The following is a 52,507-nucleotide window of genomic DNA, read 5'->3' on the forward strand; positions in this document are numbered from 1 at the left end:
ATGATCGGTGAGATCGGTGGGGATGCCGAGGAGCGGGCCGCCGAGTACATCAAGGCCCACATCAGCAAGCCGGTGGTGGGCTATGTCGCCGGGTTCACCGCGCCCGAGGGCAAGACCATGGGCCATGCCGGGGCCATTGTCTCCGGCTCGGCGGGCACGGCCTCGGCCAAGAAGGACGCGCTGGAAGCCGCCGGGGTCAAGGTCGGCAAGACCCCCAGCGAAACCGCCCAACTCATGCGCACCATCGTCAAGGACTGAACGACCGACGTTCCCGCCGGAAAGCAAGCAGGCCCGTGTTGGTCCGGTGCTCTCCGGCGGAGAACGGATTCGGCGGGAACCGGTGAGTGGTCTCCTGCCTGCGAGGGCAACAAGGCATCCTGGAATGGACGATCCGTTCTCGGCCCCGTTCTCGGGGCCGAGAACGGCCGACCAGTACCGAACGGAGGATCCTGTGTCCGCTGCGAGTCCCACTTCTCGTCTGCCCACCCGTCATCTCGGAAGGAAGGGCCCCGAGGTCAGCGCTGTCGGGTACGGCGCCATGGGATTGTCCGGCGTGTACGGGCAGGCCGACGATGCCGAATCGACGGAACTGCTCCGGCACCTGCTCGACATCGGCCTGACTTTCCTCGACACCGCCGACGTCTACGGCGACGGCCATAACGAGCGATTGATCGGGAGCACGATCGCGGGCAGGCGCGATGAGGTGTTCCTGGCGACGAAGTTCGGGGCGGGCAGCGATACCGGGCGCGGTCGTCCGGAATATGTGCGCAAGGCGATCGATGCGAGCCTCGGCCGCCTGGGAACGGACCACGTCGACCTCTATTACCTGCATCGGGTCGATCCGACGACGCCGATCGAGGACACCGTCGGTGCGCTCGGCGAGCTGGTGCAGGCAGGCAAGGTGCGCCACGTCGGGCTGTCCGAGGTCAATGCCGACACGTTGCGCCGTGCCCACGGCATCCATCCCATCACCGCGGTACAACAGGAATACTCGTTGTTCACGCGAGAGCCGGAAACCCGCCTGCTGCCCGCGCTGCGCGAGCTCGGCGTCGGCCTGGTGGCCTATTCACCGTTGGGACGGGGCGTGCTCACCGGTGGATTCCGGGAAGCCGCACAGGTGGAGAACCTGCAGCAGCGCCAACAGCGCTACCCGCGCTTTGCCGAGGAAAATCTGCAGCAGAACCTGACATTGGTCGACCGGCTGCGGCAACGCGCCGATGAGCTCGGGCGCACTCCCGCTCAACTGGCGCTGGGATGGCTGCTGGCTCAGGGCGAGGACATCGTCCCGATCCCGGGCAGCCGGCGGATGGCCAACGTGCTGGCCAACGCCGAGGCCGCACGCGAGCCGCTCGACGCCTCCGTTGTCGACGAGCTCACCGAGCTGTTCCCGGTCGGTGCGGCGGCCGGTGACCGCTACGCACCGGAGCTCTCCGCTCGGCTCGAACAGTGATCAGTCGGCCGGGGCCGCTCCGACGGTGGAATGCCGGAACGGCCCCACGGGGCCTCTTGATGCATTGTTCACGTGAAAAGAATAGTCTTCTTCCATGAAGAACAAGCCCTCGTATGCGCTGGCGTCCGTGGACAACGCGCTTCTGCTGCTGCAGATGCTTCGTGACCACGGAAATCTGCGGGTCAGTGAGGCTGCCGAAGAACTGGGCATCGCCCGCTCGACCGCCCATCGCCTGCTGTCGATGCTGGTGTATCGGGACTTCGCGATGCAGGATGACCGCCGCACCTATGTTCCCGGACCCGCACTGGCCGCGAGTCAGGTGGTCGGTCGCCCGCTGCAGCAGTTCCGCAGATGTCTGGCTCCGCACCTGGACGCGTTGTGTGAACGTGTCCAGGAAACCGTGAACCTCATCGTCCGGGTCGGTATCCAGACCCGGTTCCTCGCCAGTGTCGAGTCCACACAGGTGTTGCACGTGGGTGATCGTCAGGGCACGATCCTGCCCGCGCATCTGACCTCGGGAGGTAAGGCTCTGCTCGCGGAACTGGAAGCGGAACAGCTCGAACGGCTGTATACTTCCGGAACCGCTGCCTCGACCGAGCGGGAACCGGCCGATGTCGGGGATTCGTCGTTGTCGGGGGAGGCGTGGTCGAAGTTGCTGCGGGAGCTGGACTCCGTTCGGACATGCGGCTACAGCCTCAACATCGAGGGCACGGAAGCGGGCGTGTCGGCTCTCGGGGCCTGTGTGTACGACGCAGCGGGAGAAGCACTCGGAGCGGTCTCCATCTCCGCTCCGTCGGCGAGGTTCGGTCAGCAGCGTATCCCGGTTTTCGCGCGTGAACTCAAGGCCATGATCGCTGACGCGCAGGCCGATCTGCGGTCCCTGCCGCAGTGGTGAGCGGCCGACGCGGTCAGTGCCGCGTGGTTGCTGTGATGAATTCCAGTGCTTGCGGCCAGGACTGAGCGTAGGCGTCGGCGTTGACCTGCTTGTTCTGCCTGCCCCGATCACTGAAGCCGTGCTCGGCTCCGGGGTAGAGGTGCACGATGCTGGGGCCGGTCTCGCGGTTGTTCAGCGCGGTCTGCAGATTGTCGAAACTTTCCCGGGGAACCATGCTGTCCGCACCGGGGTAGAGCATCATCACCGGCGCCTGAATGCGCCCGGCATGTTCCACGGTATCCAGGGTGTGGTTGGCCGCTGGCGGGATCGGGACGGTCGGGTGATAAGCGACCACGTTGGCCACCCGCTGGTCCCGGCCGGCCAGCAGGAAGGCGAAGCGCCCGCCGAGGCACCACCCGATGACACCGACACGGCGCAGCCCGAGCGTGCCGAACATGTACTCCAGCAGTCGTCCCTGCTCGGCCAGCACGGTCTCGTCATCGAGTTCGGTCAGCAGCCGGTGCAGCTCCTCGCGCGAGGTGTCGTCCGAGCTGGGGCCATGCCAGGGATCCCAGGACAGGGCGGTGACTCCGGCACCAGCGATGTCATCGGCGAACTCGCGCAGCTGCTCTCCGATGCCGGTGATCATCGGCAACAGCAGCATTCCGGCCCCACTGTCTTCCTGCGGCCGTGACAGGTAGGCGCGCAAGGAATTCGCGGTGATGTGCGAGGTGGTGATCTCGGTGGACATATCATCGATCCTAGTCGTGATCATGCTTCCTGCGTGGCTCGGGAGAGGCCGTGGGAGCCCGCAGCCGCTCCGGCCGACGATCGACGACCACAGCAGCGTCGAGCCACGGGGCTGTTCGGAGAGGAGCCAGTGCTCCGGTGTGCTCCTGGCGGACCCGATAGCCTGCAGGTTGTGGTGGCCTGCGAATTCGTGGGGATCGCCGATGTGGGCCGAAAGCTCACCGGCGAGGAGACCACCGCGGTGAAGCTGCATATACGTCGGAAGTGCGAACGGAGGGCAATGCTGCCTGAGGCGGAGCGGTGGTTCACCACCCGTAGCTGGCAAGCTCCCCGATGGTCTGTCGAGGAGCTGGTGCGGGCAAAGGGCGACCGCGCAGTCAGTGTCGTGCTACCCGCGTTGAACGAACAGGACACGGTCGCCGCAGTCGTTGCGGCGATCCTGCCGCTGGCCGATCCATCCCCGGGACGACCGCTGGTGGATGAAGTCGTCGTGGTCGACTCCGGTTCGCAGGACCGCACCGTCGAGGTCGCGCGGCGTGCCGGAGCTCGCGTTGTCCGGCGTGATGAAGTGCTGCCGGAGTTCGAACCACGGCCCGGAAAGGGAGAAGTACTGTGGCGTTCCCTTGCTGCCACCTCCGGAGACCTGATCGTGTTCGTCGACTCCGACCTGGTCGACTTCGAGGCGAATTTCGTTCTTGCCCTGCTCGGACCACTGCTGACCGACACCGAACCGGTCCTGGTCAAGGGTTTTTACCGCCGACCGCTGCGCCTGGACACCGAGGAGGACCGGGAACGAGAAACCGGCGGCGGGCGGGTCACCGAGCTGCTGGCACGCCCGGTGCTGTCCGCCTTACGACCCGAGCTGGCCGGAGTCGTACAGCCATTGGGCGGGGAATACGCAGCTCGCCGGGAATTTCTGGAGTCCGTGCCATTCGCACCCGGCTACGGTGTGGAGATCGGTCTGCTTCTCGACGCACACGAACAGCACGGATTGGACGGTCTCGCCCAGGTCAACCTGGGAGTGCGCAAACATCGTCACCGTGACTTATTGCAGCTCGGAGTGATGGCCCGGCAAGTCCTCGGTGCGGCCCTGACCCGCACCGAGGTCGGCCCCACTCGCGAGCACGTTCCCGACTCGGATTTCTTCGCTCAGTTCGTGCAGGTCGAGGGCGAATGGTTGCCCCGGCTGCACGACATGATGACCGAGGAGCGTCCACCGATCCGCGACGTCCGCAGGCAAGGGGGACGGTGGGTTCGGTGAACCGGCGCTGTGCGGTGTGGTCCACGGTCGTGGAGTCGGAGAGGTTTGCTCCGGTACGGTGAATTCGGTTTGGTTCGAGGGCGATCGCCGCCGAATGCGGGGTCACCACACTGCCGGTATCTCGTGTCTTCCGGGGCTTCGCCGATCGAGGACCGGGCAGGCACGGGTCGAAATGCCGAGCTGCCGTGCGATCCGGTCAGCCTGGAGAGGATCTGATGCAGTTACCACTGCGGTTGCGAGGACGTGAGCTGCCGAGGGATCGTCCGCTGGTCATGGCCATTGTCAACCGGACCCCGGACTCGTTCTACGACAAGGGCGCGACCTACTCCACCGAGGCGGCGATGTCCGCAGTGCACAGCGCAGTGGGGGACGGCGCCGACATGGTGGATGTCGGTGGAGTGAAGGCGGGCCCCGGAGCCGAGGTCTCCGTGGCGGAGGAGATACGCCGTGTGGTGCCGTTCGTCGCAGCCGTGCGTGAACAATTCCCGGATCTCGTCATCAGTGTCGACACGTGGCGCCATGAAGTCGGTCGCGAGGCCTGTGCGGCCGGAGCCGATCTGCTCAACGACACCTGGGCGGGGGCGGACCCGAGCTTGGTCGAGGCCGCAGCCGAGTTCGGTGCGGGTTACGTGTGCTCCCACACCGGGGGAGTGCCTCCACGCACCCGGCCGCATCGGGTGCGCTATCCGGATCTCGTGCGTTCGGTCATCGAGGAGACCTGCCAACGGGCTGAGCACGCCGCCGCGCTGGGCGTTCCCCGCGACGGGATCCTGATCGATCCGACGCACGATTTCGGCAAGAACACCTGGCACAGTCTCGCGCTGCTGCGCCACACCGATGAGCTGGTGGCGACGGGTTGGCCGGTTCTCATGGCGCTGTCCAACAAGGACTTCATCGGGGAAACGCTGGGCGTCGGCCTGGAGGAGCGGGTGACCGGCACCTTCGCCGCCACTGCAGTGGCCGCGAACGCGGGGGCCTCCGTTTTTCGGGTGCATGAAGTGCGGCAGACCCGTCAGGTGGTGGAGATGGTGGCCAGCATCCGGGGATATCGGGACCCGTCGGCCTGTGTTCGCGGGTTGGCTTGACCGGATCACTGCGATGGGTAACCATTCCGACACGCCACGGCGGCTCGACGGTCGGGTGGCTGCAGGAGTGGAGAGTAGGGTTCCGCGTGGCACAAGAGGTCTTCAAAAGCAGGTTCGCCTTCATCGCCGCCGCAGTGGGCATGGCCGTGGGGACGGGTAACCTCTGGCGGTTCCCACGCGTGGTGGGCGAGTGGGGCGGCGGTGCTTTCCTGATCGCCCTCGTCGTCGCGAACCTGGTGTGGGCGATTCCGATCCTCATGGCGGAGTCGTTGCTCGGGTCGAGAGCTCGACTCGGCACGGTGGGCGCCTTCCGCGATTTCATGGGAAGGAAGTTCGCCTGGCTGGGCGCTTACATGGGTTTCATCACCGTGGGAATCCTGTTCTACTACTCGGTGGTGTGCGGCTGGGCGCTGCGATACCTGCTCTACGCACTCACCGGAACATTTCAGCAGGGTGTGAACACCCAGGCGGTCTGGGACGGATTCATCGCGAGCCCGGCGCAGACCATCGGGTTTCAGGCCCTGTCCATTCTGCTGGTGGGAGTGGTTGTTCATCGCGGCCTCAAGAGGGGATTCGAATCCCTGCTCAAGGTCGCCGTACCGGCACTGTTCGTCGTCTTGGCCGTTCTGGTCGCCCGCGCGGTCACCTTGCCGGGGGCTCTCGACGGTCTGCGGTACATGTTCGTCCCCGAATGGGGGCGGCTCGGTGAGGCCGAAGTGTGGTTGCAGGCATTCACGCAGATGGCCTTCTCGACCGGTGCGGGCTGGGGACTGTATCTGACCTACGCGGTCTACATGCGACGCCGCGAGGACATGAGTCTCAATGCGGCAGTCGTGTGCGCCGCCAATCTCTTCGCCTCGTTGATGGCCGGGGCGGCGGTGCTCTGTGCGGTTTTCGCGTTCCGCGGGGCGGAGTTCGCCGCGGAAGCCGCCGGGGCGGGCAACCAGGGACTCGCGTTCGTCTACTTCGCCGAACTGCTCGGTCGGATGCCCGGCGGCACGGTCTTCGCCGTACTGTTCTTCCTCGCGCTGTTCCTGGCCGGAGTCTCCAGCCTCATCGCGATGACGGAACTGGCGACCCGCAATGTCATGGACATGGGCATGACCCGCAAACGCGCGGTTCCCTGGGTGGTGGGAGTCGTCTTCATCGCGGGTATCCCGTCGGCCTACAGCGTCGACTTCCTCACCAACCAGGACAACGTGTGGGGTATCGGGCTGCTGCTCGGTGGGTTGTGTGCCGCGCTGGCGATGCTGAAGTACGGCGTGGAACGGGCACGGCGCGAGATCGACGCTGTCAGCGACATCCGCCTCGGAGCGTGGTGGAGCGCGTGTCTCTACGCGTTCCCGGTGATGTTCGCCGTCCTGTTCGGCTGGTGGATCCTGCAGTCGGTCAGTGGCGTCGCGGACTGGTGGAATCCGTTCCAGGAGTTCAGTCTGGGAACGATGCTGCTGCAGTGGGGCGCACTCGCCGTTGTGCTGCTGCTGCTCAACCGCTTTTTGGCCGAGAAGGTGGAGGCAGGATCGGTGAGCCGGGAATCGGCCGAGAGCTCCGACAGATGAACCACATCAGGGGTTCTCGCTCCGCTGCGGCACCGCGGGCCGCTCCAATGTGGCTCGTGTCCGCCGCCAGCCTCGTGCCACCACCCGGTCGACGAGTGCGGGCACGAACCGCTTCGCTAGCCAGGCCAGACTGCTGTCCCGGTGCGTGAGTACCCGGAAACGGGGCTTGCGCACGGCCCGGAACACCTTCCTGGCCACATCGTCGGGGGTGACCCTCGACGCGGCCATGAGTTCGGTGGTCCTCGCCGCCAGCGACGGATCCGCCGCGCGCATGGTGCGGTCGAGACCGGTCCGTACGAACGCCGGGCACACCACGGTGGTGTGCACGCCGTACGGTGCGAGTTCGTGGCGGAGTGTTTCCGACAGCGAGATCACCCCGGCCTTGGAGACGTTGTAGGAGCTCATCGCGGGCAGGTTCATCAGCCCCGCCATGGAAGCGATGTTGACCAGATGGCCGTGACCTTGTCGTCGGAACACCGGGACGAACTCCCGGCATCCCCGGATCACGCCTTTGAGGTTGATATCCAGGATCCAGTCCCAGTCGGCCATGCTCACCCGGTCCATCCGGCCTGCTGCGGCCACCCCCGCGTTGTTCACCAGCACGTCCAGGCCGTTCCACGTGCGCTCGCACCACGCACGCACCCGTGCCCACCCGGCGTCGTCGCGTACGTCGAGAGGGTGGAACGCGACCTCGTCTCCCAATTCGGTGCGGAGACGTTCCCCCGCAGCCTCATCGAGGTCGGCGATCAGTACCCGCCAGCCTGCGCCGGCGAATCGGATGGCCATGGCACGGCCCAGACCGGACGCGCCTCCCGTGATGAGGATCCGGCGGTTCAAGCGGCCTCCTTGTCGGGCAGGAAATCCCCGCTGTCGGTGCGGCTGTCGGGCGCAGCCTACCCAGCGTTCCCGATGTGCTGAGCCGGGCACCAACGTGGGCATTGTTCCGGCTGCGTGGGTCCGGCGGTGAACGTATCGTTCTTCCCAGGTCCGAGTGTCCGGAAGTGCGGGGAGGACCGGTCTCGCCGGAAGAACGGAGGTGCATGGTGGCATCGGAACTGCTCGCCGTGGCGGCGAGTCCGATCAATCTCCTCGCGGCTCGGATGCAGATGGCGTTGTCGCTGGGCTGGCACATCATCATCGCGTGCTTCGGCGTCGGTATGCCTGCGATCACGCTGCTGGCGGAGTGGAAGGGCTACCGCACCGGGGACGTGTCCTGTCAGCTGCTGGCCAGGCGGTGGGCCAAGGCGATGGGCGTGCTGTTCGCGGTCGGTGCCGTGTCCGGCACGATCCTGTCTTTCGAAATGGGCTTGTTGTGGCCCGGTCTGATGGGGACATACGGGCAGGTGATCGGTCTGCCCTTCACCCTCGAGGGGATCGCCTTTTTCATCGAGGCGATCTTCCTCGGGCTCTACCTGTATGCATGGGAGCGTTTGCCGCCCCGCCAACACATGCTGACGGGCATTCCCATCGTCATCGCCGGGGTGGCGAGCGCGTTCTTCGTGGTTACGGCGAACGCGTGGATGAATCAGCCCACCGGCTTCGAACTCGAGCAGGGCCGCGTGGTCGGTGTCGACCCCTGGGCGGCCATGTTCAACCCGGCCACACCGCCCCAGACGGTGCACATGATTCTGGCCGCGTTCATGGTGGCCGGTTTCGGCATGGCCAGTGTCTACGCCGCCGCGATGCTGCGAGGCCGACGAGATCGCTATCATCGGCTCGGCTTCCTGATTCCGTTCACCGTCGCCGCCGTGATCACTCCCGTCCAGATCGGTGTGGGGGACTGGGCGGCGCACTTCGTCGCGAGCAACCAGCCCGTCAAGCTCGCCGCCATGGAAGGCGTCTTCGCCACCGAACGGGGCGTGCCACTGCACATCGGTGGCATCGTCGTCGACGGCGAGGTTCGTTATGCGCTGGAGATCCCCTACGCCTTGTCGTTGCTGGCGCACTGGAACGTCAATGCGGAGATCGTCGGGCTCAACGAGGTGCCACCGAGCGAGTGGCCACCGGTGAACATCACGCACTGGGCGTTTCAGATCATGGTCGCCGCCGGCTTCGCCCTGCTGGCTCTGGGGGTGTGGATGCTGTGGGTGTGGAAACGGCGGCGCGACATTCCCGGGACGCGGTGGTTTCTGCGGGCTGCCGTGCTGGCCGGGCCCGCGGCGGTGGTGGCCTTGGAAGCGGGATGGACGACGACCGAAGTCGGCCGCCAGCCGTGGGTCGTCTATGGCCTGTTGCGTACCGCCGAAGCGGTCAATCCTGCTCCGGGGCTCATTTACGGCTTCCTCCTGGTGGCTGCGGTCTATGTGGTACTCACCGTGGCGACGGTCTACGTGCTGCGCCGGATCGCCCGGAGCAAACCCGTGCCCACCGCTCCGCAGGAGCGGGACGTCACGGACTATCCGGTCGTCTGAGGGGGCGATGTCGCTGCTTGCCGAAGTGACGATGGCGGTTCTGTGGGTGGGGCTGACCGCCTACGTTCTGTTCGGCGGCGCCGATTTCGGTGGTGGTGTGTGGGATCTGTTCGCCGGCGGCACCGAGCGCGGACGTGAGCAGCGAACCTTGGTCGAGCACTCCATCGGGCCCGTGTGGGAGGCCAACCATGTCTGGCTGATCTTCGTCATCGTCGTGATGTGGACGGGAATCCCGTCGGTGTTCGCCGCGGTCGCTTCGACTCTCTACATCCCACTGACCCTGGTCGCGCTCGGCATTATCGCCCGCGGCGCGGCATTCGCCTTTCGCAAGGCCAGCACGGAAGTGTGGCAGCAACGACTGTTCGGCGCGACATTCGCCTTTTCCTCCCTGGTCACGCCGTACTTCCTCGGTGCTGTCGCAGGCGGGATCGTTTCCGGTCGGGTACCTGCCGGTATTGCCGAGGGAGATCTCGTGTCCAGTTGGGTCAATCCGACCTCCGCGGCCACCGGGGTGCTTGCCGTCGGCGTGGCCGCCTATCTCGCTGCGGTGTATCTCACCCGCGATGCGCAGCGTCAGGGCGATCTCGCACTGGCCGAGACATTCCGCCGGAGAGCACTCGGGACGGGCCTGGTCGTGGGAGTGCTGTCCCTGATCGGGCTGCTCGTGCTCCGTGCCGATGCTCCCGGCCTGTACGCCGCGTTGACGTCGGGCCGTGCTCTTCCGCTGTTCGTGCTCTCCGTCGTCTCCGGGGTGGTCTCACTGCTGCTGCTGTGGTGGCGTGCCTACCTCGCAGTACGCCTCACCGCAGCGCTGGCCGTCACCGGGCTGTTGTGGGGCTGGGCTGTGGGTCAGTATCCCTACCTGTTGCCCGGTGTCCGCATCGATGAGGCTGCTGCCACCGAGGCCGTGCTCGGGGCCACTCTCGTCTCCCTCGCTGTCGGGGCCGTGCTGTTGATTCCCTCGTTGTGGTGGCTGTATGCCAGCTTTCAACGGGGCCACAGCGAGGAGAGTCGCGGGCACGGCGATCCGCAGTAGTTGAATCTGATACTACTTACGGGTGATGATGCGAGCAGGAGCCGCTGTGCAGTTCGGGGTCATCACCGTCGGTGACGTCACCCCGATCCGCGGCCGGCCGGACGTCGTCCGAAGCCGAGCGGATGAGCGACCGCTGTGCCGGTCGCTCATCATCGTGATTCCTCGGATTCCCCCGCCTCCACAGCGGAACCGCCGACTGCTGCCGACTTCATCAAGCACGCCAGACACGGCATCCCGGCCGGTCCTTGCGAGACCTCGGCGACCTCGACCGGAATGCGCATGCCGCAGAAAGTGGTCCAGAACTCGTGCGCGGCATCCGTCGTGGGGGTGGGCGCCAGGTGGGCCTGACGTCGCGTTTCCCCGACCACACCGGACATGAAACGCACGGCCACCATGCTGCTCACGCCGGGACGCCGATCCGGCGCTTGGCAGCTTCCATGCAGTCGCCGCAGGTGGGCCACAACCAGGTGAGCTCAGTGCGCTGGGCTGCCTCGACGGAACGTTCGCACAGCGTGACGATCCGCTCGCCGACTTCGTGCTTCTGTCCTGCGGGCAGGCGGCCCGGCACGGCATGCCGTTGCTTCTCGGCCGGCTGCCAGTGATGCTTGAGTTCGGTTGTCATGATCACACCTCCAAGAGAGGGACGTGAGCACCGGCCTGTTGTGATGCACGACCCCATGCTGAATGTGACTCAATTCACCATTATGTGGCGGCTTCTCGAGTAACGCGCGCTGATTGATCACTCTAATGGAGGAAGCTTGGCGACAGGAGCGCGCGGGTGAGGAGGTGCGAACCGGCCCGAGCGCCGAGTTCGCTCGGAGCTGCGGGGCGCTGACAAACAGTGCCCGGATTCCTCGGAGGAAGTCCGAGGAATCCGGGCACCGACTTCAGCGGTGGTTCACCGCTGCTCGCCGGAGTCCTGGGTAACCGTGTCCGCAGGGGTGTTGTTTCCTCGCAGGGCACGCCGTGCCGAGAAGGCGACGGACAGGACGGTGAGCACGAGCAGGGTGAGCGGGATCGGCTGGAGCATCCAGCCGAGACTGCCGTCGCTGACGATCATCGCCCGACGGAAGCCGCTTTCGGCGATCGGCCCGAGGATCAGACCGATGATCATCGGAGCCACGGGATAACCGCCCTTGCTCATGAAGTAACCGAGTACGGCGAAGAAGAGCATGACGAAGACGTCGAAGATGCTCGAACGCAGTGCATACGCCCCGATCACACCGAAGACCAGCACGGTCGGCCACAGGTAGTGGGCCGGAACTCGCTTGATGGCCTGCCACCAGAGGCCGGTGCCTGCCCAGCCGAGAATCAACAGCAGGATGTAGACGACGAGGAACCCGATGAAGATCCCGTAGACGAGCTCGGGGCTGCCCGTGAACAACTGCGGTCCCGGTTGCAGGCCGTGCACGGTAATGGCACCGATCAGCACCGCCGAGGTCACGTCCCCCGGAATCCCCAGGGTGAGCATGGGCACCAGTGCCCCGGCAGTACCGGCGTTCTTGGCGGCTTCGGCGGAGGCGACGCCCCGGACATCGCCCTTGCCGAAACGGCTCGAGTCACGGGAAAAGCGCTTGGACTCGTTGTAGGCGACGAACGAGGCGATGTCCCCGCCGGTTCCGGGGATGACCCCGATGATGAAGCCGATCGGCGAGCTCAGCAGGCTGGCAGGCATGATCCGGCGAAACCACGTGGCCGTCGGACGGAAGCGCTCCATTGCGGCGTCGGCGACGGTGCGTTCCCGGAAGCGCTCGAACTGCAGGAAAGCCTCCGACACCGCGAACAGCCCGATCATCGCCGGAATGAATTGAATGCCGGAGCTCAGCTCGGAACTGCCGAACGAAAATCGCGGGTACGCCTGGATCGTGTCGAGCCCGATCATGGCGACGCCGAGCCCGAACACACCGCTGAGCAGACCCTTGACCATGTTGTTCTCGGCGACCGAGGCGACCACCGTCAGCGCGAGTACGGACAGCATGAAGTACTCCGCCGGGCCGAACGACAGGGCGAAGTTGGCGAGCAGCGGGGCGAACAGGGCAAGTGCCGCGACGCCGAGCATGCCACCCGCGGCGGAGGCGATCACCGAGATGCCGAGGGCTTCACGAGCGCGGCCTTGTTTGGCCATCGCATTGCCGTCGAGCACCGTGGCCGCCGAGGCGGGGGTGCCCGGAGCTCTGATGAGGATCGCCGGGATGGAACCCGCGTAGACGGCCCCACCGTAGATGCCGAGCAGCAGCATCATTCCGGGGAGGGGATCGAGCGAGAAGGTGAACGGCAGCAGGATGGCAACGCCGACCGTGGCCGAAATTCCGGGAAGGGCTCCGACCACGATGCCGATGAGCAGGCCCAGAATAATGAACAGCAGGACCTGGACATCGAGTACCGCTTCCAGGCCGAGGGTCCATGCGTTCACAGCAACACCCCCTCGATGATCCCCTCGGGCAGGTAGACCTCGAGCAATACGGAGAACAGGAAGTACATGGCAGCGGCCACTCCGACGGCTCCCAGAGTCAGTCGTAGTGGCCGCCGCACTCCTGCGAGGAGGAGCGCACCGACCATGAACAGGACCGTGGCCAGGATGAAGCCCAGCGGCTTGAACAGCCATGCGTATGCCACGGCCAGCACCAGGACCCCCGCTACCCGCGCGAGCTCGTGCTTCGGTGGCAGCAGCGAGACGCGTGCCGGGCGAACCAGCAGGATCACCGACAGTACGGCCAACAGGATCGCGATGAGGCGGGGAAAGGCAGCGGTCCCCGGATCGGCGGACTGACCCGGTGCGGGAAAGCCCAGTGTGATGACGTACATGGTCACCGCCAGGACCAACAGGAGCCCGGCGATGACCATGTCACCCGTACGTTGGCGCATGGTGCTCAGTTACTCCCTGCGCCGATGCCGAGGGAGTCGACGAGTTTCCCGTACCGCTTGTACTGCTCCTTCATGTAGGCGTCGAATTCGGCAGCGTCGCGGTATTTCCGAGTGAACCCTTGTGTCTTCATGAAGTTGACGAATTCCTCGGACTGCCGTGCCTTGTTGAAGCAGGAGTTCAGCTTCTGGACCCGGGCATCCGGTGTCTCCTTCGGCACGACGAGGCCGAGGATCGCGCCGCTGGTCCAGTTGATTCCCTGCTCCTTGAGGGTGGGCACCCCGGGAAGCACGTCGGGCTGACGCTGGTCGCCCGCGATGGCCAGAGCACGGAGTTGACCGGATTCGACGTACGGCCGGAGTTCACCTGCCCCCACCGTGACCATGTCGGTCTGCTTACCGAGCGCGGCCTGCAACGCGGTGGCCGCACCGTCGAAGGGCACATTGGTCATGCCCTTGCTGACCCCGGCTTTCTGGGCCATCCCGGCGAAACCGATGTGGTAGATCGAGCCGGTGCCACTGGTGGCCACGGAGACGCCACCGTTCTTCGCCGCCTTGATGACGTCGTCCATCGTCTTCAGCGGAGAGTCCTTCGGCACGCCGTAGGCGATCGGCTGAAGGCTGTACTGCATGACACCGCGGACATCTTCGGTCGAGACCTGAGCGGTGCCGAGATGCTCGAGAATGGCGAGCTCGATCGCGGCGACTCCGACCGTGTAACCATCGGGTTTGGCGTTGGCCGTGGCCTGGAAACCCACCGCGCCCGCACTGCCCTCGCGGTTGCGCACGACCACGTCGGTGCCGCAGGTCTTCTGGGCCTCCTTGGCGAGCAGACGTGCGGTCTGGTCCGCGCTTCCGCCCGGCGAATAGGGCACCACGATGTTGATCGAGTCGGAGGGGAAGGGCCCTTCCTCGCCGAGGCCGGAACAGGCCGAAGTGCCCAGCATGAGCGCGGTGAGTGCCGCTGCGGTGGCCATCGACCGGCGCATTCTCCTCCCACGAGCGGTGTGAGGTGGCATGGTGTGCTGCCTTTCTTGGGTCAGTGTCGATTCCGAAAGAAGTGCGTCGCCGACCTTCGGGTTGTGCGATGCACGGTGTGTCTTGCGACGGCGGAGAGGCGGACATGGTTCTGCCGACGTATCGCGGATATCTCTCGCCGACTACACCGACAATATGTTCGTTGTGCGAACTTTTGTTACGAATGCGGTTAGGGAAGAGTAAAGCCGCGCAAATAGCATGTCAACGCCTCCGGCGAGAGCGCTCGCTGCCCAGCACATAGCCTTGCCGGTCCCTTGGCGATGCGATCAGTGTGCGCCGGTGCTCGCCGGTGGACCTCCGAGCTGTGGCACATGCTGGAGGCGCTCTCGTGCTTGGAGAGCACGAATGTTCACCGTGCGCACATGCCGGTCGGAGAAGAGCGCGGAAGGGTCGGACGGTGCCGCGGTCGCGGAGTGCACCGGACCCCGCCGGGGCGAACGACAACGGGGGCCGCCACGCTCTCGGCGTGGCGGCCCCCGTTGATTCTCGCTGAAGCAGCTCAGGCGCTGATCATGTTACGCAGGACGTACTGCAGGATGCCGCCGTTGCGGTAGTAGTCCGCCTCGCCCGGGGTGTCGATGCGCACGTCGGCGTCGAACTCCACCGAGGACCCATCGTCCTTGCGTGCCGTGACCCTGACGGTCTCCGGTGTCTCGCCCTCGTTGAGTCGCGTGATGCCGGAGATGTCGTAGCTCTCGGTGCCGTCCAAGCCCAGCGACTTCGCCGTGGAGCCTGCCGGGAACTGCAGCGGCACCACGCCCATGCCGATGAGGTTCGAGCGGTGGATACGCTCGAAGGACTCGGCGATGACCGCCTGCACGCCCAGCAGGGCCGTACCCTTGGCCGCCCAGTCACGCGAGGAGCCGGAGCCGTACTCCTTCCCGGCGAGCACGACCAGCGGAGTGTTCTCGGCGGCGTAGTTCTGCGCGGCGTCGTAGATGAACGACTGCGGCCCGCCTTCCTGGGTGAAGTCACGGGTGTAGCCGCCCTGCACGTCATCGAGCAGCAGGTTGCGCAGCCGGATGTTGGCGAACGTGCCCCGGATCATCACCTCGTGGTTGCCGCGCCGGGAACCGTAGGAGTTGAAGTCCTTGCGCTCGATGCCGTTGTCCTGCAGGTACTTGCCCGCGGGGGAGTCCGGCTTGATCGCACCGGCAGGCGAGATGTGGTCGGTGGTCACCGAGTCGCCGAGCAGCGCGAGCACGCGCGCACCCGAAATGTCGGTCACCGGTGCGGGCTCGGCACCCATACCCTCGAAGTACGGGGGCTTACGCACATAGGTGGACTGCGGATCCCACTCGAAGGTCTCGCCTTGCGGGGTGGGCAGCGAACGCCACCGCTCATCACCGGCGAACACATCGGCGTAGTCGGTGGTGAACATCTCCTGGGTGATCGCGGAATCGATGGTGCTCTGGACCTCCTGCGGGCTCGGCCAGATGTCGCGCAGGTAGACCGGCTTGCCCTCGGTGTCGTGGCCCAGCGGGTCGGACTCGAAGTCGAAGTCCATCGACCCGGCCAGCGCGTAGGCGATCACCAGCGGCGGCGAAGCCAGGTAGTTCATCTTGACGTCGGGGTTGATCCGGCCCTCGAAGTTGCGGTTGCCGGACAGTACCGACACCACCGACAGGTCGTTGTCCTGGACCGCGGAGGAGATATCCTCCGGCAGCGGCCCGGAGTTGCCGATGCAGGTGGTGCAGCCGTAGCCGACCAGGTGGTAGCCCAGCTTCTCCAGGTAGGGCCACAGCCCGGCCTTCTCGTAGTAGTCGGTGACGACCTGGGAACCGGGGGCCATCGAGGTCTTCACCCACGGCTTGGTGGTCAGGCCCTTGTCCACGGCGTTGCGGGCCAGCAGCGCGGCACCGAGCATCACCGACGGGTTCGAGGTGTTGGTGCAGGAGGTGATCGAGGCGATCACCACGGCACCGTGGTCGAGTTCGAACCGACCGCGCTCCTCGGAGTCGACCGTGACCGGCTTGGACGGGCGACCGGAGGCGCCATTGGCCGCCGAGGCCGGTTCCGGCATGTCGGCCACGCCGTGGTGGGTCACCGAGGGCGCGTCGCTGGCCGGGAAGGATTCCTGGCCGGCTTCGTCCAGTGCGGCGTCATCGGCCTCGTTCGGACGCTGGGTGGGCACGTAGTCGGCCAGCGACTCCCGGAAGGAGGACTTGGCGACCGAGACGGCGATGCGGTCCTGCGGACGCTTCGGCCCGGCGATCGACGGCACCACTGTGGACAGATCGAGCTCGAGGTACTCGGAGTACTCGGGCTCGTGGTTCGGGTCGTGCCACAGGCCCTGCTCCTTGGCGTAGGACTCGACGAGGTCGAGCTGCTCCTGTGGGCGCCCGGTGAGCTTGAGGTAACGCAGGCTCTCCTCGTCGATCGGGAAGATCGCGCAGGTGGAGCCGAACTCGGGGCTCATGTTGCCGATGGTGGCGCGGTTGGCCAGCGGGACCGAAGCCACACCGGAGCCGTAGAACTCGACGAACTTGCCGACGGCGCCGTGCTCGCGCAGCATCTCGGTGATCGTGAGCACCACATCGGTGGCGGTGGCCCCGGGGGGGATCTCTCCGGTGAGCTTGAAGCCGACCACGCGCGGGATGAGCATCGACACCGGCTGGCCCAGCATCGCGGCCTCGGCCTCGATGCCGCCGACGCCCCAGCCGAGCACGCCCAGACCGTTGACCATGGTGGTGTGCGAGTCGGTGCCCACGCAGGTGTCCGGGTAGGCCTGCCCGTTGCGGGACATGACACTGCGGGCCAGGTGTTCGATGTTGACCTGGTGCACGATGCCGGTGCCGGGCGGGACGACCTTGAACTCGTCGAAGGCATCCTGGCCCCAGCGCAGGAACTGGTAACGCTCCTTGTTGCGTCCGTACTCGAACTCGACGTTGCGCTCGAAGGCATCCGATTTGCCGAACACGTCGATGACCACCGAGTGGTCGATGACCAGTTCCGCGGGAGCCAGCGGGTTGACAGCCGAGGCATCACCGCCGAGTTCGGTCACCGCCTCGCGCATGGTGGCGAGGTCGACCACGCACGGGACTCCGGTGAAGTCCTGCATGATGACCCGCCCGGGGGTGAACTGGATCTCGGTGGACGGTTCGGCGTTGGGATCCCAGTTGGCCAGGGCACGCACGTGCTCGGCGGTGATGTTGGCACCATCCTCGGTGCGCAACAGGTTCTCCAGCAGAATTTTGAGGCTGTAGGGCAGGCGCTGCGCGCCGTCGACCGCGTTGAGCCGGAACACCTCATAGGAGGCGTCACCGACCTTCAGCGTGTCGCGGGCGCCGAAGCTGTCCTTGCTCGCAGGTGCAGTCACGTTCAACTCCATCTCGCGACGGGCGCAAGTTCGGGAACGACAGGGAGTCTCGCGCACGTCGGCCGAGCGTGCGCGGGGCCCAGGTCTCAGTACAAACAGTACGCTTGTCCTGTATTTGCCCTCAAGGCAGGGTCGGTGAAGAAGAACCTAGCCATCGCCGTGCGTGTAACCATGCACTTTTTTCGTCGTGCACAGTGCGGCGTTGTTGATGCTGGACCTTCGCGTGATGCCCGCCGGCGTTCGACGTCATGCGCGCCATGAGGCGGCGATCGCGATGCCACCCGCGACAGTGGCTCGAAAAAATGCCGGGGCCCGCTACGGCTGGACGACCCCGGCAGGCAGAGGTTCGCCTCAGGCGAGGCCGCTCACGTCCACGCGGGCCAGTGCGGTCTTGGCCAGGCGTACGAGCAGTGCCTCGACCACGGCGGCGACCACACCGGTCAATACGGTGGTGAAGAAAGCAGGCATGGTGATCCGTTCGCATCCAATGCTGTGGCTGATTACCGTGGACCAGCATGGTCGCCATGGGTGAGCAGGGGGTTCGGTGGAGGTAACCAGCAGGTGAACGATCCCGAAAACCCGGCGCAGCGGCCGTGATATCCGCCACGGTGCCGCTGCGAGTCCTGCCTCACGGTCGCGCATCACGGCTTGTCTCGATCTCGGCCGAGGCGCCCCCGCCTGCGGAAGCGGACCCGTTGGCGGCCTGCATGCCCGACCACGTGCCGAGCATCAGTGCAAGCAGCGTTGCCACGTGGACGGGCGTGGCGGCCCGGAAGGTAGCGCCGGATGCCGGACCGAGTGAGCTGAGCAGGACACCGAGGCACGCTGCCGCCGCCGACAGCGTGGCGCTGTGCTTACTGCTGGTGCGGGCCTTGTCGGCCGCAGCAAGCACGGTGTGCACATGGGCCGTATTCGCGCACAGGACGTGAGCACCCCACGGCATGGCTCCGGATTCGGCGGGCACTCCGATCCCGATGTCCGCGGCGGCCAGCGCGGAATGCCCACGGGCCGACACGACGGCCACGACGTGGCCGTCGGCTTGCAGGCGGCTCACCGAGTTGCGGAGGTGATTGCCTCCCGGCACGGCGCCGTCAAGGGGCAACCGCTGGTCGAGACGGCTGCCACGGCCCGCAACCAGTACCGACCCCACCGAGCGGGCGGCTTCGACGAGGGACTCGGCAAGCGGATCGAGTTCGGTGGTCACGGTATCCACCACCTGCTGTCCGGTCAGCAGCGCGGGCGCATCGAGTACCACCGTGTCCACCCGGTCCAGGCGGCGCAGCGTATCGGGGTTGAAGATCAAGTCGCCGCGTGCGGATATCGTGCCGGTCAACTGCGCTGCGAAGGCCTCGCGTCCCGCTTTGCCGGGGCGGGGCATTCCCGCGAGCAGCATGGCCAGGGCACGCTGGGAGGAACCGGTGGTCGCCAGCACGGTGCCGTAGCCGGCGAGAGCGAGCGAGCCCGATGTGTTGGCCACGCGTTCGATCGGTCCGTCGGGCAGCGGACAGGGGCGAGACGGATTCTCGAGGGGTCCGGCGCGGTGGATGCCGGGCCGGTTTCCCGTGGTGCGCTCCCACCTGCGCCATGCCCGATTCCTGGCGAGTACCTCTCGTGAGGTGCAGAATCGCTGACAGGTGCCGATGAACAGAGACATCGGCTGACGAGCGGCGGTTTGGACAACCGTGGTGCCGAGCGTGAGGGCCGTGTCGGTGCCGGGGCGGCCGAACCGGGATTCCACTGCCGAGCGCATCCACGGCACGGCATCCGTCAGCGACAGGGTCGCAGGCAGCAGTGCGGGCAGGGTGCGGATCGGCAGCAGCGAGGTGATCGCCGCGTATCCGAGCCCGGCCAAGCTCGCCGCGAGCGCTCCTGTTTCCCGCAGGACGGGAGCGGTGTTGCCGGGATGGTGGGCACTGGCGGGCGCATCGCCGGAACCTTCCAGGCCGTACTCCCGTTCGATTTCGGTGACTACGTCGATCAGGGCGCTGCGGGCGACGGGCTCGGTGCCGTGGGAGATCACCACTCGACCGAGTGCGGCGTTGACTTCGGCACTACGCACGTGCTCCATCTCGGTGAGCCGCTCTTCCAGGGCACGCGCGGCCTCGACCGTGCCCGGGTGATGCATTCCCCGGACTTCGAGATGGACCCGGCCGTCACCGGTCCAGCTGCGCCTGTCCGAAGAAGAGTCGGTCAGAGTACGTACTGTGTCCAGCACCGGGCTTGCGATCTCCGAAGCTGTGGAGACCAGCCGGCCAAGCGCCATCGGCGTTCCTTTCACATCCGCAGGCGGCAGGATTGGCTCGCGATTGTCGCGAGGGATTTCACGTCGGTGGCACGGCCGGTGTCACCGTGGGGATTCGGGGTGCTGGTGCCGGTTCAGCAGTGCGTGCCCCACCCCGATCGCCAATGCCACGGGCCATTCGATGAACGCGAATGCGGTTCCGAGAGCGAGACCGCCGTAGAACATCGAGTGCTCACGAGAAGGTAGTTGGGCGCGTACCGATTCCGCGGCCGAGGTGAAGTCCTGACTGCTGGTGGGAAACTGAATATCGGGCACGTGGAACCGCGCGGTGACGAACGGGAGTTCGACCGTGGTGCTGTGGCCGTGGCCGTTCCGCTGTCGCGTGCCGCCGGAGCGCTGTGTGCTCGACTGCTGCGTGCCGCTGGAGCGCTGTGTGCTCGACTGCTGCGATTGCTGCTCCGGTTGCTTGGTGGACCGACTGGTCCGGCGAGACTGTTGCTGCTTGGTTCGACTCGAACCGGCTGCCGTGGTCATCTCCCACTCCTCTCGCACGCTTCCCGGAATCCTCGTAGATTACGACACGATAAACAGAGAATGCGGCGCTCGCATGTGCCCTTCCCCGAAGGGAGTGTGTGCTTGCGTGCTCGCCACGTTGCCTCACACAGCACAGGTGTACCCACGAATCGCGCTGCGGTAACGCTGGACGATCAGCTCCACCACGTGCGGATGCGCGCCGATCGGCTCGGCCACGGCATCGGTTCCGAGTTCCTGCAGCCACTGGTGAAACCGCCCCGGCGCCAGCAGGTAGGGGACGATCAGCGTCGGCCGATCGGTGGGGCCCGGTTGTGCCAGGAGTTCGGAAGTCGAGGGAGAAGCCGTCGTGATGTAAGTGGGGGTCAGCGCGGGACCTGTCGGGGACAGCATCCTGCCGAGCAGGTCGGCGGCGGTGGCCACCTCGGTCAGGGCGTGCGGGTCCGAGGACCCGGCGGCGGCGAAGACGACCCGGTCGCCACGCCGCCACCCGGCAGCGTGCAGGCGCCGACCCATGGCCAGCGCCAGCCCGGGCGAGGGACCCAGCGCCGCGGTGACGACGACCTCGTCACCGCGGCGGCTGTTGCGGATCTGTGCTGGCAGATCGTGTCGGACGTGGTAGCCGGCCGCCAGGAACGCGGGAACCACCACGGCAGGACCCCGGATCGCGGCCAGCGCCTCGGCCACCGTCGGGCCGATCACGTCGACATAGGCCACTCGCACGTCCACGCCGATCCGGCGCTGCACGGCCGCGGCGATCCGCTCGATCACCGCAGGACCTGCGGCCTCCCGTGTCCCGTGCGCCACCAGAAGCAGGCTCGGGGATTGGGCCATCTCGTCCCGCTCACCCCAGACCGATTTCGACGGAACCCTGCCGATGCCGGATCGGGAATGTCGGTAGCTGCGTCGACGGCTCGTCGAGACATACTCCGCTGCGTAAGGAGAACACGTGCTTGAGCAGGGGAGAGGCCACGGTGGGTTCCCCGTCTCGGTCGCCGACGATGCCACGACTGATCACGCCCGCGCCGGTGAACGGGTCCACATTGTCCACGGCGAACAGCTCGTCCTCGGCGGTGCGAAACAGTGCCACCGCTCGTCCGTCGACCAGCGCTGCGACCCCGTATTCGGGCGGTACCGCCTCGCGGTCACACACGGGTACCCATTTCATGCCGAAACCTCCTGTTCTGCACGCACGTTCGGCAGGGGCAACTCGACCGGTGCGGGACGGATCTGCCCGCGCTGCTCGGTGAACTCGATGGTCGGATCCGGTGCGCCGGGAGCGTTGACGAAGGAGACGAACCGGGACAGTTTCTCCGGATCCTCGAGAACCCCGGACCACTCGTCGGTGTAGTTGCGGGTGTGCCGGTCCATGGCCTCCGCCAGCTCCTCGGCGATGCCGAGGGAGTCGTCGACCACCACCTCGCGCACGTGCTCGAGCCCGTCGTCGAACGACTCGATCCACGCGGCCGTGCGCTGCAACCGGTCGGCGGTGCGCACGTAGAACATCAGGAACCGGTCGATCAGGCGGACCAGTTCCTCGTCGGTGAGGTCGGTGGCCAGCAGTTCGGCGTGGCGGGGGTTGAATCCGCCGTTGCCGCCGACGTAGAGATTCCAGCCCTGTTCGGTGGCGATCACCCCGAAGTCCTTGGAGCGTGCTTCGGCGCATTCCCGGGCGCAGCCGGACACGCCGGCCTTGATCTTGTGTGGGGCACGCAGGCCGCGGTAGCGCAGTTCCAGCCGGATGGCCATCGTCACCGAGTCCTGCACCCCGTAGCGGCACCAGTCGGTGCCCACACAGGACTTCACCGTGCGCAGGGCCTTGCCGTAGGCGTGACCGGACTCGAAGCCCGCCTCGGCCAGGCGGCGCCAGATCTCGGGCAGATGCTCCACGCGCGCCCCGAACAGGTCGATGCGCTGGCCACCGGTGATCTTGGTGTAGAGCCCGAACTCGCCTGCCACCTTGCCGAGGGTGATGAGCTTGTCCGGAGTGATCTCCCCGCCGGGCACACGCGGGACCACCGAGTAGGTGCCGTTGCGTTGCATGTTGGCCAGGAACCGGTCGTTGGTGTCCTGCAGCCCGGCCTGCTCGTCATCGAGGATGTGTGGACTTCCGAGACTGGCCAGAATGGAGGCCACCGCCGGCTTGCAGATGTCGCAGCCGCGGCCGTTGCCGTGTCGGTCGATCAGCTCGGAGAAGCTGGTGATGCCGGTGACCTGCACAATTTCGAACAGTTCCGCCCGGGATTGCGCGAAGTGCTCACACAGCGCCTTGGAGACCTGCACCCCGCACTCGCCGAGCAGGTTTTTGAGCATCGGCACGCAGGAACCGCAACTGGTACCCGCCTTGGTGCATGCCTTGATCCCGGCGACATCACCGGCCTGCTGCGTGGTGACCACCTCGGTGATGTCGGCTTTGGACACGTTGTTGCAGGAGCAGACCGTGGCCTCGTCGGGCAGCGCGCCCGTACCGACACCGTCGCCCTCGGGCAGCAGCAGCTGCTCGGGGGCAGCGGGCAGCTCGTGACCGACCAGAGGCCGCAGGGTGGCATAGGCGGTGGCGTCGCCGACGAGGACGCCACCGAGCAAGGTACGGGCGTCGTCGCTGAGCACGAGTTTGGTGTAGTTGCCTGCAGCGTTGTTGGCGTAGACGACTTCCAGGGCCCCTTCGGTTCCGGCGTGGGCATCGCCGAAGCTGGCGACGTCGACACCGAGCAGTTTGAGTTTGGTGGCGGTGTCGGCACCGCCGAACGGGGTGTCGCTGTTCTCGAGCAACTGCTCGGCCACGGCGGTGGCCATGCTGTAGCCGGGAGCGACGAGCCCGTAGCAGTGGCCGTCGACGGCGGCGCACTCGCCGATGGCCCAGATGTGCTCGTCACCGGTGCGGCAGTACTCGTCGACGAGGATTCCCCCACGGGGGCCACGCCCGAGCCCGGCGGGTTCGGCGAGGTCGTCGCGGGGGCGGATCCCGGCGGAGAACACGACCGTGTCGGTATCGAGGACGATGCCGTCGGTGAGGGTGACCGCCTCGACGTGACCGTGCTCGCCGGCGTGGATGGTCTCGGTGGCGGTGCCGGTGTGCACGTGCAGGCCGAGGTCACCGATGAGGCGGCCGAGGATGTGTCCGCCGCCCTCGTCGACCTGGACCGGCATCAGCCGCGGGGCCATCTCCACGATGTGGGTGTCCATCCCCAGCGTTTGCAGGGCGCCTGCGGCTTCGAGTCCGAGCAGGCCCCCACCGACGACCACACCGGTTCGGCCCGGGGTCGCCGCAGCACGAATGGCGTCGAGATCGTCGAGGGTGCGGTAGACGTGGCAGCCGGGCAGCTCGTGACCCGGCACCGGGGGAACGAACGGCCGCGATCCGGTGGCCAGCACCAGCGCGTCGTAATCGATGGTGGTGCCGTCGGTGGTGGTGACCCTCCGGTGGTGCCGGTCGATGCCGGCCACAGTGGTGCCGGTGCGCAACTCGACCCTCGGGTCGGTGGCCACCTCGTGGGTGACCAGACCGAGGTCCTCGGCGGTCTTTCCGTCCAAATAGGACGACAGGCCGACACGGTCATAGGCCGGGTGGGTTTCCTCGCCGAGGACGACGATGTGCCAGGTGCCCGCTTCGTCGCGGGTGCGCACATCTTCGATCAAGCGATGACCGACCATGCCGTGACCGATGATGACGAGCGTGCGGTTCATGCGGCGTCCTCCTGTTCGGGGATGGTGTCGGCAAGTGACCGGCAGAGCCGGCGGATCGTGTCGGTGCAGCTGCCACAGCCGGTGGTGGCTCGAGTGGCTCGCGCGAGGGCGGGAACATCGCGGGCACCGTCGCCGAAGGCGGTGGCCAGTGCTTTCCGAGTGACGTTGTTGCAGCGACAGAGCACGGCGCTATCGGGCAGTTCTCCCGAACCGGTGTGCCGGGCCGGGGTGGTGCCGAGCAGGGCCGCGAGTCGGTCGGCGGGAACGGGCCTGCCCGCCGAATGGAGCTGGCTCATCGTGGCCACGGCTGTGGGCAGGCCCAGTACCACGGCGGCGGCGATGCGGTCATTGTGCAGGGACAACCTGGCGTAGCGGCCGCGCGCGGGATCCGACAGGGTGACGGCCTCGGCATCATCGCCGGAGTTCAGTTCCTCCGCGGGACCGAGTGTGACGAGGTCGATGCCACAGGCCTTGAGCCGGGTGATGTTGCGCGTGCCCGGGTAGTGCGCCTCGGGCGAGGCGCCCGACAGCACCTGTGCCAGAACATCGGCCTGGCACCGGCCCGCCCCGCTCGACTCGGTCGGCAGACCGTCGTGCTCGGCGCAGTCGCCGAGGGCGTGAATGCGCTCGTCGGTGGTACGGAGCTGATCGTCGACCACCACACCTCGGTGCACGGCAAGGCCGGCCTGACGGGCCAATGTGGTCTCGGGCAACACCCCGGTGCAGACCGCTACCGCCTCGGCGGCCACTTCCTGCCCGTCGTCGAGAGTGAGCGCGCCGGGCCGATATTCGCGGGGATGGCCGGACAACCGCACGCCGATTCCCCGCCCGCTCAGTGCCTCGGCCAGCATCCGCCCGGCCGCCGGATCGAGCCGACGGTCCATGAGGTGCTTGCCCGCATGGACGAGGGTTACTGCGAGGCCTCGTGCGTTCAGGGCGGTCGCGGTCTCGACACCGAGCACTCCACCACCGAGCACGGTGATCCGTCCGGAGGACTCGGCCAGCCGTGCGAGATGGGCACCGTCATCGAGGGTGCGCAACGGGGTCACGTTTTCCACGAGGAAGCCCTCGGAATCGTGGAGTCCGGGCACCTCGGGCAGGTGGGGGCGTGCTCCGGTGGCCAGGACCAGGGTGTCGTACCGGTGCTCCTGCCCGGTGTCGGTGCGCACCAGCCGCCGATGTCGGTCGATGCCGGTGACGGTCACGCCCTGCCACACCCGGACGGCATCCGGATGCCGGGGCAGCGTCAGTGACTCCGTGCCGAGATTGCCCTCCAGAACCGAGGTCAGCAGCATCCGGTTGTAGGTGGGCCGGGACTCGGCATCCAGTACCGTGATCCGGCCCGCATAGCCTTGCCGGAGGAGCTGATCGATCAGCCGGTGCGCGCCGGGACCATGGCCGACGATGACGAGATCGTTCACGCGGACACCTCCGGAACGGCTTCGAGGCGCACGGCGCTGACCTTGAACTCGGGCATCCCGCTGCGCGGATCTCGGGCCGGCTGGGTCAGCAGGTTCGCTCGTGCCCCGTCGGGGAAGTGGAAGGGCAGGAACACGGTGTCGGTGCGCAGCGAGCTGTCCAGGTACACCCGGGCCACGGCACTGGATCGGGCGGAACTGATCCGGGCGAACAGACCCTCGTCGAGCCCGCAACGCTGAGCGGTGTCCGGATGCACCTGCACGAAAGCCTCCGGGGCCGCCTCGGTCAGGTCGGGCACCCGGCGAGTTTGCGCCCCGGTCTGATACTGCGCAGGCAGGCGACCCGTGGTGGCCCACAGCGGGAACCGGGTGTCGGTGGTCTCGGCCGGGCCGCGATGCTCGACCTCCTGGAACCGGGCACGCCCGTCGGGATGGGCGAAGCCGTCCAGAAACAGCCGGGGAGTTCCCGGGTGCGCCACCATGCCTGCCGTGTCCGACTCCGCCGTGTCCGGGACCGTTGGCGCAGGGCAGGGCCAGTGCAGTGCTTCACCGGCGTCGAGGCGCTCGTAGCTGATGCCGGAGTAGTCGGCCGCTCCGCCTGCCGAGGCTCGGCGCAGCTCGTCGAACACCTCGCGGGGCGAGGTGGGGAACCGACCTGCCGGCTGGCCCAGCCGGGTGGCCAGACCTTGCAGTACGTGCAGGTCCGACCGCGCGTGCTTCGGCGGCGTCAGCAGCCGGCGACGGCGCAGCAACCGCCCCTCGAGATTGGTCAGGGTGCCCTCCTCCTCTGCCCACTGCGTCACCGGGAGGACGACGTCGGCCATGCGTGCGGTCTCCGACGGCACGAAATCGGCCACCACCAGCAGGTCCAGGTCCGCCAAGCGCTCGGCGATCGCAGCCGAGTCCGGCGCCGACAGCACCGGGTTCGACCCGAACACCAGCAGCGCGCGTGGACCACCCTCGGTACCGAGTGCCGCCAGCAATTCCGAGGCCGAGCGCCCCGGACCGGGCAGCGTGCCGGGAAGTACTCCCCAGACATCGGCGACATGCTCGCGCGTGGCCGGGTCGGTGATCAGCCGGTATCCCGGCAACTGATCGGCCTTCTGGCCGTGCTCGCGCCCACCTTGCCCGTTGCCCTGCCCGGTCAGGCAGCCGTACCCGCTGCCCTCGATACCGGGTAGACCCAGCGCCAAGGCGAGGTTGATGAACCCGCCGACCGTGTCGGCGCCGGTGCTGTGTTGCTCGGCACCGCGCCCGGTGAGCACATAGGACCGCTCGGATTCGGCCAGCATCCGCACCGCCTGCCGCTGAGCGGCCACCGGCACCCCGGTGACGTGCTCGGCCCGTTCCGGCCACCACGACACCGCCCGGGTCCACGCTGTGTCGAATCCCGTGGTGCGCTCGTGGACGTAATCCGCCTGGTATCGGCCCTCGGTGACCGCGATGTGCAGCAGTCCCAGGGCCAGGGCGAGATCCGTGCCCGGCGCCGGCTGCAGGTGCAGCGCTGCCGCCTCGGCCGTGGCGGTGCGGCGCGGATCGATCACGATCAACTCCGCACGGGTCAGGTGCTGCATCAGCGGGGGCATCGTCTCCGCCGGATTCGCTCCCGCCAGCAGGATCGTGCCTGCTCGGGCGAGGTCGGTGACCGGAAACGGCAGACCCCGGTCCAGGCCGAACGCGGCCGTGCCCGCGCTTGCGGCCGCCGACATGCAGAACCGGCCGTTGTAGTCGATCTGGCTCGTTCCCAGTGCCACTCGGGCGAATTTGCCCAGTAGGTAGGCTTTCTCGTTGGTCAATCCGCCCCCGCCGAACACCGCCGTGGCTTCCGGGCCGGATTCCCCGGCGATCCGTTGCAGGCCGGTGGCCACCGTCTGCAGGGCGACACCCCAGGACACCGGCGTCAGCTCGCCGTCGGTCCCGCGCACCAAGGGGTGGCGCAGCCGCTCCGGTGTCTCCAGAAGGGCCGGAGCCGTCCAGCCCTTCTGGCACAGGCCCCCGCGATTGGTGGGAAAGTCCGAGGGGCTCACCGCGACGCCGCTACGTTCGACGGTCAGTCGGGTCCCGCATTGCAGGGCGCAGTAGGGACAGTGCGTGTGCACGCTGCGGATGTCAGACATCGGCGGCCTCCTTGTGTGCCGCCACCGCGGCCCTCTCGGCCACCGGGACTCGGGCACGGCCGCGCCGGAGGTAGATCGCCCAGGTGGCGATCACACACACGAGGTAGAAGACCAGGAAGGTCGTCAGGGCGGTGTCCCCATTGGCCGCCGCTCCGCCGAAGGAGACGCGGAAGGTGAGATTGATGAAGACCCCACCCAGGCAACCCACCGCACCCGCGATCCCCATCACCGTTCCGGACAGCTTGCGGGCTAGGGCGGTCGCCTCCACCGCGCTACCACCGGAGGCGACCGCGTTCTCGGCCTGCCGCGCGAAAACCGCCGGGATCATCGTGTAGACCGAGCCGTTGCCGATGCCCGTCAGGATGAACAGTGCGATGAACGAGGCCAGATAGAGCGGGAAGGAGTTCTGAGCCGAAGCCACCAGTAGCAGTCCCGTTCCGGCGGCCATGCCGAGGAAGTTCCAGAACGTCACCCGGGCACCACCCCATCGGTCGGACAGCCGACCGCCGACCGGACGCGCCAGTGAACCCAGCAGCGGACCGATGAAGGTGTAACCGGCTGCCTGCAGTGCGGTGAAGTCGAACTCGCTTTTCAGGACCAGCCCGAACGCGAAGCTGTAGCCGATGAACGAGCCGAACGTGCCGATGTAGAGGAAGGACAGCCACCAGGTGTGCCGGCGTCGAACCGCCTCGGCCAGCATCCCGGGAGCGCGGCGCACCGCGTCGATGTTGTCCATACGCAGAGCGGCGAGTAGGGCGGCCACGACGATCAGTGGCAGGTACACGGCGGCGACGTGGACCGGGCTGGTACTCCCGGCGGTGGCGATGACCAGCAGGCCGACCAGTTGGATCACCGCGACCCCGATGTTGCCGCCACCCGCATTGAGTCCCAGGGCCCATCCCTGGTGCCGTTGCGGGAAGAAGTTGGTGATGTTCGTCATCGACGAGGCGAAGTTGCCCCCGCCAACGCCGGTGAGCGCACCGATCAGCAGGAAGACCCACAGCGGCGTGCCGGGCCGCATGACGAACACCGCCGTGAGAACGGTCGGAATCAGCAGCAGCGAGGTGCTGAACACCGTCCAATTGCGTCCCCCGAAACGGGTCACGCCGTAGCTGTAGGGGATGCGCAGTAGCGCGCCGACCAGGCTCGGAATGGTCACCAGCAGAAATTTCTCGCCGGCGGTAAAACCCAGGCCGATCTCCGGGGACATGAACAGCACCATGACCGACCAGATGCTCCAGACGGAGAATCCCACGTGCTCGGAGAAGAGGGAAAGCCACAGGTTGCGTCGCGCGATGCGCTTGCCCGAGCGCTCCCAGAACTCTTCGTCCTCGGGATCCCAACCCGTGATCCAACCACCGTTTCCGGTGGGGGGTGTGGCACTGGCCGTGGTTGTCGTCTCCAATGTGCGCTCCTCTCGCCGTGCTGCGTCGACGCTAGGAAGCGCGTGTTTCGTGCAGGATCTTCGTCGTGTTACCGGCGTGCTAACTCGTGTTGCGAGTTTTCGGGTCCGTTCGGGTCCGTTCGTGGTCGGACGATGCGCCCGGTACGGGCGCTCCGGAGCCCCGGTCACCTCCTGTGGCCGGGGACATGGCACGGTGAACGAGTGGCTGAGCGCGGGAGCGATACTGCGGTGGAGTTGCAGCGGGCGCGGGAACTGTTCGCAACCGCGCGACGAATCACCGCGCTGACCGGTGCCGGCCTTTCCACCGACTCGGGCATCCCCGACTTCCGAGGCCCCCGAGGTGTGTGGACGAAAGACCCCAACGCCCAGCGCCTGAGTGACATCAACAGCTATGTCGCCGACGCCGACGTGCGGCGTCAGGCGTGGCGGAGCCGTGCGGCCCATCCCGCCTGGGACGCCCTCCCCAACGCCGGACACCGTGCTTTCGTGGATCTGGCCTCCTCCGGGCGTTTGCGCGGAGTGCTGACCCAGAACATCGATGAACTCCATCAGCGAGCCGGTCTCGACCCGGATTTGGTCCGGGAACTGCACGGTTCGATGTTCGGCACGGTGTGTCTGAGCTGTGGGGGCCGTGGCGGGATGCGGGAAACTCTCGACCGGGTTGCGGACGGGGAGGCCGATCCCCATTGCCTGGCCTGCGGTGGGATGTTGAAGTCCGCCACCATCTCGTTCGGACAGTCCTTGGACGAGGACGTTGTCCGGGAGAGCCAACGGGCGGCCTTGGATTGCGACCTGTTTCTCACGGCGGGGACCTCGCTGACCGTGTTCCCGGCCGCCGGCTTTGCCGACCTGGCTGCCAAGGCAGGCGCGGACCTGATCATCTGTAATGCCGAGCCCACGCCGTATGACGAGCAAGCTGCCGCCGTGCTGCGGGGGCCGTTGACCGAGGTTCTGCCCGAACTCGTGGCTGTGCCGCAAAGCATGCAGCAGCGCTCCCTGCGGACCTGGGGAGATCCCGGCACCTGGGCGTAATGAGCGATGCTGCGCCGGTAAGCCGTGGTCGTTCCGGGTGATCCGGCGCTTCCCGCCTCGGAGCTTCTCTTTTCGACGTCACCTGAGTAGTGGATATTGCCCGGGTTGGCGGATTCCAACTGGTGAACCGGTGATCCGGATGGCACAGTCCGTGATCGTCTCGCCAATCCGTTCGGAGCAGTCGTGCCTGGGCGATCTCGCCCGCACGGTCCTGCAGCAGGAGGTGACGGTTGTGACGCGATCTCGGAACAGGGACCCCGTCGAGTACCGAAGTGGCTTGCGGTGCCTCGTCGCGGTGGTGGCGGCCACGGCGATGTTGCCCGCGACTCCGGCCGGTGGCGTCGCCGTACCGCCCCGGCCACCCAACCCGAGCGAGGACCGCATCGACGCCGAGCGGGCACAGGCCCGCAAGATGGCCGAACGGGTGGGCACGCTGGCCAATCGGCTCGCTGCCACCGAATCCCGCCTGCGGAAGCTGTCCACGCGGGTCGCGGTGAAGCTGGAGGAGGCCAACAAGGCCAGGGTCGATCTGCGTCGGGCCGAACGGGCGTATGCGCAGGCGAAGCAGCAGGCGGAGTTCGCTGCTGCCGAGGCCGATGCGGCGGCTCGGCAGGTCGAGGAGCAGCGCCGCAGGCTCGACGAGTTCGCCGCGAGCAGTTACCGGCAGGGCAGCCGCCTCGGTTCGATCCCGGCTTTCGTCGGGGCCGAAAGCCCGCGGGAGATGCTCGATCGGGCCGCGTTGCTCGATGCGATCAGTGAGTCCAAACTCGATGTCCTCGACGATCTTCGAAGTGCCCGGACGAAGAAGGCGAACAAGGACTCCTCGGCGCGCCAGGCGCTCCAGAATGCCGAGGCAAAACGGGTGGCCGCCGACCGTGCGCGGGCTGCTGCCGAAAAGGCCAAGGACGCCGCCGTGGCGGCACGGCAAGCACAGCAGGCACAGGCCCGCAAACTCCGTGCCGAAAAGGCGAGGGTCGAACAGCAGCTCGAGCAGGCGCGGGAGAACGTGGCCGGGCTGGAGCAGCAGCAACAGCGCTACCAGGAGTGGGTGGCGGCCAAAGAGCGGGAGGAACGCGCTGCTGCGGCAGCCGCGCAAGCGGCCACAGACGGCCTCGCACAGGGGGCTTCGCCACCCGGTGACACGGTCTCCGAGAACAGCGCTGTCGAGACCGTGGTCCAGCGTGCGGTCTCCCAGGTGGGGGTGCCCTACGCATGGGGCGGTGGCAATGCCCACGGGCCCACCCGAGGAATCCGTGACGGGGGAGTGGCCGACGCACACGGCGACTACCTCAAGATCGGTTTCGACTGTTCGGGGCTGATGGTCTATGCGTTCGCCGGAGTCGGTATCGAACTCCCGCACTACAGCGGGTACCAGTACCAGGCGGGGCGCAAGGTGCCGTTGTCGCAGAAACGGCGTGGGGACATGCTGTTCTGGCAGGACGGTGGCGGCATTCACCATGTCGCGCTGTATCTCGGCAACGGCCGCATGGTCGAGGCCCCGTACTCGGGTGCGCAGGTACGGGTGACTTCGGTTCGCTACGACGGGATCGCTCCGTACGCCGTTCGTCTGTTGTGACCCACGGCAGCATGCATTACGCCGCGCAGGGATCATTCGGGCATGGCGGACGAATTCGCGGTGATCATCCTGGCAGGGGGGCGGGGCAGCAGACTCGGGGGAGTGGACAAGGCCGCTGTCCGGGTTGGGGGCAGTTCACTGCTGGACCGGACGTTGGAGGCGGCGTGTGCGGGAAAGCCGGTGGTGGTGGTCGGTCCGCGCGTGTCGGATCGCGAGGTCGTGTGGACGCGTGAGGACCCTCCGGGGTCGGGGCCACTGGCGGGACTGGCCGCCGGACTGCGGCAAGTACCCGCCGCAGCGGAGCTCGTGGCGGTGCTGGCCGTCGATCATCCGCACCTCACGCGGGCAACACTGCACAGGCTGGCGGATGCGGTGGTCGCCGAGTCGATGTGCTCGGGGGCGGTGCTGATCGACGCCGAGGGTGCGCCCCAGTGGTTGCTGGGGGTGTGGCGTGTCGATGCGCTCCGTACCGGGATGCCCGCGCAGGTGAGTGGAGGGTCGGTCCGCTCCGTGCTGGAACCGCTGGATCCGGCCTTCGTTCCGGGGCAAGGTGCCGAGGCATCCGATGTGGATACTCCGGAGGATCTGCGGCGCGCGGCGGATGACTCCTGAGTCGCCGGCTTCGCACTGTGCCGATACGGACTTTACTGTATTAAATTAATCTATTTTTTCAGTGTTGATCGAAATAAATTCCCAAAGCCACAAACAACACAGACGGCGCACCACGCTTCACAGCAGTCACACGACGCATACGTTTCCCTGAGAGTGGGGCGGTGCCCCCACATCCGGGTGGCATGAGCACGTGCCAGGATCTTGCTGACAACACCGAGCGGCACCGGCGCAGCAGCAGGGTCCCAGCGAGGATTCGACAGGAGGATGTTCAAGTGACCGATCCCGGGCAGGGCGAGAGCGGGAACGGCGGTGCGGCGACCGACGCGGCCGCACAGGCCCATTCGATGGATCAGGAAAATACCCCTGCCCGGGACGCGCAGTTGCTCGAACGGACGGTGTTCGAGGTCAAGCGCGTGATCGTGGGGCAGGATCGACTCGTGGAGCGGGTCCTGGTCGGTTTGCTGGCCAAGGGGCACATCCTGTTGGAAGGAGTTCCCGGAGTGGCCAAGACACTGGCCGTGGAAACCTTCGCCTCCGCCGTGGGCGGGACGTTCTCCCGACTGCAGTTCACCCCGGACCTGGTTCCCGCCGACCTTCTGGGCACGCGCATCTACCGGCAGAACAGCGAGCGCTTCGATGTCGAACTCGGGCCGGTGCTGGCCAACTTCGTCCTGGCCGACGAAATCAATCGCGCTCCGGCGAAGGTCCAGTCGGCCCTGCTGGAGGTGATGGCCGAGAAGCACGTCTCCCTGGGTGGCGAAACCTATCCGATGCCCCGCCCGTTCCTCGTGCTGGCCACCCAGAATCCCATCGAGAACGAGGGCGTCTACCCGCTGCCGGAAGCGCAGCGGGACCGCTTCCTGTTCAAACTGCAGGTCGAGTACCCCACAGCCGAGGAAGAACGCGAGATCGTTTATCGGATGGGGGGTGCCACCCCCGAGCCGCAGACGGTGCTCACCCCTGAGGAACTGACACGGCTGCAGACGGTGGCTTCGAACGTGTTCGTCCACCATGCCCTCGTCGACTATGTCGTGCGGCTGGTACTGGCCACGCGCTCGCCCAATGAGCACGGGTTGCCCGATATAGCAGGGTGGGTTTCCTACGGTGCTTCACCGCGCGCCACCCTCGGCGTCGTCGGCGCCGCGCGGGCGCTCGCGCTGGTCCGTGGACGCGACTATGTGCTTCCACAGGATGTGGTCGACGTGGTGCCGGACGTTTTCCGGCACCGCCTGGTGTTGTCCTACGACGCGCTGGCCGATGGAGTTCCGGTCGATCACATCGTCAATCGGGTGCTGCAGACGGTTCCGCTGCCCCAGGTGTCCGCTCGCCCGCAGGCCGGTACGCAAGGCCCCCCGGCGTACGGGCATGCACCGGCCGGTGTGAACCACCGTCAGTGAGGAGCACTTCATCGTGTCGGCAGCCGACGACCAGCGGCCACCCTGGTCCCCACCCGCCCTGCACGGCGACCGACTACAGGTGGCGTTGCGGACTCTGGAACTGACCGTGCGCGGACGCTTGGATGGCCTGCTGCAGGGCAACCATCTGGGACTGGTGCCCGGCCCGGGGACCGAACCGGGAGAGGCGCGGGCCTACCAGCCCGGTGATGACGTGCGTCAAATGGACTGGGCGGTCACTGCCCGTACCACCGAACCACACATCCGCCAGACGGTTGCCGACCGCGAGCTGGAAACCTGGGTGGCGCTGGATCTCTCACCCAGTCTCGACTTCGGCACGGCAGCCTGCGACAAGCGGGAACTGGCGATTGCGGGGCTGTCCGCGGTGACGCACCTGACCAGTGGTGGGGGAAACCGGATCGGTGCGGTCGTGGCAAACGGGCAGGAGACCCGGCGACTTCCTGCACGGGCAGGGACCGAATACGCACGCGCGATGCTGCGGCAGGTGGCCGAAACCCCCCGTGCTCCGGAAGGCACACGCGGTGACCTGGCGCAGGTGCTGGAGTCGCTGCGGAGGCCGCCGCGCAGGCGCGGTCTGGCTGTGGTGATCTCCGATTTCCTCGGTGCTCTCGACTGGCAGCGTGCCCTTCGCGGATTGGCCGCCAGGCACTCCTTGCTGGCTGTTGAGGTTCTCGATCCGCGTGACCTGGAACTACCGGATGTCGGCACCGTGCTGCTGGCGGATCCGGAGACGGGTAAGCAACGTGAGGTACGCACGACGCCGGTGTTGCGCCGTGAGTTCGCCGCTGCTGCGGCAGCACACCGGGACGAGGTGGCGACTGCGCTTCGACGGGCGGGCTGTGCTCACCTGACACTGCGGACGGACTCCGACTGGATCGCCGACATCGTCCGGTTCGTGGTGGCGCGTAAACGAGGCTGGTCCGGGGGAGTGGCGTGATGTTGAGTCTGACCGGATTCACCGCACCGGGCTGGTTTCTGCTGTTGCTGGTGGTGGCTGCCCTGACCGTGGGCTACGTGTGGGTGCTGCGTCGACGCAGCACCCACACCATGCGATTCAGCAATCTGGCTCTGCTGGAGCGGGTGGCGCCGAAACGGCAGGGGTGGCCCCGGCATGTTCCGATGGGTCTGCTCGGGGTGTCGCTGATCCTGCTGACCGTGGCATTGGCCGGTCCGACCGCCGAACAGCGGATTCCGCGTAACCGTGCGACGGTGATGCTCACGATGGACGTCTCGCTGTCGATGAAGGCCGAGGATGTCCGGCCGAGCCGATTCGAGGCGGCGAAGGTGGCGGCCAAGGAGTTCGCGGACGAGCTCACGCCGGGCGTCAATCTGGGTCTGGTGTCGTTCTCCGGCACGGCCACGACCATGGTGATGCCCACGACGGACCGGGCGAGTGTGAAGCAGGCCATCGACAGTCTGCAACTGTCCGAGGCCACTGCCACCGGCGACGGTATCAAGGCCGCGATGACGGCGATCGAGTCGTTCGGCCGGATGATCGGGGGCGCGAAGGGACCACCGCCTGCTCGGATTGTGCTGATGGCGGACGGGGGCCAGACCATACCCCGGGAACTCGATGCGCCGAGGGGCGCCTACACCCAGGCCAGGGCGGCCAAACGTGCCGGCATCCCGATCTCGACGATCTCGTTCGGCACCAAGTACGGGACCATCCGCATCGACGGCGAGTCGCAGCGGGTCCAGGTCGACGACGAGGCGATGCGCACGATCGCGGAGCTGTCGGGAGGTGAGTTCCACAAGGCCGCCAGCGCCGAGCAGCTCCGGCAGGTCTACGACACGCTGCAGAAGCAGATCGGCTACGAGATCAAGCGCACCGATGCGAGTAAACCGTGGCTGGTGCTGGGCACGCTGATGGCGATCGTCGCAGCCGGAGTGTCGCTGTTCGTGGGCCAGCGGCTGCCGTAGAAGCCGGAGAACCCGCCCGGCTGTGGTGCTGATCACGAGGAGCATGCCCGACTCGGTTGCCTGCGTTAAGTTCGGTGGATGAGTGGTGCTCTCCCGGGGCTGGACGAGCTTCCGCTGCTCGTGGAGCTGGGTGCCGCGTTGCTGTTTTCCAGCCTGATCGGGCTGGAGCGCGAAGTCCGGGCCAAAAGCGCGGGGCTGCGTACCCATGCGCTGGTCGGAGTCGGTGCCGCCCTGTTCGTGCTGGTGTCGAAATACGGTTTCACCGACATGCTCGGCTGGGAGAATGTGCAGCTGGGGCCCTCACGAGTGGCTGCCCAGATCGTGTCCGGGATCGGCTTCATCGGTGGCGGTCTGATCTTCGTGCGCAGGGACGCGGTGCGTGGGCTCACCACCGCGGCGACGGTGTGGGTGGTGGCCGCGGTCGGCATGGCCTGCGGCAGCGGGCTCATCGTTCTGGCCGGAGCCACCACGCTGGCCCACTTCCTGGTGGTGGTCGGGTACCAGCGACTGGCGATGCTGCTGCGCAAGGCCATGCGTGAACCTCAGCTCGTGCGTATCGGTTACCTCGACGGCCACGGCGTTCTGCGGAGTGCGCTCACGCTCTGTACCAGCCACGGTTGGCAGGTACTGGATCTGCAGGTCGAGCAGGAAGACACCGACGACACCGACGGCAAGGCGGGACGCACGGCCGTGGTCGCGTTGCGGTTGCGCGGGAAGGGACGGATTTCCGACCTGGTCGACGAACTCGGTGCCCTGGGCGGTGTGTTGCACGTCGCCGCGGGCGAGACACCGGACACCAGCTTCTGAGCCGGCCGTGGCCTCCCACCATTCGTCGGCCCCGGTGAGGCACACACGCCACTCACCCCGAGTCGGCGACGCCGAGGGCGCGGGCGACGAGCGTGGCCAGGTGCACCGATTCGGTGCCGAGCGCTTGGCGCAGCTGGGTTCGGCAGCTGAACCCGTCGGCGACCACCTCGGTGCCGTCCTCGGCAGCACGCACGGCAGGCAGCAGGGAATCCTCGGCACAGGCCATCGAGACGTCGTAGTGCCCACGTTCGAACCCGAAGTTGCCCGCCAGTCCGCAGCAGCCCGAGTCCAGCACCCGCGCTCGCACCCCGGAGGCCTCCAGCATCGAGCGATCGGCCTCGAAGCCCATCTCCGCGTACTGGTGGCAGTGCACCTGCACCAATGCCTCGGAGGCTGTTTCCGAGACCGCTTGTTGCCAGTGCGGCCGAGTCGGCTCCGCCCACTCGGCGAAGGTCTGCGTCGCCTGTGCCAATGCCGCGACATCGGGATCGTGGGGTGCCAGTTCCAGGGCATCGTTGCGCAGGAACGCGGTACAGCTCGGTTCCAGCCCGACCACCGGCAGCCCGGCGTCGAGCTGCGGGCGCAGCAGGCGTGCGGTGCGGCGCACCACCGCGCGCGCCACCTCCAGTTGCCCGGTGGAGGCCCAGGTGAGTCCGCAGCAGACCTGTCCCGGCGGCAGCTCGACCGACTGTCCCAGAGCCTCCATTGCGGTGATGGCGTCCCGGCCGATCCGGGGGTCGAAGTGGTTGGTGAAGGTGTCCGGGAACAGCACGAGCCGTTCCCGGCCCGGTGCGGGCGAGTCACCACCACGGTCGCCGCGGCGACGCTGGGACCACCAGGAACGCAAGGTCTGCGACGCGAGGGTGGGCAGGTCGCGCTCCGGTGCGATACCGCCCAGCCGCTTGAGGATCGGCGCAGTCCATCCGGTCATCACCCGGTTGGCCAGCCGCGGGGCGTACTGTCCGACGGCCAGCCACAGCGGCAGAAACCCCATCGAGTAGTGCGCGGCAGGCCGTAGCCGGTTGCGGTAGTGCTGATGCAGAAACTCCGCCTTGTAGGTGGCCATGTCCACGCCGACCGGACAGTCGGTCTTGCAGCCCTTGCAGGACAGGCACAGATCCAGCGCGTCGCGGACCTCCTCGGAACGCCAGCCGTCCGTGATGGTCTTTCCTGCCAGCATCTCGAACAACAGATGAGCTCGCCCGCGGGTGGAGTGCTTCTCGTCCCGAGTGGCCCGATAGCTCGGGCACATCACTCCACCGCTGGGATTCAGGCACTTGCCGATTCCGACACAACGGCGTGTGGCCGGGGCCATGTCCCCGTCGTCGTGGTGCAGTGCCAGCGTGGTGCGGCTGGGGATGCGTGGCGGAGCCACCAGTACCCGCAGGTCGGCATCGAGTGGACGCGGGCGCACGATCTGACCGGGATTGAGCAGGTCATCCGGATCGAAGGCGGATTTGAAACGGTCGAACGCGTTGATGATCGCGGGCGGGTACATCCGTGCGAGCAGTTCCGAGCGTGCCTGGCCGTCGCCGTGTTCCCCGGAGACCGAGCCGCCATAGGTGGTCACCAGATCGGTTGCCGACTCCAGGAACGACCGGTAGTGCGCCGCGCCCGTGGCCGACCGCAGATCGAAGTCGATCCGCACGTGGATGCATCCGTCGCCGTAGTGGCCATAGGTGACACCGCGCAGACCGAACCGATCGAGCAGCGCGTCGAACTCCCGCAGATAGGAGCCGAGGTGCTCCGGTGGCACAGCGGCGTCCTCCCAACCGGACCAGCGTTCGGACCCGTCGGACATCCGAGTGGAATAGCCCGAACCCTCCTCCCGAATCCTCCACAGCGCGGCCATCCGGGCAGGGTCGGTGTGCACCACGGTCTCGGCACGATCCTCCAGCGCGCGCACGATGTGCCGGGCGGCGGCTTCGGCCTCACCGGGTTCGCTGCCGCCCGTTTCCACCAGCAACCAGCTGCGCCCGCCGGGCAGCAGCCGCAGGGCGGGAGAGTCGGGGTTGCGGTGGGCCACGACGTCGACGAGTTCGGCGCTGAGTCCTTCGATGGCCAGCGTGTCCAGGTCGCGCAGCCGGGTCACCTCGTCGGCGGCGGCATAGGTGTCGGCGAAGCCGAGCACGACCATCGCACGGGCCTGTGGCGCCTCGACCAGCTCCACTGTGGCACCGAGCAGGGTGGCACAGCTGCCTTCGGTGCCGACCAGGGCACGGGCCAGCTGAAATCCGTTCTCGGGCAGCAGTTGGTCGAGGTTGTATCCGGAGACCCGCCGCGTGAGCTCGGGAAAGCTGTGCCGCACCTCGTCGCCGACGTCGTCGACCAGACCTCGCAGCGCCTGATACAGGCGTCCGGTGCGGTCACCGCGCGCGCACAGCGTCTCGAGCTCGGCAGGCGAGGTCGGCCCGACCTGCAGCCGGGTGCCGTCGCCGAGCAGCACATCGAGTTCGCGTATGTTGTCGACGGTCTTGCCCCAGGCCACGGAATGGGTCCCGCAGGAGTTGTTGCCGATCATCCCGCCGAGCGTGCATCGGCTGTGCGTGGACGGATCCGGGCCGAAGGTCAGCCCGTGTGGCGCGACGGCCGAGCGCAACGTATCCAGGACCACACCGGGCTGTACCTGCGCCAGGCGCCGCTGGGGATCGATGTCGAGAATGGTGTTCATGTGCCGCGAGAAGTCCAGCACCAGTCCGGAGCCCGCAGCGTTGCCCGCGATACTGGTCCCGGCGCCGCGGCTGGTCACCGGCAGCCGATGTTGGCGGGCGATGGCCATGGTGGCTGCCACATCATTGTCGTGGCGCGGAAAGACGATCCCGGCAGGGACCCGACGGTAATTCGACGCGTCCGTGGCATACAGCGCACGGGAACCGGGGTCGAACCGGGCCTGCCCGTCGATGGAGGCGCGGAGTTCGGCGGCGAACTCCGGGATGTGCGCGGCCGTGGGGGAGGTGGTGCTCATCGATGCGCGCTCCTGAATGAAAGGATCGGGACGTCGGGGACGGTGCCGAGGCTGATCGACAGCATCCAGTCTCGGCGCGGCGCAGTCTGCCGTCCAGCGGCTTTTCACCGAAACCGGGACACGCAACGGCCACGCCGAGATCGAAGCCGATGCGGGCATACGCGCCGGTAGCCGATAATCTCGCGTCCGGTTGAGGAGCGGCCGGGGAAGCACTCCGCAGCGGCCTGCACCGGATATTCCCGCGTGGTCGCGGTGGCAATGCGGACGGCGGCTCAGGGACCACGAATAATGTTCTCTCGAATTGGTTCTTTTCAGGAGGTGGATCGACAGTGGCACGGTCCGTACTGGTGACCGGCGGCAACCGCGGTATCGGGTTGGCCATAGCCCGGGCATTCCAGGCTGCCGGAGACAAGGTGGCGGTCACCCATCGCGGTTCCGGCGCTCCGGAGGGCCTGTTGGGGGTGAAGTGCGATGTCACCGACCCCGACCAGGTGACACGCGCCTTCGACGAGGCCGAGGCTGCGCACGGCCGGGTCGAGGTGCTGGTCGCCAACGCGGGCGTGACCGACGACGGTTTGCTGCTGCGGATGGGCGAGGAGCAGTTCGATCGGGTTCTCGATGCCAACCTCGCCGGATCCTATCGGGTGGCCAAGCGTGCGGCGAGCAGCATGCTGCGTAACCGAAAGGGTCGGATGATCTTCGTCTCCTCGGTGGTCGGTCTGTCCGGTGGGGCGGGGCAGGCCAACTACGCGGCGAGTAAAGCCGGGCTGGTCGGACTGGCTCGCTCGGTGGCCCGCGAGTTGGGGTCGCGCAGCATCACCGCGAACGTGGTGGCTCCCGGATTCGTCACCACCGACATGACCGAAGCGCTGTCCGAGGAGCGCAAGCAGGAAATCTTCGCCCAGATTCCGCTGGCGCGTTTCGCCGAACCCGAGGAGGTGGCCGGAGCGGTGACCTGGCTGGCCTCCGATGCGGCGGCCTATGTGACCGGCGCGGTGATCCCGGTCGACGGTGGCGCGGGCATGGGCCACTGACCCGATCCCGTCCTGTCCCGCAGTGTTCCCAGTCAATATCTCTTGTCGAAAGGATGCCCATGACCGGCTTGCTCGAAGGTAAGCGGATCCTGATCACCGGTGTGATCACCGATGCCTCGATCGCCTTCCATGCTGCGAAAGTCGCCCAGGAGCAGGGGGCCGAGGTCGTGTTGACCGCGTTCGGTCGCGTGCGTCTGGTCGAACGCATCGCCGATCGGCTGCCGAAGAAAGCGCCGGTGATCGAACTCGACGTCACCAACGCCGAACACCTCAGCAGCTTGCCCGATCAGGTGCGAGAGCACGTCGACGGACTCGACGGTGTCGTGCACTCGATCGGCTTTGCCCCCGAGTCCTGCCTGGGTGCGGACTTCCTCGAAGCACCATGGGAGGACGTCTCCAGCGCTCTGGAGATATCGGCGTACTCGCTGAAGTCCCTGACCGGGGCATGTCTGCCGCTGATGAGCGAGGGCGGGTCGATCGTCGGGATGGACTTCGACGCCCGCGTGGCTTGGCCCGCCTACGACTGGATGGGCGTGGCCAAGGCAGCGCTGGAGTCGACCTCGCGCTACCTCGCCCGGGAACTCGGACCGAAAGGCATCCGCGTGAACCTGGTTTCGGCCGGGCCTGTGCGCACCATGGCGGCCAAGTCGATTCCGGGATTCAAGGGCCTGGAGGACACCTGGGGGGAGCGTGCTCCCCTGGGCTGGGATGTGGAAGATCCCACCCCGGTGGGGCAGTCGGTGTGCGCGCTGCTGTCGGACTGGTTGCCGAAAACGACCGGCTCGATGGTCATGGCCGATGGGGGCTTCCACGCCGTCGGTGCCTGAGCACGTCACGAATATCCGCGCGTGTGGCCGCCTCACCCGGGCAGGACCCGGGCGGGTGGCCACGATCGTGCAGGCGTCATCATGGTCGGGTGAGCAATCCGGTGAGCTTTGATGCGGTGCTGTTTTTGTCGTTCGGCGGGCCGGAAGGCCCGGACGAAGTCCGCCCTTTCCTGGAGAACGTGACCCGGGGCAGAGGAGTGCCGCCGGAACGTCTGGACGAGGTCGCCGAGCACTACCATCATTTCGGCGGTGTCTCGCCGATCAATCGGCTCAACCGGGAGATCATGGCGGCGGTGGACACTGAGCTCACCGCGCGGGGTGTGGACCTGCCGGTGTATTTCGGCAACCGCAACTGGCACCCGCTGGTGGAGGACACCGTCGGCCGGATGGCCGACGACGGAATACGGCGGGCGCTGGTGTTCGCCACCTCGGCGTGGGGCGGTTATTCGGGCTGCAAGCAATATCACGAGGACATCTCCCGAGCCCGCGGGGCAGTGGGGGAGCGTGCACCGGAGCTGGTGAAACTGCGGCAGTTCTACGATCACCCGCTGTTCGTGCAAGCCAATGCCGATGCCGTCCGCCGGGCCTACGCCGAGTTGGCGGCCTCGACACGCGAGCAGGCCCGGCTGGTGTTCACCGCGCACTCGGTCCCGTTGCAGGCCGATGATCAACCGGGAGCCGACGGCCGGCCGCAGTGGTACTCCCGACAAGTCCACGAGACGGCCCGACTGGTTGCCGAGGAGGTCGGTGTCGACAGCTACGACGTGGTCTGGCAGTCCCGATCCGGCCCGCCGAGCGTTCCGTGGCTGGAGCCGGACATCTGCGACCACTTGGATGAGGTGCACGCCGCGGGAGTCGGGGCGGTCGTGGTGAGCCCCATCGGATTCGTCTCCGATCACCTCGAAGTCGTCTGGGATCTCGACAATGAAGCCAGTGAGAAGGCCGAGGAACTGCGGATGGGTTTCGCCCGCGCGGCCACGGCGGGCACGGACCCGCGATTCGCGGAGATGATCGTCGATCTCGTCGTCGAACACCTCGAGGCGAAACAACCCCGCAAACTGTCCACCCTGGCCAGCGCGGGATGCACCACCAACGGAGAGCCCTGCGCTCCCGGCTGCTGCTGAACGCGCCCCACCGGGCGACCGTGCGAGAAGGCGGCCGCCCGGTGTGACAGGCGATTCAGTGCTGCTCGGCGCGGTCGGCCAGCACCCGCACCATCTCCGCAATGGCCGAGCGCCGAGCAGCACGCACCGAATCGAACAACGGCCGAAGTGCGTCGGTGCGCGCGCGGGTGGCCGATGCGGACAGCGCACCACCGGGTGCGTCGTCGGTGGCGGCCCAGAGAATGGCTTCCACTTCCGAGGCCCGCTGCAGAATCCGCAATGGCCGCTGCGGCACGTCCTCGGGCCAGGACGGGTTCGGGCGGGACGAGACGGTCTCGGCGATCTCATTGCGGACGCCGGGACGGCGCTTGGCGATATCGAGATCGGTCAGCGTGCTCGCGGCTTCCCGCATCGCCGAGGCCATGCCGTGCTCGGCCTCGCCGATGGGCAGATGCTCGGCGGGCGGGAGATCATCGAGTTCGAAGACTGTCCACCGGAGGATTCCCTCGGCAGCGGGGTCGGGCTGTCGGGGCACCAGACCCAGCCCGGCGTCGGCCAGAACGACCGCCTCGCCGCGATGCAGCGCCGCCCGGGAGAACTCGGTGGACCCGTCGAGCCCGCGCACGTCACCGGCCACTGGTAGGACCAGTTCACCTCGGGCTGCTCCGGCTTTACGCAGCGCTGCCAGCAGCAGCGCCGGACCGGCGGGGGAGTCTTCGGGGCCCGGAAGATCCAGGCGCGAGGCGAGCTCGTCCTCGGCAGTGCGCACTTCGTGCGCCTCGGCCCACACCTGCAGGGCATCGAGCACGTCGTCCGATGCGGCGGCCCCGTGCAGCCACGCGGATGCCCAGACGACCATGGTTGCGCTTGGACATGGCACGTCGTCCAGGGTACGGATTCGCGTGCTGTCTTCGCGATCGGGTTGGTGCGGTAGCGCGGCGTGTCCGATGCCTCCACCGAAAGACAGCAGACTACGGTTCCGAGGCGTGCGTTCGATCGATTACGGCAAGGACGCGGTGGCCGGTGGCCGACCTCGTCGAAGCATTCCGGAGATCACCGCGGTGGCCGGCCTCGTCGTCGAGGATCCGGCGAGCGGCTTCTGCGGTGCCGTCGTGCGTGTCCAGCGCGGCAACCAGGTCAAGCACGATGTGGTGTTGGAGGACCGGCACGGCCGTCACCGGGTGTTTCCGATGCGGCAGGCGGCCTTCCTCCACGACGGTGCCCCGGTCACCCTCGTGCCCGAGCCCGTGGCCACCGGCCCGGCTTCCGGAAGCCCGACCTCCGCCGGGAGTGCGGCGGCGCAGTCGGCGTCGGGTTCCGTGCGCGTGGAGGGATTGCGTGCCCGTACCGCTCGCGGCAGTCGCCTCTGGGTGGAGGGTCTCCACGATGCCGAATTGGTGGAGCGTGTGTGGGGTCATGACCTGCGTGTGGAGGGGATCGTGGTCGAACCGTTGCACGGTGTCGACGACCTGCCCGCACTGCTGGCGGAATTCTCACCCGGGCCGGGGCGACGTGTCGGGGTATTGGTGGACCACTTGGTCGCAGGAAGCAAGGAATCCCGGCTTGTCGAGAGCATCGACGATGCCGACGTCGCGATCACGGGCCACCCGTACGTCGACATCTGGGAAGCGGTCAAGCCGCGGTCGTTGGGCATCGCTGCCTGGCCGCACGTTCCACGTGGCACATCGTGGAAGGACGGTGTCTGCGCCGAGCTGGGATGGGCCGGGCCCGCTGACGGCTGGCGCCGCGTACTCGCGGCCGTGTCGAGTTTCCGGGACCTGGAGACACCGTTGATCGGCGCCGTGGAACAGTTGATCGACTTCGTGACGACGCCCGAGAACTGATCGGTGTGGGTGCATGTCGTCTTCTGCCCGGCGGATCGGCCGGCACGGCTGCGGTGATCACACCTTGGTTACGGCCTGATCGGCCAGCCACGGTGCGTGGACATATCTGACACTATTGGTGCATGGCCGCACTGTTGTGGCTGATCGCAGGAGTGATCCTGGTGGCAGCCGAAGTCATCTCCGGCGAGCTCGTGCTGCTGATGCTCGGTGCCGCGGCGATCGGTACCGCCGGGGTGGCAGCGTTGGGGGCTCCGCTGTGGCTGGACGCCGTGATCTTCGCCGCGTTGTCCGGGGGACTGGTCGTGTTGGCCAGGCCGGCTTTGAAGCGCCGGTTGGAACGGGGTCATGAGCTGAGAACCAACGTGAACGCCTTGATCGGGGCCCGTGCGACGGTCGAATCGACGGTGGATGCCACGGACGGCCGCGTGCGCATCGGCGGTGACGTGTGGTCGGCGCGAGCGTTCGACGAGACGCAGGTACTGGAGCGGGGCCGAACGGTGACGGTCATGGAGATCTCGGGGGCCGTTGCCGTCGTCTGGGCCGAACCATGAGGAGGCTGTTGTGAATCCGACCCCGATTGTCCTGATCGTGGTGGCTGTCATCGTATTGCTGGTGATCGTCCTCGCGGTGAAGACGATCCTGTTGATCCCGCAGGCGACGAGTGCGGTCATCGAACGGTTGGGGCGCTTTCGCTCCGTGGCCGAACCGGGGCTGAACTTCCTGGTGCCGTTTCTGGATCGGGTTCGCGCCAAAATCGACCTGCGCGAGCAGGTGGTCTCGTTCCCACCGCAACCGGTGATCACCCAGGACAACCTCACGGTCTCGATCGACACCGTGGTGTATTTCCAGGTCACCGATTCGCGCTCGGCGGTTTACGAGATCTCCAACTACATCCTCGGCGTGGAGCAACTCACCAGTACGACGCTGCGTAACGTCGTCGGAGGGATGAGCCTGGAGGAGACTCTGACCTCCCGCGATCAGATCAACACCCAGTTGCGTGGAGTTCTCGATCAAGAGACCAGCCGGTGGGGAATCCGGGTCGCGCGAGTGGAGTTGAAGGCCATCGACCCGCCGCCGTCGATCCAGGACTCGATGGAAAAGCAGATGCGCGCGGACCGGGAAAAGCGCGCCATGATCCTCAACGCCGAGGGCGAGCGGGAATCGGCGATCAAAACGGCCGAGGGTCAGAAGCAGTCGCAGATCCTCTCGGCGGAGGGAGCCAAGCAGGCGGCGATTCTGTCCGCGGAAGGGGAACGCCAGTCCAGCATTCTGCGCTCGCAGGGTGAGCGGGCGAGCCGGTACCTGCGGGCGCAGGGCCAGGCGAAGTCGATCGAGAAGGTGTTCGCCGCGGTCAAGCGGGGCAAACCGACCCCGGAGTTGCTGGCCTACCAGTACCTGCAGACCCTGCCCGAGATGGCCCAGGGGGACGCCAACAAGGTGTGGGTGGTGCCCAGCGACTTCAGCAAGTCGCTGGAGGGCTTTGCCCGGATGCTCGGCGCCCCCGACGAGCAGGGAGTGTTCCGCTACGAGCCTCCGCAGGAGGAGCCGCCGGAAACCGCCCCGGAGGAGGACGAGGAGTCCATCTCCTCCTGGTTCGACATCTCGACCAGCCCGGAGGTGGCCGAGGCGGTGCGTGCCGCCGAGGCGGTGGCACGCAAGGAAGTGCCCAACATGAACAACATCGGCGGTGGCCGATCTTCCTCGCAGGCCCCCGCATCGCCCACTGCGCAGCAGCCCGCGGTGCCGGGGTCTGAGTAGCAGCGGAACAGGATCCTCCGTTAGCGGACCAGCTGTCTGTGTGGGTGCTCAGGTGGCGGTATGTCGATGCCCTGATCCGAGCACCACGAGGTCGACCTGCTTGGTCTGTCGACGAAGACCTCATCGCAGCCTGCCGCACGCAGCGCATCTGCTTGGGCTTCGGAGTGCTGGTCGCGGGTGGGGACGCGTCCGTAGCCGATACCGCATGCGACGGACTGTATTGCGAAGGCCCGACAGCGTGACGGTGGCGCGGACACGGGTTGCGTGACAAACCCGACCTGCGAAAACGCGTGCGTGTTGATGGTGTCTCGTGAACGTTCATTTCTGCAGCAGCAGGGCTGCTCCAGCGACAGAGACTGGCGAACGGGTTTCTGGTGAACGTTGATTCCCGTGGCTGCGCTGAGCCGCAGGACGGGGAGCCCGCGTCGGTCGGTGTGGACTCCCCGTCCGTTGGCGGAGTTGTGTTCGGTCAGGTTGTCGATTCGGCGGGTTCGTCCGTGGCGGTGTCGTGTGGCTCGGGCTTGGTGCTCGGTTGTGCGCTGAGCATGGTCAGGGCCAGGACCCCGGCCGTGACGAGCACACCGGCGGCGACGGTCATTGCGGTGCTGTAACCGGTGACGAGGGCTGTCCCGGTGGGAAGGTCGGTGTTGTCCGGGTCGACGCGGTAGACGGCCGCCTGAGTCAGTGCCATGACGCCGAGGCCGAATCCGAGGGCGAGCAGGAACATGGCTGGTGCCAGATGCAGCCAGTAGCTCACCTCGACGGCGACGGCCGAGAACCGGAATGCGGCCAGGGCGCTGAGCAGCGCGCCCAGGGTGCCGAGTTGGCCCCGGTGGCGCTCGGCGGCGATGAGGGTGCGGCTGCCGAGGAGGACGAGCAGGCCGACGGGGACGTTGATGAAAGACACCCAGCCCCAGCCGAGGGCGCTGCCGAGCGGCCTCATATCTGAACGGGGGGATCACCCCGGAGGGCTTCGGCTATCCGGTCTTGTGGCGCTGGTAGTGCCGGGCGACGCGGGCTCGGTTGCCGCAGCGGGTGGCTGAGCACCAGCGGCGGCGCGAGTGAGCCGGCAGGAACAGCAGCACGCAGCCGTCGGCCGCGCACTCGCGGATCTTGGCGACCGCTGGATCGGACAGCAGGTCGGCGGCGGCTTCGGCGAGCCGGCCCGCGAGGCGCGTTCCGGGCGGGCCGATGCGCCGTCGGGCGCCAGTGGTGATCGACCCGTTCCAGCTCAGTTCGTTGATGAGGGGCGCAGCGCCCTGTGTGTGGTTGAGCGCGTCGAGGTCGGCCTCGGCAGGGCGTTCGCCCCGGCGAACGCGGGCGAGAGCTTCGGTCGTGTGCTCGCGGATCGCCCGGACGTCCGCCAGGTCCTCCTCGGCAAGGTGCGCGAGCACGTCGTGCACCTCCGGGAACCGGTCGGCTTGAAGCCCGAGCCAGGCACGCAGACCGTCGAGCGTGGTGAGCAGATCACCCGTGGCCGGGCGGGTGTTGACCAGGTCCAACGCCAGCGGCTCGCCGACGAGCGGGGCTTCATCACTCATAGACTAATGCTACCTCAATTCTTGACGCATTAGTATGCCGTCACGTACTAATGCATTATCGACAACTTAAGGAGTTAGCATGATGTCCGATCGGATCACGCGCACCACCCACCGGCACGTCGACGTCGACGATGTCCGCGTCTTCTACCGCGAGTCACGGCCCGACAGGGCGGGTGCACCCGTGCTGCTTCTCCTGCACGGCTTCCCCTCGGCCTCGCACCAGTTCCGCCGCCTCATCGACGTCCTCGGAGCGCGCTACCGGCTGATCGCCCCTGATCTGCCCGGGTTCGGCCACACCGAGACCCCGGATGACTTCGTCTTCTCCTTCGACCAGCTCGCCGAGGTCACCGACGGCTTCGTCCAGCGGCTCGGACTGGACCGGTTCGTCATGTACGTCTTCGACTACGGCGCCCCCACCGGCTTTCGCCTCGCCGAACGCCACCCCGAGTGGATCACCGGGCTGGTCGTGCAGAACGGCAACGCCTACGAGGACGGGCTCTCCGATCTCGCCCGCGACATGCTCACCCAACACCCCGACAACCCCGGCGCCGAGGACACCCTTCGAGACCTGCTCACCCTGACCACCACACGCGGCCAGTACGAGACAGGCGTGGCCACCCCCGAACTCATCGCCCCGGACGGCTGGATCCTGGACCAGTACTTCCTCGACAAGCCGCAGCGCCAGCAAGCACAGCTGGCGCTGCTTTTCGACTACCACTCCAACATCGAGCGCTACGACCGCTGGCAGGCCTGGCTGCGCAAGCACACCCCGCCCACGCTCATCACCTGGGGCAGCAACGACCCGTTCTTCCCCGAACCCGGTGGCCGCGCCTACCTGCGCGACCTGCCCGAGGCCGAACTGCACCTCTTCGACACCGGCCACTTCGCCCTCGAAGACCACCTGAGCCGGATCGCGCCACTCATCGCCGACTTCCTCGACCGCACCTGGCGGTAGTCGCGTCCGCCCCGGTCGGCGAACCACTCCTGGTCAGGCCGACAGCGCGGCCTGACCACCACCTCTTTCGGTGTTCCACAGCACCACGGCGTTGAGCACCAGGCCGAGCGCGCCGAGCTGATCTTCCATGCCTTCCTGGTAGCTCTGGCGGAGTTCGCCGCGGTGGCCGAAGCAGAGCGTGCGGGCCGGGTCGATGTGCCAGAACCGAGTGTCGGCGAAGTTGGCCAGCCGGGGTGCGTACTGCATGCCGCAGATCCGGCACAGGCCGAAGACCATGTCCGAATGAGCGGTTCGACGGAGCTTTCCCGCTCGGACTCGGGGATCGTCCAGCGCGGCTGAACACGAGGGCGCGTCCGGTTTGGGTCCGGCAGCACCCGGTGCTGCCGGACCCAACTATTTGTGATGACTGCATGCTGGAGCAGAATACGAAAAGATATACTCATATTTACTGCACTTTCAGTATAAAATAAAACTAATCAAACATCACACCGTCCAAGCAGATCCCTCACAGAACAACAACGCACGGACAAGAGAGCTGTACTGCGCACGATCAATCGGGAGCCGTCCCGACCGGCACTGCGGGAGACCGCCGAACTTGTCGGTACCGGCAACCTGCAACGGTGCCGATATCCCGGAAAAGTTACTCGAAGCCGGATTCAATCACTGGGGCAGCCCGACATCCCGGCCTCAGGCCGGTACCTGGTCAGCCGCTTGCAACAGCTCGGCAATGTTGATCTTTCCCATGCCGAGCATGGCCTGGGTGGCTCGTTGTGCCCGGCTCGGATCGGGGTCATCGATCAGTTCGAAGAGCACGGTCGGAACGACCTGCCAGGAAAGGCCGAACCGGTCCTTGAGCCAGCCGCAGGGTCCTTCCTGTCCGCTCTCGGACAGCCGACTCCAGTAGTAGTCGACCTCGTTCTGATCCGCGCAGGGAATCTGGAAGGAGACGGCCTCGGTGAAGGGAAACTGGGGTCCACCGTTGAGCCCGACGAACTGCTGCCCGTCGAGGCTGAAGTTGACGGTCATGACGCTGCCCTCAACTCCGGGTGTCTCGGGCCCGTAGCGGGTCATTCCGAGAATCTCGGAGTTGGGAAAGATGGCGGTGTAGTGCGCTGCTGCCTGCTCGGCCTGTCCGTCGAACCACAAGCAGGGGATGGTCGTCGGCATTGGTCGTCCTCTCTTTGGCCCGGGGTTGTTCCCGGCTGAAGGTATGACCGTGCCCGTCCGTGAAATTCATCGGCATTGGTGTTGAAGCCTGGCTCGCACGCCGCGCTGACCTGCTGGATGGATGCCGAGAACATCACGGTCGACGATGAGTAATCACACCACGCGCCCGCGCAGCTCCCGAGCACCCACCCACGCTGCCTCATCCAGCAGGTCAGGATAGGAGTCCGGGAGGATCCAGGACAGATCGAACAGTTGATTCAGGGTCGCAACGACGGCAGTGCCGGTGTCTGCCCAGCCATTTCGGCTGGGCAGACACCGGCACCAATGCGCCCGGCGGGGGAGCGGCCGGGCTATTTCGTGACCTCGAATGTGATGGTCTTGGTGTACTCGCGGCCGTGGACGTCGGTCGCGGTGACCTGGGCGGTGTGCTCGCCGACGGCCAGGTCGGCAGGCAGCTGCAGGCGCCACAGGTGCATCGTCCGGTCGGCCAGGCCACCGCCGTGGGCCAGTTGCTCCTGGACGGCAACCGGGTCGGACCACTCGGCGCCGACGCGCGGGGTCTCGCCGTTCATCGGCTGGGTGCGGACGGCCTGGAGTGCCTGGCCGCCGTCGAGCGAGACCTCGACGGTGGAGCCGGTGGAGCCCATCCAGAAGTTGGTGGTCAGCCACGTGTTCTGCGTGAGTTCGTCCCGGGAGACGGTCAGCGGATTCGCGAACTCCGGCGCGGATCCCTTGTTGTCCACGTTCTGCGCGTACCAGGCGCGGTAGCGCGGGGTGTTGAGCCCCACAGCCATGTGCCGCGACTCGTCCCCGCCACGGACCGTGTAGCGCTCGGTGACCTCGGTGTTGGTGATGTCCAGGGTCAGCACACCGGGCGGGGTGCCGTCGCGCTGGATCGCGGTGGGGTAGCCCTCGTTCAGGACGCGTCCGCTGTACCAGTGGCCGGAGACCGCGCCGACGGTCAGGTGGGTGAACGGCAACCCCGCCTCGCCGACGATGTCCTTCCAGCCGGCCATGAGGTCGCCCTCGCGGAGGTTTTCCATCATGTGGGTGTGCCCGGCCAGGGAGATGACCTCGCGGCCTTCGAGGATCTCGTAGATCTCCGTGAGCTGCTTCGTTCGGTGTGAGTTGCTGTAGAAGAACTCCAGCAGCGGGCTGTGGGAGGCGAGCACGATCACCCGGTTCTTCGGTACCTGGGCGATGTCGTTGCGCAGCCACTCGAGTTGCCGCTGTCCGAGGCCGTATGTGTAGTCGCCCTTGTCGGCCGGCCGCTGTGTGGGGTACTCGATCGAGTTCAGCGCGACGATGTGGGCTTTGCCGGAGTCGTAGGAATAGTACGTCGGGCCCAGCTTCGCGCGGAACGTGTCGAAGTTGTGCTCCCGGGACGGGGAGTCGAAGTCCAGGTCGTGGTTGCCCGGCAGGAAGCGGGCCGGGCCGTTGAGCATGCCGGTCAGCTCGCGGGTTTCGGAGTACAGTGACAGGTCGTCGCCGACGACGTCGCCGATGAACAGCGCGCCGCAGCCGGCGTAGTTCTTGCGCGCAGCCAGGTCGGCGAAGACGCCGTTGCGGGCGTAGGCGACCTGCTTCTGGTTGTAGGTCTGTACGTCGGCGCCGATCACGCAGTGCTGCCGCGGGGACTGGGTCAGCTTGCTCTTGGCCAGCGGGAAGTTCACCGCGTCCGGCAACGGGCCGGTCGGCGCCAGACCGCCGTAACGCAGCTCGGGAGATCCCTCCGGCAGGTGGTGGTAGGAAAACTGCGCGACGTTGTCCTCGTCGACCGGCACCTGGTAACCCCGGGGCTGGGTGACGAAGACCGTCATGTTGTCGTAGGCGGGGAGCTCGTAGCGGCCCTGGCTGTCGGTGGTGGTGACCTCGCGGCCGTTGGAGACGGTGACGCCGGTGATGCCGGGCTCGTTGGTGTCCTGGGTGGAGTTCTTGTTCTTGTCGTCGAAGACGACGCCGTCGAGGACTTTCTGGTCCCCGTCCGGGCCTTTTACGATCTCGACAGCGCCTTGGTAGGCGTCGGCCCCACCGGCGTCCAGCGGGGCGCGGTCGGGGGTGGCCGACGCTGCGGGAGAAATCAGCGTGCCGGTGAAGACGAGCGCGAGGGCGCCCGCAGTGAGGCTGAGGGCATGGGGTCTGTGCCTGAGTGGGTGGGTGGACACGTCCACGCAGATACCTCCGGTCGAGTGGTAAGCAGGCCGGCCTCGCGCCGGCCACGGGCACTCTCACAGGCCCGCATGAACGGGTGTGAACGGAGAAGTAACCCCCTGCGGACAGGGGTTTGAAGTAATAGGCCCAGTTCTCCGGTTTCCACGGCCAGCCGCAAAGTAGGCGGCCGTGTGGTCGTCGTCGCTCGCTCGTGGCCATCGGATCTGCGGGATAGTCCGCGCGAGGTGCGGCTGACGCCGGGTGCCGGTAAGCATGTTGTTATCAACCGCAATCGTGGTGCATTATTGCTGGTCACGACTGTTCGAGTGGATCACACTGGTGCGTGGTGCTCCGGAACGAGTGCCCGCTTTCTACGCTTGTGCCCGGCAGTGATGTTCTCGGGCTCGGCTCTGATGCTCTCCTTGCCGGCACCCCATGTGGGCTAAGCAACAGTCGGCGGGTTCCTGACTCCGTTGGCAGCGGTCGGCATTGCTGTTACTGCCTGGACCTGGGGTTGGGATCTCGTCTGGGTGATCCTGGCCTGTTCTGACTCAACTTCGCCGCTGTCGAGCCGATCTCAGTGTGGTCGAGAGAGCTTCACTGCGGTTGAAGTCGAGGAGGCGTGGGTTGGGCTTGGCGGTGGTGCGTGACCTGCGCGAGCTGCGGGCTCCGGCGAGCGCGGAGGAGCTGGCGGAGTTCGAGACGGACGTGCTGGCCGGTTTCGTGCTCGCTCGGGCAGCCGCCGGGCTGGTGGA

44 protein-coding genes and 2 pseudogenes (1 of these 46 cut by a window edge) are annotated in these 52,507 nt (G+C 67.0%); 23 read left to right on the forward strand and 23 right to left on the reverse strand.

Annotation, left to right across the window (positions count from 1 at the left end):
* The 3 genes from sucD to JOF55_RS22695 form a co-directional block, all read left to right on the forward strand.
* Window positions 1-258: the end of a succinate--CoA ligase subunit alpha gene (sucD, locus tag JOF55_RS22685; protein ID WP_310274241.1), read on the forward strand. 627 nt of this gene lie to the left of the window's left edge; 258 of the gene's 885 nt are visible here — the last part of the coding sequence; the start codon falls outside the window, past its left edge; it ends in the stop codon at window positions 256-258.
* Between the two features lie 220 nt (window positions 259-478).
* Complete coding sequence (locus tag JOF55_RS22690; protein WP_374727590.1) at window positions 479-1,450, forward strand: aldo/keto reductase; 972 nt, start codon at window positions 479-481, stop codon at window positions 1,448-1,450.
* 94 nt (window positions 1,451-1,544) lie between these two features.
* Entirely contained in the window at window positions 1,545-2,345 is an 801-nt protein-coding gene (locus tag JOF55_RS22695; RefSeq protein WP_310278113.1) for an IclR family transcriptional regulator, read from the forward strand.
* A gap of 13 nt (window positions 2,346-2,358) precedes the next feature.
* Here the strand turns inward: JOF55_RS22695 and JOF55_RS22700 are convergent, their stop codons facing one another.
* Window positions 2,359-3,075: a dienelactone hydrolase family protein gene (locus JOF55_RS22700; RefSeq protein WP_310278115.1), complete on the reverse strand. Its 717-nt coding sequence runs from the start codon at window positions 3,073-3,075 to the stop codon at window positions 2,359-2,361.
* Between the two features lie 279 nt (window positions 3,076-3,354).
* Here JOF55_RS22700 and JOF55_RS22705 point away from each other — a divergent pair, with 279 nt between their 5' ends.
* The 3 genes from JOF55_RS22705 to JOF55_RS22715 all read left to right on the forward strand — a co-directional run bounded on the left by JOF55_RS22705 (window position 3,355) and on the right by JOF55_RS22715 (window position 6,979).
* A complete protein-coding gene (locus tag JOF55_RS22705; protein ID WP_310278118.1) occupies window positions 3,355-4,335 on the forward strand; it encodes a glucosyl-3-phosphoglycerate synthase in 981 nt (326 codons plus the stop codon).
* Between the two features lie 215 nt (window positions 4,336-4,550).
* On the forward strand, window positions 4,551-5,420 hold the full coding sequence (folP, locus tag JOF55_RS22710; protein WP_310278119.1) for a dihydropteroate synthase: 870 nt from the start codon (window positions 4,551-4,553) through the stop codon (window positions 5,418-5,420).
* An 86-nt stretch (window positions 5,421-5,506) separates the two neighbouring features.
* Window positions 5,507-6,979, forward strand: a complete 1,473-nt coding sequence (locus JOF55_RS22715; protein WP_310278121.1) for a sodium-dependent transporter — start codon at window positions 5,507-5,509, stop codon at window positions 6,977-6,979.
* A 6-nt stretch (window positions 6,980-6,985) separates the two neighbouring features.
* Here the strand turns inward: JOF55_RS22715 and JOF55_RS22720 are convergent, their stop codons facing one another.
* Window positions 6,986-7,816 carry an SDR family oxidoreductase gene (locus tag JOF55_RS22720; RefSeq protein ID WP_310278124.1) on the reverse strand — a complete coding sequence of 277 codons (831 nt, stop codon included), beginning with the start codon at window positions 7,814-7,816 and terminating at the stop codon, window positions 6,986-6,988.
* Window positions 7,817-8,019: 203 nt separating this feature from the next.
* Here JOF55_RS22720 and JOF55_RS22725 point away from each other — a divergent pair, with 203 nt between their 5' ends.
* Complete coding sequence (locus tag JOF55_RS22725; protein ID WP_310278127.1) at window positions 8,020-9,390, forward strand: cytochrome ubiquinol oxidase subunit I; 1,371 nt, start codon at window positions 8,020-8,022, stop codon at window positions 9,388-9,390.
* Window positions 9,391-9,397: 7 nt separating this feature from the next.
* The gene (locus JOF55_RS22730; protein ID WP_310278129.1) at window positions 9,398-10,426 is read left to right on the forward strand and encodes a cytochrome d ubiquinol oxidase subunit II; all 1,029 of its coding nucleotides are present in this window, start codon (window positions 9,398-9,400) and stop codon (window positions 10,424-10,426) included.
* Window positions 10,427-10,575: 149 nt separating this feature from the next.
* On the opposite strand, the gene JOF55_RS22735 is transcribed toward JOF55_RS22730, so the two are convergent.
* From JOF55_RS22735 to JOF55_RS22800, 14 genes are all read right to left on the reverse strand, one after another.
* Window positions 10,576-10,821, reverse strand: coding sequence for a hypothetical protein (locus JOF55_RS22735; protein ID WP_374727591.1), 246 nt, complete (start codon window positions 10,819-10,821; stop codon window positions 10,576-10,578).
* Window positions 10,822-10,826: 5 nt separating this feature from the next.
* The gene (locus tag JOF55_RS22740) at window positions 10,827-11,048 is read right to left on the reverse strand and encodes an HC3 family zinc finger protein (protein ID WP_310278134.1); all 222 of its coding nucleotides are present in this window, start codon (window positions 11,046-11,048) and stop codon (window positions 10,827-10,829) included.
* A 276-nt stretch (window positions 11,049-11,324) separates the two neighbouring features.
* Complete coding sequence (locus JOF55_RS22745; RefSeq protein ID WP_310278137.1) at window positions 11,325-12,839, reverse strand: tripartite tricarboxylate transporter permease; 1,515 nt, start codon at window positions 12,837-12,839, stop codon at window positions 11,325-11,327.
* The gene (locus JOF55_RS22750) at window positions 12,836-13,291 is read right to left on the reverse strand and encodes a tripartite tricarboxylate transporter TctB family protein (RefSeq protein WP_310278141.1); all 456 of its coding nucleotides are present in this window, start codon (window positions 13,289-13,291) and stop codon (window positions 12,836-12,838) included. The genes JOF55_RS22745 and JOF55_RS22750 overlap by 4 nt, the downstream gene beginning before the upstream one ends.
* A 5-nt stretch (window positions 13,292-13,296) precedes the next feature.
* Window positions 13,297-14,265: a tripartite tricarboxylate transporter substrate binding protein gene (locus JOF55_RS22755; protein ID WP_310278144.1), complete on the reverse strand. Its 969-nt coding sequence runs from the start codon at window positions 14,263-14,265 to the stop codon at window positions 13,297-13,299.
* A 560-nt stretch (window positions 14,266-14,825) separates the two neighbouring features.
* A complete protein-coding gene (locus tag JOF55_RS22760) occupies window positions 14,826-17,645 on the reverse strand; it encodes an aconitate hydratase (protein WP_310278147.1) in 2,820 nt (939 codons plus the stop codon).
* A 628-nt stretch (window positions 17,646-18,273) separates the two neighbouring features.
* Window positions 18,274-19,908: a hypothetical protein gene (locus JOF55_RS22765; RefSeq protein WP_310278150.1), complete on the reverse strand. Its 1,635-nt coding sequence runs from the start codon at window positions 19,906-19,908 to the stop codon at window positions 18,274-18,276.
* 81 nt (window positions 19,909-19,989) lie between these two features.
* The gene (locus JOF55_RS22770) at window positions 19,990-20,421 is read right to left on the reverse strand and encodes a hypothetical protein (RefSeq protein ID WP_310278152.1); all 432 of its coding nucleotides are present in this window, start codon (window positions 20,419-20,421) and stop codon (window positions 19,990-19,992) included.
* A 123-nt stretch (window positions 20,422-20,544) separates the two neighbouring features.
* Complete coding sequence (locus tag JOF55_RS22775; RefSeq protein WP_310278155.1) at window positions 20,545-21,252, reverse strand: sirohydrochlorin chelatase; 708 nt, start codon at window positions 21,250-21,252, stop codon at window positions 20,545-20,547.
* A 10-nt stretch (window positions 21,253-21,262) separates the two neighbouring features.
* Entirely contained in the window at window positions 21,263-21,586 is a 324-nt protein-coding gene (gene nirD / locus JOF55_RS22780; protein ID WP_310278159.1) for a nitrite reductase small subunit NirD, read from the reverse strand.
* Window positions 21,583-24,105, reverse strand: coding sequence for a nitrite reductase large subunit NirB (gene nirB, locus JOF55_RS22785; RefSeq protein ID WP_310278163.1), 2,523 nt, complete (start codon window positions 24,103-24,105; stop codon window positions 21,583-21,585). Before nirB ends, nirD begins: the two co-directional genes overlap by 4 nt.
* Window positions 24,102-25,526 carry an FAD-dependent oxidoreductase gene (locus JOF55_RS22790; protein WP_310278167.1) on the reverse strand — a complete coding sequence of 475 codons (1,425 nt, stop codon included), beginning with the start codon at window positions 25,524-25,526 and terminating at the stop codon, window positions 24,102-24,104. The genes nirB and JOF55_RS22790 overlap by 4 nt, the downstream gene beginning before the upstream one ends.
* On the reverse strand, window positions 25,523-27,640 hold the full coding sequence (locus JOF55_RS22795) for a molybdopterin oxidoreductase family protein (RefSeq protein WP_310278169.1): 2,118 nt from the start codon (window positions 27,638-27,640) through the stop codon (window positions 25,523-25,525). Before JOF55_RS22795 ends, JOF55_RS22790 begins: the two co-directional genes overlap by 4 nt.
* Window positions 27,633-29,045 carry an MFS transporter gene (locus JOF55_RS22800; RefSeq protein ID WP_310278172.1) on the reverse strand — a complete coding sequence of 471 codons (1,413 nt, stop codon included), beginning with the start codon at window positions 29,043-29,045 and terminating at the stop codon, window positions 27,633-27,635. Before JOF55_RS22800 ends, JOF55_RS22795 begins: the two co-directional genes overlap by 8 nt.
* A gap of 201 nt (window positions 29,046-29,246) precedes the next feature.
* On the opposite strand from JOF55_RS22800, the gene JOF55_RS22805 reads away from it, so the two are divergent.
* From JOF55_RS22805 to JOF55_RS22835, 7 genes are all read left to right on the forward strand, one after another.
* Window positions 29,247-30,077, forward strand: a complete 831-nt coding sequence (locus JOF55_RS22805; protein WP_310278175.1) for an SIR2 family NAD-dependent protein deacylase — start codon at window positions 29,247-29,249, stop codon at window positions 30,075-30,077.
* A 139-nt stretch (window positions 30,078-30,216) separates the two neighbouring features.
* Entirely contained in the window at window positions 30,217-31,653 is a 1,437-nt protein-coding gene (locus JOF55_RS22810) for an NlpC/P60 family protein (RefSeq protein WP_310278178.1), read from the forward strand.
* Between the two features lie 42 nt (window positions 31,654-31,695).
* Complete coding sequence (gene mobA, locus JOF55_RS22815; protein ID WP_310278181.1) at window positions 31,696-32,265, forward strand: molybdenum cofactor guanylyltransferase; 570 nt, start codon at window positions 31,696-31,698, stop codon at window positions 32,263-32,265.
* Window positions 32,266-32,609: 344 nt separating this feature from the next.
* A complete protein-coding gene (locus tag JOF55_RS22820) occupies window positions 32,610-33,662 on the forward strand; it encodes an AAA family ATPase (RefSeq protein ID WP_374727592.1) in 1,053 nt (350 codons plus the stop codon).
* A gap of 13 nt (window positions 33,663-33,675) precedes the next feature.
* Window positions 33,676-34,617: a DUF58 domain-containing protein gene (locus tag JOF55_RS22825; RefSeq protein WP_310278185.1), complete on the forward strand. Its 942-nt coding sequence runs from the start codon at window positions 33,676-33,678 to the stop codon at window positions 34,615-34,617.
* Entirely contained in the window at window positions 34,617-35,600 is a 984-nt protein-coding gene (locus JOF55_RS22830) for a VWA domain-containing protein (protein ID WP_310278189.1), read from the forward strand. Before JOF55_RS22825 ends, JOF55_RS22830 begins: the two co-directional genes overlap by 1 nt.
* Window positions 35,601-35,678: 78 nt before the next feature.
* Window positions 35,679-36,407 carry an MgtC/SapB family protein gene (locus tag JOF55_RS22835; protein WP_310278192.1) on the forward strand — a complete coding sequence of 243 codons (729 nt, stop codon included), beginning with the start codon at window positions 35,679-35,681 and terminating at the stop codon, window positions 36,405-36,407.
* Window positions 36,408-36,459: 52 nt separating this feature from the next.
* Here the strand turns inward: JOF55_RS22835 and JOF55_RS22840 are convergent, their stop codons facing one another.
* On the reverse strand, window positions 36,460-39,372 hold the full coding sequence (locus JOF55_RS22840; RefSeq protein WP_310278197.1) for an FAD-binding and (Fe-S)-binding domain-containing protein: 2,913 nt from the start codon (window positions 39,370-39,372) through the stop codon (window positions 36,460-36,462).
* Window positions 39,373-39,701: 329 nt separating this feature from the next.
* Here JOF55_RS22840 and fabG point away from each other — a divergent pair, with 329 nt between their 5' ends.
* The 3 genes from fabG to JOF55_RS22855 all read left to right on the forward strand — a co-directional run bounded on the left by fabG (window position 39,702) and on the right by JOF55_RS22855 (window position 42,357).
* Window positions 39,702-40,406, forward strand: coding sequence for a 3-oxoacyl-ACP reductase FabG (gene fabG / locus JOF55_RS22845; RefSeq protein ID WP_310278200.1), 705 nt, complete (start codon window positions 39,702-39,704; stop codon window positions 40,404-40,406).
* Between the two features lie 59 nt (window positions 40,407-40,465).
* Window positions 40,466-41,233, forward strand: coding sequence for an enoyl-ACP reductase FabI (gene fabI, locus JOF55_RS22850; protein WP_310278203.1), 768 nt, complete (start codon window positions 40,466-40,468; stop codon window positions 41,231-41,233).
* Between the two features lie 101 nt (window positions 41,234-41,334).
* Window positions 41,335-42,357 carry a ferrochelatase gene (locus JOF55_RS22855; RefSeq protein WP_374727593.1) on the forward strand — a complete coding sequence of 341 codons (1,023 nt, stop codon included), beginning with the start codon at window positions 41,335-41,337 and terminating at the stop codon, window positions 42,355-42,357.
* A gap of 55 nt (window positions 42,358-42,412) precedes the next feature.
* Here the strand turns inward: JOF55_RS22855 and JOF55_RS22860 are convergent, their stop codons facing one another.
* Window positions 42,413-43,195, reverse strand: coding sequence for an Rv1486c family protein (locus tag JOF55_RS22860; RefSeq protein WP_374727594.1), 783 nt, complete (start codon window positions 43,193-43,195; stop codon window positions 42,413-42,415).
* 127 nt (window positions 43,196-43,322) lie between these two features.
* Between JOF55_RS22860 and JOF55_RS22865 the strand changes: the two genes are divergently transcribed.
* From JOF55_RS22865 to JOF55_RS22875, 3 genes are all read left to right on the forward strand, one after another.
* Window positions 43,323-44,180 carry a DUF3097 domain-containing protein gene (locus tag JOF55_RS22865; RefSeq protein WP_310278212.1) on the forward strand — a complete coding sequence of 286 codons (858 nt, stop codon included), beginning with the start codon at window positions 43,323-43,325 and terminating at the stop codon, window positions 44,178-44,180.
* Window positions 44,181-44,302: 122 nt separating this feature from the next.
* Window positions 44,303-44,731 (forward strand): NfeD family protein, encoded by a 429-nt coding sequence (locus JOF55_RS22870; protein WP_310278215.1) that lies wholly within the window; start codon window positions 44,303-44,305, stop codon window positions 44,729-44,731.
* A 25-nt stretch (window positions 44,732-44,756) separates the two neighbouring features.
* A complete protein-coding gene (locus tag JOF55_RS22875; protein WP_374727595.1) occupies window positions 44,757-45,938 on the forward strand; it encodes an SPFH domain-containing protein in 1,182 nt (393 codons plus the stop codon).
* Window positions 45,939-46,407: 469 nt separating this feature from the next.
* On the opposite strand, the gene JOF55_RS22880 is transcribed toward JOF55_RS22875, so the two are convergent.
* Both JOF55_RS22880 and JOF55_RS22885 read right to left on the reverse strand, forming a co-directional pair.
* Window positions 46,408-46,845 (reverse strand): hypothetical protein, encoded by a 438-nt coding sequence (locus JOF55_RS22880; protein ID WP_310278220.1) that lies wholly within the window; start codon window positions 46,843-46,845, stop codon window positions 46,408-46,410.
* A 70-nt stretch (window positions 46,846-46,915) separates the two neighbouring features.
* On the reverse strand, window positions 46,916-47,479 hold the full coding sequence (locus tag JOF55_RS22885; RefSeq protein ID WP_310278223.1) for a CGNR zinc finger domain-containing protein: 564 nt from the start codon (window positions 47,477-47,479) through the stop codon (window positions 46,916-46,918).
* A gap of 79 nt (window positions 47,480-47,558) precedes the next feature.
* Here JOF55_RS22885 and JOF55_RS22890 point away from each other — a divergent pair, with 79 nt between their 5' ends.
* Complete coding sequence (locus JOF55_RS22890; protein WP_310278226.1) at window positions 47,559-48,434, forward strand: alpha/beta fold hydrolase; 876 nt, start codon at window positions 47,559-47,561, stop codon at window positions 48,432-48,434.
* Window positions 48,435-48,503: 69 nt separating this feature from the next.
* Here JOF55_RS22890 and JOF55_RS22895 read toward each other — a convergent pair.
* From JOF55_RS22895 to JOF55_RS22905, 3 genes and pseudogenes are all read right to left on the reverse strand, one after another.
* Window positions 48,504-48,722: pseudogene (locus JOF55_RS22895) on the reverse strand (Tn3 family transposase); the annotation flags it as partial.
* 399 nt (window positions 48,723-49,121) lie between these two features.
* Complete coding sequence (locus tag JOF55_RS22900) at window positions 49,122-49,601, reverse strand: VOC family protein (protein WP_310278228.1); 480 nt, start codon at window positions 49,599-49,601, stop codon at window positions 49,122-49,124.
* Window positions 49,602-49,951: 350 nt separating this feature from the next.
* Entirely contained in the window at window positions 49,952-51,766 is a 1,815-nt protein-coding gene (locus JOF55_RS22905; RefSeq protein WP_374727596.1) for a calcineurin-like phosphoesterase C-terminal domain-containing protein, read from the reverse strand.
* Window positions 51,767-52,379: 613 nt separating this feature from the next.
* On the opposite strand from JOF55_RS22905, the pseudogene JOF55_RS24610 reads away from it, so the two are divergent.
* Window positions 52,380-52,507, forward strand: a pseudogene (locus JOF55_RS24610) (site-specific integrase); the annotation flags it as partial.

Source organism: Haloactinomyces albus, assembly GCF_031458135.1.
Taxonomy (GTDB): Bacteria; Actinomycetota; Actinomycetes; order Mycobacteriales; family Pseudonocardiaceae; genus Haloactinomyces; species Haloactinomyces albus.

Excerpts from the sequence above, each read along its gene's own strand:
- JOF55_RS22695 (WP_310278113.1), top strand. The coding sequence starts at position 1,545 with ATGAAGAACAAGCCCTCGTATGCGCTGGCGTCCGTGGACAACGCGCTT.
- JOF55_RS22700 (WP_310278115.1), bottom strand. The coding sequence starts at position 3,075 with ATGTCCACCGAGATCACCACCTCGCACATCACCGCGAATTCCTTGCGC.
- JOF55_RS22705 (WP_310278118.1), top strand. The coding sequence starts at position 3,355 with ATGCTGCCTGAGGCGGAGCGGTGGTTCACCACCCGTAGCTGGCAAGCT.
- folP (WP_310278119.1), top strand. The coding sequence starts at position 4,551 with ATGCAGTTACCACTGCGGTTGCGAGGACGTGAGCTGCCGAGGGATCGT.
- JOF55_RS22725 (WP_310278127.1), top strand. The coding sequence starts at position 8,020 with ATGGTGGCATCGGAACTGCTCGCCGTGGCGGCGAGTCCGATCAATCTC.
- JOF55_RS22730 (WP_310278129.1), top strand. The coding sequence starts at position 9,398 with ATGTCGCTGCTTGCCGAAGTGACGATGGCGGTTCTGTGGGTGGGGCTG.
- JOF55_RS22735 (WP_374727591.1), bottom strand. The coding sequence starts at position 10,821 with ATGGTGGCCGTGCGTTTCATGTCCGGTGTGGTCGGGGAAACGCGACGT.
- JOF55_RS22740 (WP_310278134.1), bottom strand. The coding sequence starts at position 11,048 with ATGACAACCGAACTCAAGCATCACTGGCAGCCGGCCGAGAAGCAACGG.
- JOF55_RS22750 (WP_310278141.1), bottom strand. The coding sequence starts at position 13,291 with ATGCGCCAACGTACGGGTGACATGGTCATCGCCGGGCTCCTGTTGGTC.
- JOF55_RS22755 (WP_310278144.1), bottom strand. The coding sequence starts at position 14,265 with ATGGCCACCGCAGCGGCACTCACCGCGCTCATGCTGGGCACTTCGGCC.
- JOF55_RS22765 (WP_310278150.1), bottom strand. The coding sequence starts at position 19,908 with ATGGCGCTTGGCCGGCTGGTCTCCACAGCTTCGGAGATCGCAAGCCCG.
- JOF55_RS22770 (WP_310278152.1), bottom strand. The coding sequence starts at position 20,421 with ATGACCACGGCAGCCGGTTCGAGTCGAACCAAGCAGCAACAGTCTCGC.
- JOF55_RS22775 (WP_310278155.1), bottom strand. The coding sequence starts at position 21,252 with ATGGCCCAATCCCCGAGCCTGCTTCTGGTGGCGCACGGGACACGGGAG.
- nirD (WP_310278159.1), bottom strand. The coding sequence starts at position 21,586 with ATGAAATGGGTACCCGTGTGTGACCGCGAGGCGGTACCGCCCGAATAC.
- nirB (WP_310278163.1), bottom strand. The coding sequence starts at position 24,105 with ATGAACCGCACGCTCGTCATCATCGGTCACGGCATGGTCGGTCATCGC.
- JOF55_RS22795 (WP_310278169.1), bottom strand. The coding sequence starts at position 27,640 with ATGTCTGACATCCGCAGCGTGCACACGCACTGTCCCTACTGCGCCCTG.
- JOF55_RS22810 (WP_310278178.1), top strand. The coding sequence starts at position 30,217 with ATGGCACAGTCCGTGATCGTCTCGCCAATCCGTTCGGAGCAGTCGTGC.
- mobA (WP_310278181.1), top strand. The coding sequence starts at position 31,696 with ATGGCGGACGAATTCGCGGTGATCATCCTGGCAGGGGGGCGGGGCAGC.
- JOF55_RS22820 (WP_374727592.1), top strand. The coding sequence starts at position 32,610 with ATGGATCAGGAAAATACCCCTGCCCGGGACGCGCAGTTGCTCGAACGG.
- JOF55_RS22830 (WP_310278189.1), top strand. The coding sequence starts at position 34,617 with ATGTTGAGTCTGACCGGATTCACCGCACCGGGCTGGTTTCTGCTGTTG.
- JOF55_RS22835 (WP_310278192.1), top strand. The coding sequence starts at position 35,679 with ATGAGTGGTGCTCTCCCGGGGCTGGACGAGCTTCCGCTGCTCGTGGAG.
- JOF55_RS22840 (WP_310278197.1), bottom strand. The coding sequence starts at position 39,372 with ATGAGCACCACCTCCCCCACGGCCGCGCACATCCCGGAGTTCGCCGCC.
- fabI (WP_310278203.1), top strand. The coding sequence starts at position 40,466 with ATGACCGGCTTGCTCGAAGGTAAGCGGATCCTGATCACCGGTGTGATC.
- JOF55_RS22860 (WP_374727594.1), bottom strand. The coding sequence starts at position 43,195 with ATGGTCGTCTGGGCATCCGCGTGGCTGCACGGGGCCGCCGCATCGGAC.
- JOF55_RS22870 (WP_310278215.1), top strand. The coding sequence starts at position 44,303 with ATGGCCGCACTGTTGTGGCTGATCGCAGGAGTGATCCTGGTGGCAGCC.
- JOF55_RS22885 (WP_310278223.1), bottom strand. The coding sequence starts at position 47,479 with ATGAGTGATGAAGCCCCGCTCGTCGGCGAGCCGCTGGCGTTGGACCTG.
- JOF55_RS22890 (WP_310278226.1), top strand. The coding sequence starts at position 47,559 with ATGATGTCCGATCGGATCACGCGCACCACCCACCGGCACGTCGACGTC.
- JOF55_RS22900 (WP_310278228.1), bottom strand. The coding sequence starts at position 49,601 with ATGCCGACGACCATCCCCTGCTTGTGGTTCGACGGACAGGCCGAGCAG.